A 57,671-nucleotide genomic window follows, 5' to 3' on the forward strand; every position below is an offset into this window, starting at 1 on the left:
AGAGCTCTTGGATATTTGATGGAGATGGCTTCATAACCACTTGGAATTGGTGGTGTTGGTAGAGACGATTTGGGTTTTCTCCGTAACGACCGTCAGCAGGACGACGTGATGGCTCTACATAAGCTGCATTCCATGGCTCAGGACCAATGGCACGAAGGAAAGTATAAGGACTCATAGTTCCCGCACCTTTTTCGTTATCATAAGCCTGCATAAGCATACAACCCTGATCATTCCAGTATTGTTGCAAAGTCAAAATTATTTCTTGAAATGTTAATTTCTTAGACATTGAATACTCCTTAATTAAAAATGATTTCTTGCGACACGAGTCTGCCTCGTCGATTATACGAGGCAAGACGAGTTAGTACTGCGTCTAGCTCAGGCACCTTAGTGCTGAGCGTGGGGCAGTCCGACTGTAAGGAGGTCTCTGCCACTGACACAGTGGAAAGTCAATTTTTTAGACATTGTTTTCTCCTTTAATTTATATTATCTTCTTATATTTATTTATCAAGCAACCAAGAAAAGGCTGGGTCCTGAAAAATATGACGTTTAGGAACAGTTTGTAAATTCTGATCGCATTCATCTATTGTACCTAATTTCAAAGCACAGACTTCTGGTATATTTTCTTGAACAGTGAAAATTTGACTATGACAGTTCTGGCAGTAATAACGCTGTTTTCCTGGAGAAGAACTATACGTAACAAGCTTTTCTTTTCCATGCAATACTAGATTTTTACTACTAACTTTGGCATTAACTGTATAGGCAGACGCAGTTGCTTTCCGACAGAATGAACAGTGGCAAAAAACTAATTCAGATAATTCCTCATCCAGAGTGTAAGTCACTGCTTTACATAAACAAGATCCTTTAAGCATTGTACTCCTTTCTACTTAGGCATTAGACGAATTCAAAAAGAACCGAATTTCAACACCCAAGCCTTGCGACTAGGGGCGTCAGAAACGCGGTTCCACCCTAATTTATTACTTCATTGTTTTTGAAAATACTACCAAAAGCGCCACACTTATCACTCAATCACCTGACTCTCACTATCTCAGGCTCGCTTAAGATCTACCGATAAGATATTCTTTCTTGCGTCTATTATAACAAAATGCAATTAAAAAGTAAATTTTTTTCTTAAGGAATCTCCAATAATTCACCTAAAATAGAAATACTAATCTAAAGTCATCCCCTTTCATGCCCCTTTTTGAACAAAAAGAAAAACCGCTACTCCTAAGAATAGCGGTTTAATCATGTTTTTAAGCTACAAATGTAGTCGCTCTATTATTTAAGAGTAACTGAAGCTCCAGCTTCTTCCAATTTAGCTTTGATTTCTTCAGCTTCTGCAGTTGGAACGCCTTCTTTGATGACACCTGGTGCACCATCAACAAGTTCTTTAGCTTCTTTAAGTCCAAGACCAGTGATTTCACGTACAACTTTGATAACGCCAACTTTTTTGTCACCAGCAGCTGTCAATTCAACGTCAAATGAGTCTTTAGCAGCACCAGCGTCAGCAGCACCAGCTGCAGCAACAGCTACAGGAGCAGCTGCAGTTACACCAAATTCTTCTTCGATAGCTTTTACAAGGTCGTTCAATTCAAGGATTGAAGCTTCTTTAATTTCAGCAATAATGTTTTCAATGTTCAATGCCATTGTTATTTCCTCCAAATAAGTTTAAATTAAATTTTGTTTTTTTGTAGCTAGGCTACGCTGCGTAGCTTATGATTAAGCTGCGTCTTCTTTGTTGTCTGCAACCGCTTTGACTGCAAGAGCAACGTTGCGCACTGGCGCTTGAAGTACAGAAAGGAGCATAGAAAGAAGTCCTTCGCGGTTTGGAAGAGTTGCAAGAGCAAGAATCTCTTCTTTTGATGCGACAGCGCCTTCGATTGCACCACCTTTGATTTCAAGTGCTTCAGCGTTTTTAGCAAAGTCGTTCAAGATTTTCGCTGGTGCGATAACATCTTCGTTAGAAAATGCTACTGCAGATGGTCCAACAAAAACAGATGCAAGATCTTCAAGTCCAGCTTGTTCAGCTGCACGACGTAAGATTGAGTTTTTAATAACTTTATACTCAACTTCGCTTCCACGAAGCTCACGACGAAGAACTGTATCTTGCTCAACTGTCAAACCACGAGCGTCTACAACGACGATTGATGCAGCAGCTTTCATTTTCTCAGCCACTACGTCAACTAGTTCCGCTTTCTTAGCAATAATTGCTTCACTCATTAGTGTGTTCACCTCCGTAATTATTTTGCTTGGGGAATTTTTCCAAAAGAAAAACGCGCCCAAACCTAGACACGAAAGTACAATACGCTTCTTTTTACATGATACGTTTTGTCCTCGGTAGGATATTTATGAGTCTTGCTCCCCTACTGTCTTAGGCAGTTTTTTCAAACCGTTTATAAGTATATCACAAGAATTCTATCAAAGCAAGTATTTTTTAAAAAAATTTAAGTTTTTTCTCAATTCTACTGCCACTTAGAGAAGAATATTTAAATATTTTCTTAGTAAATGGAAAAGATTGGTACCAAGGTATTATAGATTAAGAGCGCATGAAAGAACAACATTAACACATGAAATATGAATGGAGTATTTTCCGTAGTTTGAATGTCCTGATTAGATTTTTGACTGTCTAAGAAAAAAGTTAATGACAAGAAAAGTAGGATTATGCCATAAATAATGCTAATGTGATAAAGAATGAGTCCTATGATACTGAAATAGAGGAATCCGAATATGGGTATCGATAAAACAATCAGAGCTAAGGAACCAAATGCGATTCTTATTATCGAAATCATTAAGAAACTATAGGCTGAAAATGCGGTAAATTTTGATACTCGTAATCCAGTTTTCTTCAGCTTAGATGTATAATAAATGACAAAAATCGGGTAAAGAATATCTACCATCTCAACTCTCCACTTTTAATAAGATTATTTACTATATTTTAACGATTTTTCTCCAGAAATGCAATTTGCTCCTTGACTAGTTTAAAATTTTAGTGTACTATACAACTGTATATACAGAAAAAGGAGTTATTATGAATACAAAAAAGAAAACCCAATTCATGACTGTAACCGCATTGCTAACCGCTATCGCTATTTTGATTCCTATAGTGATGCCATTTAAAATCGTTATTCCTCCCGCTTCCTACACTCTTGGAAGCCACGTGGCCATCTTCATTGCTATGTTTCTCTCTCCATGGATGGCTATTTTTGTCATTATTGCTTCTAGTATTGGATTCTTACTATCCGGTTATCCGATTGTTATCGTACTTCGAGCTTTTTCTCATATCTTCTTTGGAACCCTGGGAGCTTTCTACCTTCAAAAACATCCTCAAACCTTGGACAACAAGAAATCTTCCTTGATTTTTAACTTTGTACTTGGTTTAGTACATGCTATCGCCGAAGTCTTTGCTTGTATCATCTTCTATGCTAGTACAGGAACAGACCTAAAAAATATGTTCTATGTTCTCTTTGTATTAGTTGGTTTTGGAACTATTGTTCATAGTATGATAGACTATTACTTAGCATTAGCTGTTTATAAAGCACTAAAAAAACGCCATTAAGAAAGAGACTATGACAAAAAATAGAAAAGAAACCCTTTTACAACTCTTAAAAGAAGCTCCAAAACCTCTAAACGGACAAAGCTTAGCAGAACATTTTCATGTAACTCGTCAGATTATTGTTCAGGATATAGCTGTGCTTCGTGCAGATGGTGCTCCTATCCTATCAACCAATCGTGGGTATATCTATAAAGAAAACAAAGCCAATTCTTTTGTTCATAAACTCTTTAAGGTCAAACATAAAGAGGAAGATATGGGGCAAGAATTACTTGCTATCGTTGATAACGGAGGACGGGTTCAAAATATCCTTATTGACCATCCTGTCTACGGGGAAATCGAAACCCTCCTCAAACTAAGTTGTAGACGCGATGTGGAGCACTTTTTAAACCAAGTTAAGACGTCTGATTTTCGCCCCCTATCTGAATTAACAGATGGCGTCCATTATCACCTAGTCGAAGCTGAAAACGAACAAGACCTCCTCTATATCGAGAAGGCCTTGGACCAGCTTGGTTATTTAGTAAAAGATTAGAAGGTTCTCTTTTCCCACCCATCCTCTGTACGGTGACGGTAGAAAAATTCAGACTTGTCTGGAGCTTCCATCATCTCCATCAAAGGTAACATATCATAGGCCAGATCCAAATTTGGAATCTGGTCTTTTTGTACCCAGGAAACTTCTCCTTCTTCAGATGATTGTAGAGTACCAGTAAACTCAGTCGCCTTATAACAAAAGACAATATAACGCTCACCTGTATCTAACGGCCAATTTTTAATGCCGACAAGTTGAGGATTTTGAATCGTCAGACCTGTTTCTTCATAGATTTCACGAATAACAGACTCTGCAAAGGCCTCTCCATCTTCAATATGACCTCCTGGAAAAGCATAACCAGACCAGTGGTTGGTTTCGGGCGAACGATACTGCATAACAACGCGCTGCTTTTCTAGATCTTCAATCAGACAAATATTTGTTAAAATCGTTAATTGTGCTCGAGACATAGGATTCACTTTCTAAGGGTTATTTTCTATCATGTACTTAACTTTAGATTTCATAATCAAAGGATTAATCCAGTCGTGATACTCTCGAATATCATCAAGAAAAAATCCTCTATTAATCCTTATCTCTTTGTCTTTACTATTAACTTGATAGTCTATACTGATAGGCATGGCTGAGTCTGGAATAAAAGATAGAAAAAAGAATATCATCAACCAGATTAAAAGAGCGAAAAAGCCACTGAGAGCCTGAAAAATCAGGTGATGCCATTGAAAGATTCTAGATTTATAGAAGATAGTCCACGGATGGATAAATAAAGTAAGGCAAAGACTAAATAACCAGATGTTCCACACAATAGGTGTAAAAGCAAAACCGAACAAGCCTAAGATAAAATGAATCAGGACAAATACAAGAAACATAAGGTAAAGAATCCTAAATATAGTTAGATGTTTTAGCATGATTAACTCCTTTTCTTTTTAATATATTTGGAAATTAAAATGATCAAAGTAGCCACTAAGAAGAAGGTTATATAAGTAAGAATTGGAAACCAGATGTAGCGGTGATCTAGAGATAAGAGAGAAGGTAAAATCCCTTTACTATTTTTCCCACCAATCCCAATAAAGAGATGAACTATTAAACCGATACTATTAAGATAGATAAATAAATCTGCATATCTTTTTATCGTCATTCTTGTCCTAGTCAAGTCTAGGAACCAATAGTCAAATAATCCATAGACCAGACAAAAAAGATTTATATATATTGGAAAACTATAGTTGATATCTCTGTATGGCGAAGGAATAGGAAGACTTTCAAAAATTAGATTCAAACTTAGTCCTATTGCTAGGATAAGACCGAGGATCAAGAAGAATCCTAAAAATTTATGAGAATCTAGCCAAAGATGAAAACTTTCTTTCACTGAGAGATTCTTTTTTGTATTTGAATTTCTTTTATTCTTTTTCATTTGAGTGGATTTTCCTTATTTTCTTTTTTCCCTTTTTTCTTTTCAATATACTTGGAAATTAAAATAATCAAAGCAGGCACTAAGAAGAAGGTTATATAAGTAAGAATTGGAAACCAGATATAGCGATAGTCTAATGCCCATATCGGAAGTAATCTTGTTCCTCTTTTAGAGGTCATCCCAATCGTTAACTGGAATACACAAGCAATTCCGTTAGGATATAAAAACATATCTGCAAAATTTCGCAAGGAAATCCAATCTTTTCTAAAGGTACGAAAGAAAGTATGATAAGATGCATTCACCAATACAAAAAGATTTAAAAAAAGTGGAAAACTATAATGCAGTTCCCGATAGGAACTTGGAATAAGGGTTGTTCCGTACAATAGACATAATATTCCTAGAGTAGAAAACAAAAGAACGCTTGCATCAAGGATCCAGGCAATTGTTGAATGTTGCATAAACCACAGATTCATGCGGTCCAGTAGACCAATCTTTCGCTTTGATTTCTGGTGTTTTTTTGATTTTTTCTGACTCTTATTTTCTTGTTTCATGATAGTTTCTTCACTTCTGCTGCGACCTTTTTGAGATGCTGTTCTCGCATACTAGCGGTATTCACATCCCGGCCGACTTCTCCTAAGATGCAGACGCGCTTGGTTTTAATCCCACAGTGGTTCAAGACGGCATTTTTCAAAACAGAGATACCATAACTATCAGGAATGTTGAGAGGACCTGAAAAGATCTTGTACCACCAAGTAGGTGCCATTGAGGTTGCGTAAATACTGGCTGTTTTCCCTTTTAATAACTTTTTAAACTGCTTGCCTCTGACGTAATTCCAGATAAAACTCCCCTGATCATTAGCAGAGTAGGCAATCCCCGGTGTAAAGACACGATCAATCCAACCTTTCATAAGGCTCGGCATACTACTCCACCAGATGGGATAAACAAAGATCAGATGATCCGCCCACTGGATTAATTCTTGGGAACGAAGGATAAAAGAATCTTCTTCCATACGTTTTCGATAGCCATAACGTAAAACAGGATCAAAGTCCTCTTCATTAAGGTTGATGACTTCAAGCTCATGGCGACCTGAGTCAATATTTTCTACAATGGTTTGAAAAATAGCCTGACAGTAACTTTCCCTATCAGGGTGCCCATTAATGACTAAAATTTTCATTCGTTCTCACCTTCATCTCTTTGTTTCATTCTATCTATTTCACTTTTTATACTTGATTAGCTGATAATGGTTCAAAGATTGATAGATAGGTCCTTTAGGAATTTTTATTTGAAGAACACATCATTCGCAATTCCTTAACAGGTTTTCCAAGGTCAAGTACTTTTTCTTGGCCATCAAAAGTAAAACCCATTTTTTGATAGAAAGCAATGGCTCGCTTATTATCTTTCAATACCCATAAATAAATTTCAGAGAAATGATTGAGAGCAACAAATGCAGCATGTATTAACTGTTCACTCACACCTTTTCCATAGTAATCTTTTAAAACATATAAGGCAATGATTTCACCAGCTTGAATGGCCTCATCACGAAAATTTCCATAGCTGATAAATCCAACGACCTGCTTTCCATCCATCGCAATCAAGGTATTTTCTGGATATTTTTGACTAAAGAATCGACATCTTTCTAATGTCATCGTCTCCTGAAATTCCGCGGGTAAAAGATCGTCATAAGCCTCTCTCCACGTTTGCCAGTGAACGAGAGATTTCCCTTCTATCTCTTCAGGAGTTTCCATTGTTTTAATGATAATCTTCATTCGCTTTATCCTATCTAATCCAACGCCTTGACTTCCAACATCATATCACGTATTTGCGCTGCCAACTCAAAGTCAAGCACTTCGACAGCTTCTTGCATTTGTTTTTCCAGTTTCTTGACCAATTCTTTGCGTTCTTGTTTGTTAAGGCTATTGATATCGACTTCCTTGTCTTCTTCCTTAGCAACTGTCTTGGTAACAGAAATAAGGTCACGGATTTCCTTCTTAATCGTTTGTGGAATAATACCGTGTTCTTCATTATAAGCCATCTGGATTTTACGGCGGCGAGCTGTTTCATCAATGGCTTTTTGCATAGACTGAGTTATGGTGTCCGCATACATAATCACATGTCCTTCACTATTACGGGCTGCACGACCGATGGTTTGGATCAGACCACGTTCATTACGGAGGAAACCTTCCTTGTCAGCATCGAGAATGGCAACTAAACTTACTTCAGGTACGTCAATCCCTTCACGAAGGAGATTGATTCCAACCAAGACATCAAAAACTCCTAATCGTAAATCTCGGATAATCTCTGTCCGCTCTAAGGTCTTGATATCCGAGTGCATGTACTTGACTTTGATGCCCATTTCCTTAAAGTAATCCGTCAAGTCTTCTGCCATTTTCTTGGTCAAGGTTGTAATAAAGGTACGTTCGTTCTTTTCAACACGGGCATTGATTTCACCAAGCAAATCGTCAATCTGTCCCATGGTTGGACGCACTTCCACCTCTGGATCCAAAAGACCAGTCGGACGAATGATTTGCTCAATCACAGTGTCCGTTTGTTCCATCTCATAATCACCAGGCGTTGCTGAAACGTAGACAATCTGGTGGACATGACTTTCAAACTCTTCACGACGAAGAGGACGGTTGTCCAAGGCAGACGGCAAACGGAAACCGTAATTGACCAACATTTCCTTGCGTGAACGGTCTCCATTATACATGCCCTTGATTTGCCCCATGGTCATGTGACTTTCATCAATCATAATCAAAAAATCATCAGGGAAGAAGTCAAGAAGGGTGTACGGAGGCTCCCCTTCGCTTCGTCCATCCATGTGACGTGAGTAGTTTTCGACACCATTTGTATAACCCATTTCACGGAGCATTTCAATATCGTACTCTGTCCGTTGTTTCAAACGTTGCGCTTCGAGGAGTTTACCTTCCTTTTCAAAAACAGCTAATTGTTCCTCCAACTCAGCCTGGATCCTAGCAATCGCTACTTCCATGTGGTCATCATTGGTCACAAAGTGAGTGGCTGGGAAAATTGCTAAATGGTCCACTTCACCAAGAACTTGCCCTGTCAAAGCTTCGACTTCACGGATACGGTCAATCTCATCCCCAAAAAACTCTACACGAAAGGCATGCTCGTCACGAGAGGCTGGGAAAATCTCCACCACATCCCCACGGACTCGGAATCTCCCCCGTTGAAAGTCGATGTCATTGCGCTCAAACTGGATATCTACCAAGTCGTTCAGCAGTTTATCTCGAGAAATCTCAAGACCCGGACGCAAACTTACCACACTATCAGCATATTCCTTTGGAGAACCCAAACCATAGATACAAGAAACTGATGCCACAATGATAACATCATTACGCTCCAACAAAGCTGATGTTGCTGAGTGGCGTAATTTATCAATCTCGTCATTGACCGAGCTGTCTTTTTCAATGTAGGTATCGCTAGAGGGCACATAAGCTTCTGGCTGGTAGTAATCATAGTAAGAAACGAAGTACTCAACAGCATTCTCTGGGAAAAATTCCTTGAACTCCCCATAGAGCTGGCCTGCTAGTGTCTTATTGTGGGCAATGACCAAGGTTGGCTTATTAACTTGCGCAATCACTTGACTCATGGTATAGGTTTTCCCTGTTCCAGTCGCCCCCATCAGGATTTGAGCCTTTTCTCCTCCCTCGATGTTATCCACCAACTGCTCGATAGCCTGCGGTTGGTCACCAGAGGGTTGGTATTTAGATACGAGTTTAAATTTATTGTCTGTAATTCTATTTATCATAATAGCCTCATATACATTTTCTATCCTTCTATTTTACCATAAAAAAGGGAAGACTTTCCGATTACCAATTTTATACCTTTGTCATTCATATGTTATATCTTCTAACATCGAAATATAAAATATTTGCCGGATTCAATTTTTTCTGCTATAATTTGAAAATACCCTGAAAGGAGACATCACATGAAGAAAAAAATTCTAGCTTGTTTGCTTATTTTATTTACTATTTTCTCATTAGGACTAGTAAAAGCTGATACTGAGAAAACCAAGTATGTCATTGCCAGTGACTCGTCATTTGCACCATTTGTTTTCCAAGACTCAAGCAATCAATACACTGGTATCGATATGGATCTAATCAAGGCTATCGCTGAAGACCAAGGCTTTGAGGTCGAGATTACCAATCCTGGTTTTGATGCTGCTATTAACGCAGTCCAGTCTGGACAAGCAGACGGTATCATTGCAGGTATGTCAGTGACTGATGCTCGTAAAGAAACTTTTGATTTCTCTGACTCTTACTATACAGCAAACACCATTCTCGGTGTGAAAGAATCAAGTACCATTTCTTCTTATGAAGATTTGAACGGTAAAACTGTAGGTGTGAAAAACGGTACTGCTTCACAAACCTTCCTAACAGAGAATCAAAGCAAATATGGTTATAAGATCAAAACTTTTTCCGATGCTGCCTCTATGTATGATAGTTTAAATGCCGGTTCAATAGATGCCGTTATGGACGACGAACCTGTTATTAAATACTCTATCAGTCAAGGACAAAAACTAAAAACACCAATCGCAGGTACACCAATTGGCGAAACTGCCTTTGCTGTTAAAAAAGGAAGTAATCCAGAATTGCTAGAGAAGTTCAATAAAGGACTTGCAAATCTTAAGGCAAATGGAGAATTCCAAAAGATTCTTAATAAATATTTAGCTAGCGATTCTACTACTACAAGTTCAACCGCTGATGAAACAACTATTTGGGGCTTGTTGAAAAACAACTACAAACAACTTCTCAGCGGACTTGGAATTACCCTCTCATTAGCACTTATTTCATTTGTAATTGCGATTTTCATCGGTATAATCTTTGGTATGTTTAGTGTCAGCCCTTATAAATCACTCCGTTTGATTTCAGAGATTTTCGTTGACGTTATCCGTGGTATTCCATTGATGATTCTCGCAGCCTTCATTTTCTGGGGTATTCCTAACTTTATCGAGTCTCTTACAGGCCAACAAAGTCCAATCAATGACTTTGTCGCTGGTACTATTGCACTCTCTTTAAACTCAGCAGCCTACATCGCTGAAATTGTTCGTGGTGGTATCAAGGCTGTTCCTGTTGGACAAATGGAAGCCAGTCGAAGTCTTGGTATTTCATATGGAAAAACCATGCGTAAGATTGTCTTGCCTCAAGCAACCAAACTCATGCTTCCAAACTTCGTCAACCAATTTGTTATTGCATTGAAAGATACAACAATCGTATCTGCAATCGGTCTTGTAGAACTCTTCCAAACTGGTAAAATTATCATTGCTCGTAACTACCAAAGTTTCAAAATGTATGCAATTCTCGCAGTCTTTTACCTTGTGATTATCACTCTTCTAACTAGACTAGCAAAACGCTTAGAAAAGAGGATTCAATAATGGCAAAATTAAAAATTGATGTCGATAATTTACATAAACAATATGGAAAAAACAAGGTTCTAAAAGGAATCTCTGTAAAATTCTACGAAGGTGATGTTGTTTGTATCATCGGTCCTTCTGGGTCAGGTAAGTCAACTTTCTTGCGTAGCTTGAATCTCCTCGAAGAGGGGACAAAAGGTCATATCACAGTTAATGGTTATGATTTGACTGACAAAGCAACCAACGTGGACCATGTTCGTGAAAATGTCGGTATGGTTTTCCAGCACTTCAATCTATTTCCACATATGACTGTATTGGAAAATATTACTTTTGCTCCTGTAGAACATAAGTTAATGACTAAGGCTGAAGCTGAAAAATTGGGTATGGAACTCCTCGAAAAAGTTGGGCTTGCTGACAAGGCCAATGCCAATCCTGAAAGTCTATCCGGTGGTCAAAAACAACGTGTGGCTATCGCTCGCGGTTTGGCTATGAATCCAGATATCATGCTCTTTGACGAACCAACTTCTGCCCTTGATCCTGAGATGGTCGGCGACGTTCTGAATGTTATGAAAGAGTTGGCTGAACAAGGCATGACCATGATTATCGTAACCCATGAAATGGGATTTGCTCGTAAGGTTGCCAATCGAGTTATCTTTACAGCAGACGGTGAATTCCTAGAAGATGGTACACCTGATCAAATCTTTGATAACCCACAACACCCTCGACTAAAAGAATTTTTAGACAAGGTTCTCAATGCTTAAAAAACTGCAAGGTAAACCTTGCAGTTTTTTTCTCACTTGTATTTGAATTTTGGATTTTTTAGAAAATTATGATAAAATAAAGGGTATGAAAATGGGGATTCCTCATGCCTAGGATATCTAGGAAAGTAAATAGAAATTAGGTAGCTGGATGTCATCTAAAGTTATTGTTACAATTTTTGGTGCTAGTGGAGATTTGGCTAAACGCAAGCTTTACCCTTCACTCTTTAGACTTTATAAATGTGGTAATCTTTCTGATCATTTTGCTGTTATTGGAACTGCTCGTAGACCATGGAGTAAGGAATATTTCGAATCTGTTGTTGTCGAATCTATTTTAGACTTGGCAGATAGCGCAGAAGAGGCTCAAGCTTTTGCTAGTCATTTTTACTATCAAAGCCACGATGTTAATGATACCGAACACTATATCGAATTACGTAAGCTTCAGGCTGAGTTAAATGAAAAGTATCAAACTGAACACAACAAGCTCTTCTTCCTCTCAATGGCACCACAATTCTTCGGTACCATCGCCAAACACCTCAAGTCTGAGCAAATCGTTGACGGTAAAGGCTTTGAACGTTTGATTGTTGAGAAGCCTTTCGGTACGGATTATGAAACCGCAAGCAAACTAAACGAAGAGCTTCTAGCTACTTTTAACGAAGAGCAAATCTATCGTATCGACCATTATCTTGGTAAAGAGATGATTCAGAGTATCTTTGCCATTCGTTTTGCCAATATGATCTTTGAAAATGTTTGGAATCGAGAACATATTGATAATGTGCAAATTACCTTTGCAGAACGTCTAGGTGTTGAAGAGCGTGGTGGCTACTATGATGAGTCTGGTGCCCTTCGAGACATGGTTCAAAACCACACACTTCAGCTTCTGTCACTCCTTGCTATGGACAAGCCTGCAAGCTTTACAAAGGATGACATTCGCGCAGAGAAAATCAAAGTCTTCAAGAACCTTTACCACCCTACAGACGAGGAACTTAAAGAGCACTTCATCCGTGGTCAATATCGTTCTGGTAAAGTAGATGGCATGAAGTACATTTCTTACCGTAGCGAACCAAATGTCAACCCTGAATCTATGACAGAAACATTTGCTTCAGGTGCCTTCTTTGTAGATACTGATCGCTTCCGTGATGTACCTTTCTTCTTCCGTACAGGTAAACGCCTAACTGAAAAAGGAACACACGTAAACATTGTCTTCAAACAAATGGATTCTATTTTCGGTGAACCACTAGCACCAAATGTGCTTACCATCTATATCCAACCTACTGAAGGTTTCTCTCTCAGCCTTAACGGTAAAAAGGTGGGTGAAGAGTTTAGCCTTGCGCCAAATTCTCTTGACTATCGAACAGATGCGACTGCTACAGGTGCTTCACCAGACCCATATGAAAAACTGATTTATGATGTTTTGAACAATAACTCAACCAACTTTAGCCACTGGGATGAAGTAAGCGCATCATGGAAATTGATTGACCGTATTGAGAAACTTTGGGCTGAAAATGGAGCTCCACTTCATGACTACAAGGCTGGTACAATGGGACCTCAAGCTAGCTTTGATTTACTTGAAAAATACGGAGCTAAGTGGACCTGGCAACCAGATATCGCCTATCGTAAAGATGGTCGTTTAGAATAATCAAAAACAATCCTGCAAGAATTCTTGCAGGATTTTCTTTTATAGCAAACCTTCTAGAAGGCCCTTCATAAAGTTTTCAGAGTTGAACTCACCGATATCATCGATTTTTTCACCAAATCCAATCAACTTAACAGGGATATTGAGCTCTTCACGTATAGCAAGAACGACACCACCTCGAGCAGTTCCATCAATCTTGGTTAATACAATACCTGTCAAAGGAGTGATTTTTGAAAATTCTTTAGCTTGTACAAGAGCATTTTGACCAGTTGAGGCATCTAGAGCTAGGAAGGTTTCATGAGGTGCTTCAGGCACTACGCGTTTGATGATACGACCAATCTTTTCCAATTCTGCCATTAAGTTTTCTTTGTTTTGCAGACGGCCAGCTGTATCAATCATGAGAATATCAATACCTTCTGCTACTGCTCGTTTCATCCCATCAAAGACAACGCTAGCTGGATCTGCTTTCTCAGGACCAGTAACGACAGGAACATCCACACGACGTCCCCATTCTGCTAACTGAGCAACCGCACCCGCACGGAAGGTATCAGCAGCAACAAGCATAACCTTTTTACCAGCTTGTTTGTATCGATTAGCTAATTTACCAATTGAAGTTGTTTTCCCGACCCCATTAACACCTACAAAGAGCATGACAGTCAAACCATCTTGAAAATTAATGCTTTCGTTGTAGTTGCCATCCTTCTCATACAACTCCACCAATTTTTCGATGATAACACGACGAAGTGCTTCAGGTTTCTTAGCATTTTCTAGCTTGGCTTCATAACGCAATTCTTCCGTAAGATTTGAAGCCACCTGGACACCAACGTCACTCATGATGAGTAGTTCTTCTAATTCTTCAAAGAATTCTTCATCAACTGATCGGAAATTAGCGAAGAAGGCATTTAAACGGGCACCAAATCCCGTACGAGTTTTCTTGAGACTGCGGTCATATTTTTCCTGTACAGTCTCTTGCACTTGAGGAGTTTCTTCGATTGCTTGGTTTGCTTCCTCTTCTTCAAAAAACTCTGTTTCTGCTTCGTCAGATTGAGGCTGAACAATTTCTTCCTCGTCACTATCATTTGAAGGAATATCTTCAACATGAGTCGATTCCTCTTGAGGACTATCTGCCTCTTGGACTTGATTTAACTCTTCTTGAGAAACCTTCACTTCGTTAACTGATTCGACAATAGTTTCTTCGTCAACCCCTGCTTCAAATAAGTCTTCACCATTTTCTTCGGCTACGACAGTCCCATCTTGCTCTTTGTCTTCGATATTTTCAGATTCTAGCGTCTCAGTTTGCTGACTATCATCCGATAAATCAATGTTTTCTAGAGCTTCTTTGACAACATCTTCAATTTTAGGTTCTTCTATTTTTCCAAATAAACGGTCAAATAATCCCATTCTTTAGTTCTCCTTCAGTACATATTTTTCAATTGCCCAGGCGACAGCTTCTTCGTCATTAGTCATTGGTGTTACCACATTTGCCACAGCCTTAACTGCTGGCACAGCATTTTGCATAGCGACACCGAGACCGGCCCACTCAATCATCGAAAGATCATTAGCCTCATCTCCACAGGCCATGACTTGACTTCGGTCAATTCCCAGGTGTTCAATCAGTTTAGATAATCCTGTCGCCTTATGAACATTCTTTGGTGACCATTCTAGCAAGAGTTCACGTGATTTAAAAATCTCATACTGGTCGTATAATTCTGGTGAAATCTTCTCAATAGCTGCATCCAAAGGTTCCTGAGGAAAGGCAGTCACACATTTATTGTATGTTACCTGACTAGACAAATCTTCAAAAGCAGTTGGAACAAAAGTTAGAGCCGGGTTAAACTGAGCATATAAACTTTCTTGATCAGACTGAATTTGGTAAACTGTTCCTTCTGAAATTGCATCTAAGGGGATTTCTAATTTTTCAGTTTCTTCATAAATACGTGTCACATCATCAATTGAAAAGACTGTCTTATCAAGAATCTCACCTGTATTTTTCTGAACCAATCCACCGTTGAATGTGATAGTATATTCGTCATCGTGACCATCTGTCCCAAGCTCTTTAAGGAAGAAATCCATAGCCTTGAGAGGACGTCCAGTTGTTAGGACTACCTTGACCCCTTGTTCACGCGCAGCCTTTAAAGTTGCCTTGGTACGATCAGTCAATTTCTTGTCTGTCGTCAGCAAGGTTCCATCCAAGTCTAGGGCAATTAATTTAATATCTGCCATTATAACCCCTCCATATAAGCGATAACTGATTGGTCTTTATGGTGACCGATAACTGTTTCGGCAAGTTCCAAAATCTCTGGGCGAGCATTTTCAGGCGCAACTGGGTGTCCTACAACCTGCATCATGTGAAGGTCATTGAGATTGTCACCGAAGGCCATCACTTGATCCATATTCAGATTTAACTTCTTAGCTAATTCGACAATCGCAACTCCCTTGTCCACATAATCTAGAACAATATCAATGGATTCAAAACCTGTCGTCATTGCCTTAACACCAGGAACATGTTCATTAACCCAAGCTTCACCAGCTTCTACTGTCTCTTCTGTAAAGTTAGTTGTGAATTTGAAAATCTCATCGGTAATATCTTCTAGACTAGCTACTTTTTGAATATTCTCATTGTAATGATGACTAAACATGAGATAGGTTTCATCTACAGTATCTAAAACATAGCAAGCTTTCTTACCAGTCAAGAGCATCTTATTCTCATCAAAATAAGGTGAAGTCTTTAGCTTTTCAAATGTTGATAAGTAAAAATCTCTAGGCATAGTCGCTTCATAGAGGTCTTGTCCATGAAAACGAACCAGACTTCCATTTTCAGCAATAAAAATAATCTCATCTTTGACATCCGCAAAATGTTTCTCTAAGGACAAAAGACCACGTCCTGATGCTACAGCAAAATAGATACCTCTCTCTTTGTAGGATGAGAGAAGAGCTTTTAAGCGCTCCCTATCAAATTGGCCAGCTTCATCCAAAAAAGTCCCGTCCATATCAGTTGCGACTAGTTTAATCATAAATACTTCTATTCTCCAGTTGTAAATCTATCTTCTATTATACCATAGAAAAAGTAAAAAAAGACGCGCTGAATTGACACGTCTTTGTCTTCTATAAATAATCCCGTAGGGCCAATTTAAAGGCCAGGCTGATTTGCTTACTTTCTTTTATATCCAACCTCTCAACTCTTTTCTTCCAAAGTTCTTGATTGAAGTCTATTCTGAGAGTTCATCAGCTATTGCGTAAAAATTATCAATCTTTGGCTGAGATACATTTGTCACAATCATAAATAGCATATAGTTCTTGACATATAATCTTGCATATGAAAAAATACTTGTTGGAGGTTAATAATATGACTGAAAAAATCAAAAACTGGGTTAATATTTGCGTTTTGAAAAATCAAGCAATTTTATTACTTAATAGACAACACGATAATTTTCCTGGCTGGATTCCACCGGGGGGAAAAGTTGAATTCCCTGAAAGTTTTTTTGAAGCTGCATTACGGGAACTTAAGGAAGAGACTGGACTCACTGCATTAAATCTTGAATTAAAGGGAATTTCAGGCTTTACTAATTCAATTGGTAATGAGAGATTTGTCTTCTATGACTTTTTATGTACTCAGTTTACTGGTGAACTAAGCACATCCGACGAAGGTGAGCCAAAATGGTGGAATCTAAAAGAAATCGATAAAATACCAATGCAAGATGAAATAAGAAAAAGGCTACCGCTTTATTTAAGAAAAGGAAGCTTTGAAAGTATTAACTATTGGGATGATAATAAGAAATGCATTAGTGAAAACAAAACAATTTTATTTGACTAATATTCTCTACAGTATAATCAAATGCAAAATTCTCAATCCATTAGTAATTTTTGTATAATTCAGTACTCAATACAATCTGTCTTTAATAACATATAGTTTAGAGTTTTACAAAATAATGGTATCTAATAAAAATCATCTAATCTGACAATTCTTTCTTGTATCTATTGATAGCTAAAAAGCCTTGGAAACAGCTTATTCCAAGGCTTTCTCTATATTCTATTGTATCTATAGAGCCAATTATTAAAAATATAAGCCCCTCTCCACACTTTCCTGAATCAAATCTTCCGTCAGTTTCCATAATTCTTCTGATTCACTTTTTATGAACTTTTTCTTATCTAATACCATGTCTGCACTGATATTATCAGGGTTATAATTTAATTCTGACACTTCTAAGTGATTTATCAGTGGTACCAATGCATCGATTACTCTTGCATATCTTGATTCAGCACTCTGTCCTTTTTCAAATTCCAACCACAAATTTTTCATATTCAAATATTTATCTTCTGGAAGGAGGCTCATTGTTTTTTCTATAGATTCTAACTCTCTATCATGAGAATGAATCTTTTTTTCATCATCAAAAACCCAAGTATCTCCGGCATAAATCTCACCTAAATCATGAATCAATAACATAGAAATAACTTTTTCCATTTTTAACTTTTCAGGATAATAATCTTGAAGAACTATAGCAGCTATAGCACCTTGCCAAGAATGCTCGGCACTATTTTCAAATCTTCCATCAAGAGTTCTATTAAATCTTGTTACTGCCTTTAATTTCTCTATTTCTTTAATAAAATCGACTGAATTCTTTAAATTACTCATTGTAGCTCCTATCTTATTTAAAATTTTAGATATAATACCAAAAAATATTAATTTCATCAAATATTTCCCGTATTTGCAAAAATAAAATAGCGTCTAATCCATATAAGATTAGACGCCTGATTAAACTTGTAGTTTATAAAATATTTATCAATCGAGTGATTGAGCTTTCCTACCATCAATCAATTCCAAGTCTTTTTATCCATATTTGGCAAAGAGAGCTTAAACTTAATAATACAGAGTCGAATCACAAAACCGACAATTGAGAGAATGATAAAAGCAGTGATTCTTGGAAAGTGAAGGACAAAGGCCAACCAGTAATAAATAACGCCAATTACAAAAGATAGAAGGGCATAGATGTCCTCTTTTAGAACACTTGGAACTTCATTAATCAAGAGATCTCGGATGATACCTCCGCCAGCACCTGTTAAACAGGCCAAAATCCCAGCAGACATTAAATTCAACTTACTATCTGCCAAGGCTGTAGCCCCGATTAGAGAGAAGATAATCAATCCAATCGAATCAAAGATAAGATAAGCTTCTCTCAGCCACTTATAGAATTTTTTTTCTTGACTAGCATTGGCTTGTTTTGATGTCACAAAGGCATACATAATAACAGCTACTAGAATAGAGACATAAATCGGTCCAGGATCTGCGAGAGCGGATGGAAAACGACTGATAATAGAATCTCTTAAAATCCCTCCGCCTACTGCTGTTACAATTGCCAATAAACTAATTCCAAAAATATCTAAACGTTTACCAAATCCTTTGATGGCTCCTGACGCCGCAAAGGCTATAGTCCCAATATAATTACAAATCATTAGGAATAGGTCAAAATCCATATAAGCTCCTCAATTTATTTTTGTAACCTTTCTGACTTCTTGAAGGTTATTCTAAATACTTTAGCTTGAATGTTGTATCAAAAACAAACTAAGCATCCATATTTTCTAAATCTTTTAGTTTAACAGAGACAATCTTAGAAACACCAGATTCTTGCATGGTTACCCCATAAATAGAGTCTGCGGCTGCCATGGTTCCCTTACGGTGGGTAACAACGATAAATTGACTATCCTTGTCAAATCGATTGAGATAATCCCCAAAGCGTTTAACGTTAGCTTCATCGAGTGCAGCCTCTACTTCATCCAAAATAACAAATGGAATGGTCTTGACACGAATGATTGAGAAAAGCAAGGCAAGGGCAGACAAGGCCTTCTCTCCACCACTCATGAGGTTGAGAGATTGGATTTTCTTACCTGGCGGTTGAACAGAGATTTCAACACCTGCTGTCAATAAATCTCCCTCGGTAAGGATTAGGTCCGCTTGACCACCACCAAACATCTGCTTGAAGGTCACTTTGAAGGATTCACGAATAGCTTCAAAGGTTGATTTAAATCGTTCCTTCACTTCATCATTCATTTCTATAATGGTTTCAAGAAGAAGATTTTTGGCAGAAAGAATGTCATCACGCTGACTATTTAAGAATTCCAAACGTTCGTGAACTTCGTCAAACTGTTCAATGGCATCCAAATTGACTGGACCAAGTGAACGGATGGATTTTTCTAAATCCTTGACCTCTTGTTCAGCGATAGCCAAATCTTCTAAGGAATTGGCTTGTTCTAAAGCTTCCGTATAACTAATCTGGTATTCTTCAGTCAGTTGACCTTGAAGATAGCGAAGGCGGTCCGTAATCTTCTCTTTGGTCGCTTCCGCTCGTGTTTGCTTACGAATCCATTCTTCATTTTGCTGACGAGCTTGTTCTAAATGACTAGCAATATCATCCAATTGACCTTCAATATCATCCAGCTCAAACTGCTTACGAATAAGCCCTTGTTGAATTTCTTCCTTCTGACTCTTGGCTTCTCTTTCCTGCTTGGTCAAAAGTTCCGTATCAACCTTTTCAAGATTGTCTACCTTTTCTTGGAGAAGGCGTTCGATTTCATCTTGCTCCATATCAAGGTATTCAAGCTCTTTGTTAATCCGTTCAATATCTGCAACTTCGTAACGTTTTCGCCCTACCATTTCTGTTTTGAGCAGACGTTCTTGAGAAAGTTTATCCTGCAAGCTTTGATAACGTTCTTGAATCGCATTTTTATTGGACTTGATTTCTTCAATCTCAGACTCCAGCTTTTGCTTTTCAGTTGAAATAACTGCAAGACGTTCTTGACATTTTTCTTTTTCAGCTTGCCAATCTCCACCTCTGAGATTAGTTAACTCTTGCTCCTGAAGTTCTAAAAGTGTTTCGAGTTCTTCGACTTGTTGGCAAGTTTGTTGATAAGCCAGATATAAGCCTTGCTCCTCTATTCGAGCTTGCTCTCCTTGAGACTTAATAGTCTCCAAAGTTTGAGCGAGAGCACTCAAGTTTTCTTGAAGTGATTTCAGATTTTCTTCTTCCTGACCAAGAATCTTCTCTTCCTTAGCAATTTCTTTTTGCAACTCTTCTAATTCAGGCTTGATAAAAATGCTGTTATTTTGACGATTGGCACCACCAGCATAAGAACCACCTGTACGCAATTCTGTACCATCTAGGGTTACCATCCGAACTTGATAACGTACCTTACGAGCAGCATCACGCGCATGCTCTACCGTATCAAAGATTGCTGTTGTAGCTAGCAAGTTTTTAAAAATAGCTTCATGCTTGGCATCAAAGGTAACCAATTCATCTGCCATTCCAAGAAAACCTGGACTTGAGGCAATCACATCTTGGTTCTGACCAGAAATGCTACGAGCCTTGATGGTTGTCAAAGGCAGGAAGGTAGCACGACCAGCTCGGTTTCGCTTAAGGAAATCAATAGCTTTAGTCGCAGCCTGTTCATCTTCAACGATGATATGTTGACTACTTGCACCGAGGGCAATTTCAAGAGCTGTTTGATAACGAACATCAAAAGTTAAATGTTCACTGACCGCTCCGACAATACCGCCCAGGCGATTTTTTTCTTGTAGAACACTCTTAACACCCGCATAGAAATTACTATGATTTTTAAGAATGTTTTCCAGACTTTGCGCCTTGGCCTGCTTGTTTTTCAAACTATCTAGGCGGTCAAAAAGTTGATTTTGCTGACTTTGATAAGCCTGCTTTTGTTCTTCTTCCTGTTTAGCATTCGTCTGATAGTCAGCAAGCAAGGTCTGTACTTTTTCTTTTGCTGATTTAAGAGCAGTTTCTTGTTCACTTGCCTTAGATTTGGCAGAAGCTAATTGTTCCTTCAAGGACTCCAATTGTTCTTCTTGCTTTTGAGTCTGTTGGCGACTATTTTCAAGATCATTTTCAATCCGTGTCAATTGGTTAGAGACATCCGCTTCTTCCTGCAAGAAAGCAACAAAGCGCTCACGCAATTGCTCAATCATCTGATCTGGATCATCAGAAAATGCTACTAACTCAGCTTCTAAACGATTGATCTCCTTGGTATTGACTGCAAGATTTTCTTCTAACTGACTGAGATTTGCTTCTTTTTCTTCCTTCTCTTGAATAAGAACATTTCTCTTTTCATCCAAACTAGCTAAACGAGCTTGAGCCTCTTGTTGATTGAGAGCAACCTGCTCTGTCTCCAGTTTAGACAAGGCCAATTTCCGTTCTAAATCACTGATTAGAGCAGTCAAATCCATCAAACTAGTTTGATCTTTAGCCATCTCTGCTTGTAAATCTTGTCTCTGCTTCTTGAGAGATTGATTTTCAAGTTCTAGTGACTCGCGTTTTTGATAATAACTAGTCAACAGTTCTTGAACTTGGTTTAATTCTTCTTCTGTTAGATTCAATTCAGCCTTATTGGCTTGAATTTGTGCAACTAAAACATCTAAGTAGATGCCTTTACGCTGACTGTCCAAGTCTATAAATTTACGAGCTGTTGCTGCTTGCTTTTCTAAGGGCTTGATTTGATTGTCTAACTCATAGATGATATCTTCCAAGCGGTCTAAATTGTCTTGAGTTTGTTGAAGTTTGCTTTCCGTCTCTTTGCGACGAGTTTTATATTTTAAAACTCCGGCAGCTTCTTCAAAGATTGCGCGACGTTCCTCAGGTTTAGAGTTGAAGATTTCTTCAACCTTCCCTTGGGAAATAATAGAGAAGGAGTCGCGACCAAGTCCGGTATCTAAGAAAAGATCATGAATATCACGAAGACGGACTTTTTTCCCATCAATCTTGTATTCACTATCTCCCGTACGATAGATGTGACGCTCCACCTTGATTTCCTGTCCTGAATCCTTGATGAAACCATCCTGGTTATCTAGAGTAACAACTACAGAAGCATAGTTTAATGGTTTTCTACTTTCTGTTCCTGCAAAGATAACATCTGGCATCTTCCCGCCACGAAGACTTTTGACACTGGATTCCCCAAGAGCCCAGCGTAAACTTTCTGTGATGTTAGATTTTCCAGAACCATTGGGTCCTACAACTGCTGTTACTCCTTGGTCAAAGACAACCTTGGTTTTGTCAGCGAAGGACTTAAACCCCTGAATCTCAATTTCTTTTAAATACATGAATCCAGTCCTTCCTCAACTGCATTTTTAGCGGCTTCTTGTTCGGCCAATTTTTTAGATCGTCCTTGACCCCTACCTAAACTTTGACCCTCGACGAGGACTTCAACCTCAAACATCTTATCATGGGCAGGTCCAATCTCTGAAATCACCTGATAACGAATATCGACATCACCATTGACTTGGAGTAATTCTTGGAGGTGAGTCTTGTAGTCTTTAATCATCTCAAAATCACCAGCCTCAACCTTCGGTATCATGACCTGATAGATAAACTCTTTTACCGTAAGTAGATCCTTATCTAAAAGCAGGGCACCCAAAAAGGCTTCGAAAGCATCTCCCAAGATGGTATCTCGATTACGGCCTCCAGATTTTTCCTCTCCCTTTCCTAGCTTGATAAACTGGTCAAACTGGCAGTCACGGGCAAAACCAGCCAAACTCTCTTCACGTACAATCATGGCACGGAGTTTAGATAGGTCACCTTCTGGTTTTTTAGGATATTTTTTGTACAGATATTCTGAAATCAATAATTGCAGAACAGCGTCTCCTAAAAATTCCAAGCGTTCATTGTGTGAAATTTTTAAGAGGCGGTGCTCATTGGCATAACTAGTATGAGTAAAAGCTGTTTCAAGTAACTGTTTATCTGAAAAAACAAGCCCAAAACGTTGCTCTAACACGGTTTCTAATTCTTTCATAAGAACCTCTTTCTAAAACATTATAATACACTCCATTATACCAAAAAAAGGTTTCTTAGTCAGAAAATAACCGTTAAAAGTCCTTTTTCTGACTTGTGTTTAAAATCAATCCATTACTAGCAGTTCAAGCTATTTTTTGGTATAATAAATCTTATGGAAATTGAAAAAACCAATCGAATGAATGCTCTGTTTGAATTTTATGCAGCCCTTTTGACTGATAAGCAGATGAACTATATCGAGCTCTACTATGCAGACGACTATAGTTTAGCTGAAATTGCTGAAGAATTCGGTGTCAGTCGTCAGGCTGTTTATGATAATATCAAACGCACAGAAAAAATACTGGAAGATTACGAGATGAAGCTTCATATGTACTCTGATTACATTGTCCGCAGTCAGATTTTTGATCAGATCATTGAGCGCTATCCAGAAGATGCTTTTCTCCAAGAGCAAGTTGAGATTTTAACAAGTATTGACAATCGGGAGTAATCATGGGCAGTCTAGTTAATTATCAAGGAATACCTTGCAAACTATTAGCCGCAGAGGAACCATTTCCTACTCGACTACAGATTATCTCGCCCAATGATATCTCCAAAGCTATGCAAATAGGTTTTAGCTGTTGGGGATATCCAAATGAAATCATGAAAGAAGTCACACCTGAAGAACTAGAGTGTTTGCAACATTTCGGACGATTTCCACTGAATTGAATAAATAGGAGAAAAATATGGCATTTGAAAATTTAACAGAACGTTTACAGAACGTCTTTAAAAATCTACGTAAAAAAGGAAAAATCACAGAGAGTGATATCCAAGAAGCAACCAAGGAAATTCGTCTGGCGCTTTTAGAAGCCGACGTTGCTTTACCTGTAGTTAAGGATTTTATCAAAAAAATTCGTGAACGCGCGGTCGGGCATGAAGTCATTGATACCCTCAATCCAGCTCAACAAATCATCAAGATTGTTAATGAGGAGTTGACGGAAGTTCTTGGTTCTGATACAGCTGAGATTATCAAGTCTCCTAAGATTCCTACAATCATCATGATGGTCGGTTTGCAGGGTGCTGGTAAAACAACCTTTGCTGGAAAACTTGCTAACAAACTTAAAAAGGAAGAGGATGCTCGTCCTCTGATGATTGCAGCCGACATCTATCGTCCTGCAGCTATTGACCAGCTAAAAACTCTCGGACAACAAATTGATGTTCCTGTCTTTGCTCTTGGAACTGAAGTTCCTGCAGTGGAGATTGTTCGCCAAGGTTTGGAGCAAGCTAAAGCCAACCATAATGACTATGTTTTGATTGATACGGCAGGTCGTTTGCAAATTGATGAACTCCTCATGAACGAGCTCCGTGATGTTAAAGCTCTTGCTCAACCAAATGAAATCCTTCTCGTCATCGATGCCATGATTGGTCAAGAAGCTGCTAACGTTGCGCGAGAATTTAACGCTCAATTAGAAGTTACCGGTGTCATCCTTACCAAGATTGACGGGGATACTCGTGGTGGTGCGGCCCTTTCTGTTCGTCATATCACAGGAAAACCAATCAAATTCACTGGTACTGGTGAAAAGATTACCGACATTGAAACCTTCCACCCTGACCGTATGGCAAGCCGTATTCTCGGTATGGGAGATATGCTGACTCTGATTGAGAAAGCTTCCCAAGAATACGATGAGCAAAAAGCCCTAGAAATGGCTGAAAAGATGCGGGAAAACACCTTTGATTTCAACGATTTCATCGATCAGTTGGATCAGGTGCAAAATATGGGGCCGATGGAAGATTTGCTCAAGATGATTCCTGGTATGGCCAACAATCCTGCCCTTCAAAATATGAAGGTGGATGAAAAACAAATTGCTCGCAAACGTGCCATCGTCTCATCTATGACTCCTGAAGAACGTGAAAATCCAGATTTGCTCACTCCAAGCCGTCGTCGTCGTATTGCAGCTGGTTCTGGTAATACCTTTATCGATGTCAACAAGTTCATCAAAGACTTTAACCAAGCCAAACAACTCATGCAAGGTGTCATGTCTGGTGACATGAACAAGATGATGAAGCAAATGGGCATCAACCCTAACAACCTTCCTAAAAATATGCCTGGTGGCATGGATATCTCAGCCCTTGAAGGTATGATGGGACAAGGCGGTATGCCGGATATGTCTGCTCTTGGAGGAGCCGGAATGCCTGATATGAGCCAGATGCTTGGTGGAGGTCTCAAGGGTAAAATCGGTGAATTTGCTATGAAGCAATCCATGAAACGCATGGCTAATAAAATGAAAAAAGCTAAGAAAAAACGCAAATAAAAAAGGACTCAATTGAGTCCTTTTTTTATTGTTCTTTTCTAAGTTTCTCCAAGGTTTGCTTGAAGATATCTGGGATATCAGCAGTAAATTCCAGCGTTTCCCCAGTTCTTGGATGGGTAAATCCTAGCGTCTTGGCATGGAGAAATTGTCCATGTCCCTTTAGGGTTTTACGAGGACCGTATACCTCATCACCAGCGACAGGATGACCGATATAAGCCATGTGCACACGGATTTGATGAGTTCGTCCTGTTTCCAGTTGCAACTCTAATAAAGAATAGTCACCAAAGCGTTCTAAGACTTGGAAACGTGTCACTGCTGGTTTCCCTTTGGCAGTCACAGCCTGTTTCTTACGGTCTTTTTCGCTACGACCAATCGGCGCCTCAATGACACCTCTGTCATTTGGAAGATTACCATGAACAATAGCCCAATATTTTCGAAGAGATTTCTTGTCTTTCAATTCTTGAGCCAGTGCCATGTGAGCTTCATCGTTTTTAGCAATCATGAGAAGCCCAGATGTGTCCTTATCGATACGATGGACAATCCCTGGCCGCAGCACACCATTAATTCCTGATAAGTCCTTAATATGATACATAAGGGCATTCACCAAGGTACCACTGGTATGACCAGCACTTGGATGAACAACCATGCCTTGAGGTTTATTGACTACTGCTACATCCTCATCTTGATAAATGATTTCAAGAGGAATATCTTCAGCTACATACTCTAAAACTTCTGGTTCGGGAATTTGATAAGTGATCATATCCCCCTCTTGGACCGTATACTTGGCTTTCTTAACCTGGCCGTTGACCAAGACTTGACCAGACTTGATTTGTTCATTGGCGAGACTACGAGACAATTCTGTCAAATCTGACAAAGCCTTATCTAAACGTAGTCCACCTGTTTCAATTTTAATTTCCATTCATTTCCTCTTTTAGCATTGCAAGCAATAATACAACGACCCCTACTGTTAGATAACTATCAGCCACATTGAAAATCGCAAAATTGATAAAGTCTAAGTGAAACATATCCACGACAAATCCTTGGCTAATGCGATCAATGAAGTTTCCCAGACCACCTGCAATAATCAGAACCAATCCAAAGACTGTCCAGAGGGAATCTTCTATATGCTTGTGCAAATACCAGATAGCCCCTGCCATAACTACTAGAGTAATCACCGCAAAAAACCACTGTTGATCTTGAAGCATAGAAAAAGCTGCTCCCCTATTTTGCAGATAGGTTAAACTAACTAGATTTGGAATCCATGATTTGATTTCATCAAGAGCAATATTATGAACGACATAAGCCTTTACCAATTGATCTAATACAATCAAGGCAGCTATAATTCCTGCTACTATTCCTCTTTTTTTCATGCTTTCCTCTTCTGATCAAAATACTCTTGCATGACCTCTACAAATAAAGTCCCTGCTTGACTCAAGTCTACTTCCTCACGTTTCACATAAACCATGCGATTATTGAGATTATCATTTAGCGGAATAACGGTGATTCCGTTCACACTATCGCTATCTAAGAATCCAGAACCAGTCGCATAAGCATTTGTTCTTTCAAGAATTCCATTTAAAGTAGCACGGTCAGTTACATTAAACATTTGAGAGCTAGCACTTGTATCCACAAAGTTCTCTGAGTAATAGAGATATTCATCCTTTTCTTGTGTGAATCGAACTGTTGGCAAATCAACTAAATCCTCCATAACCAACTCTTTTTTCTTGGCTAAAGGATGTCCTTCACGAAGATAGATATGCGTCTGGAAAGGAATCAACTCAATCACTTCAAGGCCTAACTTTTCAACCCGTTGCATGATACCCTTTTGGTTTTGATTGTTGAGGTAAATAATCCCAATCTCACTATGACCTTGGGCTACTTCATCCAAAATCTGAACAGTTGTAGATTCAAAAATACGGAAATTTTTATATTCAGGATATTGTTGTGAAAATGCTGTAATGGTTGGTGGCAAGAAATCATAGTGCTGGCTGGCTATTGAAAACTCATCCTTCTCCTCTTCAGGATTAGCATACTGATTTTGAAATACATCAAACCCTTTTACTAACTCTTGGGCCTTTTCATAAAATTCCATTCCACGGCGAGTAAGAAAGGTACCCGAACTAGTTCTGCGGAAAATCTTGAATCCTAGCTCTTTCTCCAGATCTCTTACAGAAATAGATAGACTGGGTTGGCTAACGTACATTTTCTCAGCAGCTTCACGAAAAGTACCACTATTTGCAATAGCAACAACGTAGCGTAATTGTTGAATATTCATGATTTCTCCTTCGTTTTCTATCTTATCATTATACCATAAATAAAGCCTATCCAACAAAGGAAAATCATGAGACAGTTACTTCTAAAAAAGGAAACAAAAAAACACCTTTAAAGCTAGACCCAAAATCCAACTAAAAAGGGGTGTTATCAAATGCGATTATTTAGCTGCTGCGTAAAGCTCGTCTACTTTGTTCCAGTTGATAACTGAGAAGAAAGCTTTGATGTAGTCAGGACGAACGTTGCGGTATTTCACGTAGTAGGCATGTTCCCAAACGTCCAAGCCCAAGATTGGTTTTTTACCTTCTGAGATTGGTGTATCTTGGTTTGCTGTTGAAGTCACTTCAAGTTTACCTTCTTTGTTAACAACCAACCATGCCCATCCAGAACCGAAACGAGTTGTTGCTGCCACAGTAAATGCTGCTTGGAATTCTTCGAATGAACCAAATGTTGCATCGATTGCTGCTGCAAGTTCTGCTGAAGGAGCTGTTTTTTCAGGAGTCATCAATTCCCAGAAAAGAGCATGGTTCAAGTGTCCACCACCGTTGTTGATAAGCGCTTGACGGATATCAGCTGGGATAGATTCTACATCAGCAAGCAATGCTTCAAGGTCTTCACTAATTTCAGGGTGTTTTTCAAGAGCTGCGTTTGCGTTGTTGACATATGTTTGGTGATGTTTGTCATGGTGCAAGTGCATTGTTTCAGCATCGATGTATGGTTCCAATGCATCGTAAGCGTATGGAAGATCTGGTAAGATAATAGCCATCTGTAATACCTCTTTTCTTTCTATATAAAAATGATAACACAAACAACCTTTTTTTTCAAGTTATTTGCTCAATTTGACTGGCTCGCAATCTGCAATAAAGCTTTCTCAAACAAGTACCCTTTTTCGTAAACACCAGTCTTAATTTGATAATCTGCCTGGATGAGATAACGAATAGAATCCTGCAGGAATTTCAGGGACAATCCTCGCGTATCACGAAGGGCAAATTTGATTTGATAGGGATTCGGATTGCGACCAAGATAGTGCCCCAAACTGCTGACCATCTGTGATTCTGTCTGACCAGACTCTTGCAATATTTTTACCTGGGTATAGAGTCTAAACTGCCCCAGCATAATGGCAATCAGTTTAATCTCATCTTCACCCTGTAAGGTCAAATCTTTAACTAAATCTCGTGCCTGATCAATTTTCTTAGTTAATATTAATTGGGTCAAATCAAAAATATTATCCTGCAAAGTCTTTGGAATGGCTTCAACAATATCTTCTTCTGTTATCAGACCACTATCCTTATAAGACTGTAAGAAGAGCAAGTTTTTCTGAATTTCACTGAATTGAAAACTAGATTTGATAAGCAACTGTTCAAAGGAATTTCCATCAAAGGAAAGTTCTTGTTCCTGAGCCCACTTTTGAAAATAGGCTCGCAACTCTTGCTCTTTAGGTTCAAGAGCCTCAAATACTGTCGCATCACGCTTAAGTAATTTGACCAAACGTCTCTTGCTATCTAACTTGCCTTCAGCAAAGATTACTAATTTACTTGAGGGTACTGGATTTTCCAGATAGTCTTCAAAGGCCTTTAGCTCATCATCAGTTAGATAGCGTTTTTTAGCAGTTGTAATATCGAGAAAATGATCTAAAATAACAATTTTTTCATCCGCAAAGAAAGGAAGACTGACCAACTCTAGCTCCAAGCTTTTGTAGTCTACTTCTTTCATGTCAAAATAAGCAAAATTCAAATCTGCAGGATCATATCCGATTTGCTTTAGAACTTGTGCTTTCATGACGTCATACTGTCCTTGATCAGCCCCTGTAAACAGGGTCAAACTAGGAAGGTTCGCTAAGGATAGCTTTCGACTTTCTTCTATGGCTAGCATTTATTCTCCTTTCTTTTTAATTTAGCTTCCGTTTAATCCATATAATTCAATTTTCCACGGAAATCCTCTAGGCTTTGGTATCCTTTTTCCGACATAATTTCTTTGAGTTCCTTTGTAATACGCTCAAAAGCACCCACACCTTCTTTGTGTAGGGTAGTTCCTACTTGTACCATGCTGGCACCACATAGGATATGTTCAAAGGCATCACGCCCCGTTAATACTCCACCAGTTCCGATGATTTGAATCTGAGGATTTAAGCGTTGATAAAAGGCATGAACGTTGGCAAGGGCAGTTGGTTTAATGTATTCTCCACCAATTCCACCAAAGCCGTTCTTAGGACGAATCACGACAGACTCGTCTTCTATATAAAGACCATTTCCAATAGAGTTGACACAATTGACAAATTTGAGCGGATATTTGTTAAAAATAGCTGCAGCCTGGTCAAAGTGAACTATATCAAAATAAGGTGGTAGCTTAATTCCTAGAGGTTTTGTAAAATACTCAAAGACTTCTGACAAGATACGGTCTGTTGTTTCAAAATCATAGGCAATCTGAGGTTTTCCTGGAACATTGGGACATGAGAGATTGAGTTCAGTTAGACCACGAAAATCACTTTCTTGCACCTTCTTCAAAATGGTATGAGTTTCCTCTGGAGACATTCCAACTAAAGATAGAAAGAAGGTACGATTTGGTTCCTTTTCTTGTAATTCCAAAAGGTAGTTCAGGTAATAGTCTAAACCATTATTTGGCAGACCCATAGAGTTGATAGAGCCAAGTGGAACATCTTGGTAGCGTGGTTCAGGATTCCCCTGACGAAATTCCAAGGTTGCTGTTTTAGTGACAAAGGTTCCTGCTGCTGAGTTTTTAACACCTTCCAATTCCTCAACTGTCATACAAGCAACTCCTGCTGCATTCATCAAGCAATTGTCAAACTCAAAACCAGCGATCTGTGTTTTAGTTGATACCATGATTCTATTCCTCCAGATTCCTTTATATTGCTACTATTATACCATACTTTGGCAGGACTCTTTTAATAAAACTAATCATATGAAAAGGTTCTTATTCAGCTAATAAAACTAGCTAATCCAAATTGAAAGAATTTTTAGAAAATTTATGTTTTTTTCTTTACAGTGAAAAATTTTTCTGCTATAATGTCTCATGTAATAAAATATGACAACAAAAAGGAGAACGATATGACATCTGCTAAAGAATATATCCAAAGCGTGTTTGAAACTGTAAAAGCTCGTAACGGGCATGAGGCTGAATTTCTCCAGGCGGTTGAAGAATTTTTCAGCACTTTGGAGCCTGTCTTTGAAAAACACCCTGAGTATATTGAAGAAAATATCTTGGCACGTATCACTGAGCCTGAGCGCGTAATTAGCTTCCGTGTTCCTTGGGTTGACCGTGACGGAAAAGTTCAAGTTAACCGTGGTTACCGTGTTCAATTTAACTCAGCTGTTGGACCATATAAAGGCGGACTTCGTTTCCACCCAACTGTTAACCAAGGGATTCTGAAATTCCTCGGATTCGAACAAATCTTTAAAAATGTTTTGACAGGACTTCCAATCGGTGGAGGTAAAGGGGGATCAGACTTCGATCCTAAAGGCAAAACTGATGCTGAAGTGATGCGCTTCTGCCAAAGCTTCATGACTGAATTGCAAAAATACATCGGACCATCTCTTGACGTACCTGCTGGTGATATCGGTGTAGGTGGACGTGAGATTGGTTACCTTTACGGACAATACAAACGTCTCAACCAATTTGATGCTGGTGTCTTGACTGGTAAACCTCTTGGATTTGGTGGTAGCTTGATTCGTCCAGAAGCAACTGGTTATGGATTGGTTTACTACACTGAAGAAATGCTTAAAGCAAACGGCAACAGCTTTGCAGGTAAGAAAGTTGTTATTTCAGGTTCTGGTAACGTAGCTCAATACGCTCTTCAAAAAGCAACTGAACTTGGTGCAACTGTTATCTCAGTTTCTGACTCAAACGGTTATGTTATTGATGAAAATGGTATCGACTTCGACCTTCTTACAGACGTTAAAGAAAAACGCCGTGCTCGTTTGACAGAGTATGCTGCAGAAAAACCAACTGCTACATACCACGAAGGTTCTGTATGGACTTACACTGGAAACTACGATATCGCTCTTCCATGTGCGACTCAAAACGAAATCAACGGTGAAGCTGCGAAACGCTTGGTTGCTCAAGGAGTTATCTGTGTATCTGAAGGAGCTAACATGCCTAGCGACCTTGAAGCGATTAAAGTCTACAAGGAAAATGGAATCCTTTACGGACCTGCTAAAGCTGCCAATGCTGGTGGGGTAGCTGTATCCGCTCTTGAAATGAGCCAAAACAGCCTTCGCCTTTCATGGACACGTGAAGAAGTTGACGGTCGTTTGAAAGATATCATGACTAACATCTTCAACACAGCTAAAACAACTGCAGAAACTTACGGTCTTGGAACTGACTACCTTGCAGGTGCAAATATCGCTGCCTTCGAAAACGTAGCAAACGCTATGATTGCGCAAGGGATTGTTTAATTTCAAGTAACTACTTAACTCCTCACTCCAGTGAGGAGTTTTTTCTTATTCATAAAAAAAGACCTACCCTACTGGATAGATCTTTGCTTTCTTACAATTTACCTGCTACCGCATCCAACAATTCTTGGATTTTCGCTTGGTTGCTTCCTCCTGCCATGGCCATGTCTGGTTTTCCACCGCCACGTCCATCAACGATTGGAGCCAATTCTTTAATCATATTACCTGCGTGTACATCTTTTGTCTTGCTGGCTACAAGGACGTTCACTTTGTCACCGATGGCTGCGACAAGAACAAGGACATCAGAGTAGTCTTTTTGTTTCCAGTTATCTGCGAAGGTACGAAGGGCACCTGCATCTGATACAGAAACTTGGCTTGCGATAAAGCTGTGACCATTTGCTTCTTGAACATTCTTGAAGACATCACCGGCTGCTGCAGCCGCTGCTTTTTCCTTCAATTCTGCATTTTCTTTTTGCAATTGACGAAGTTGCTCTTGAAGTCCTTCAACCTTATGAGGAACTTCCTTGAGTTGAGGGGCTTTCAAGGTTGCTGCGACTGCTTTTAGTGCATCTTCTTGTTCACGGTAAGCTTCAAAGGCTTCCTTACCAGTCACTGCCAAGATACGACGAGTTCCTGATCCAATCCCTTCTTCTTTGACAATCTTGAAGAGACCAATCTCAGAAGTATTGCCAACGTGGGTACCACCACAAAGCTCCACTGAATAGTCCCCGATCGTTACAACACGGACTTCTTTACCGTATTTCTCACCAAAAAGGGCCATCGCTCCCATTTCTTTAGCAGTATCGATATCTGTTTCAATCGTTTCGACTGCGATAGCTTCCCAAATCTTCTCATTGACTTGTTGCTCAATAGCACGCAATTCTTCAGGAGTGACAGCTTGGAAGTGAGTGAAGTCAAAGCGAAGGAATTCTACTTCATTAAGTGAACCTGCTTGAGTAGCATGGTGGCCAAGGATATTATGAAGAGCTGCATGGAGCAAGTGAGTGGCTGTGTGGTTCTTCATGACACGATGACGACGATTGCTATCGATAGCCAATGTGTATTCTTGGTTCAAAGCAAGTGGCGCAAGAACTTCAACGGTATGGAGTGCTTGTCCGTTTGGTGCTTTTTGAACATCTGTCACTGTCGCTACAACATTTCCTTGAGCATCCATGATTTGACCATGGTCCGCAACCTGTCCACCCATTTCAGCGTAGAATGGAGTTTCTGCAAAGATAAGTGACGCAGTTCCTTCAGCTACAGCTTCTACTTCAGCATTGTCAGCTACGATAGCCACCAACTTAGAAGACAATTGGCTAGCATTGTAGTTGAAGACACTTTCCACTGTGATGTTTTGAAGGGTTTCATTTTGCATCCCCATAGATCCACCTTTGACAGCAGATGCACGCGCACGTTCTTGTTGTTCCTTCATAGCCGCTTCAAAACCTTCACGGTCAACAGTCATTCCTGCTTCTTCAGCGATTTCTTCTGTCAATTCTACTGGGAATCCGTATGTATCGTAGAGTTTGAAGACATCTTGACCAGCGATGACAGATTGACCTTTTTCTTTCAAGTCTGCCACGATGGTTTCTGCAAAATGTTGACCTGAGTGAAGGGTACGAGCAAATGACTCTTCCTCGCTCTTAACGATTTTTTCTATAAAGTCACGTTTTTCAAGCACTTCTGGGTAGTAGCTTTCCATGATTTTTCCAACAGTTGGAACCAGTTTGTAAAGGAAAGGCTCATTGATGCCCAATTTTTGACCATGCATAGAGGCACGGCGGAGAAGACGACGGAGGACATAACCACGACCTTCATTTCCAGGAAGGGCACCATCACCGATAGCAAATGAAAGAGAACGGATGTGGTCTGCAATAACCTTGAAGCTCATGTTGTCGCCATCTTGGTCATAAACCTTACCAGATAATTTCTCAACTTCACGAATGATTGGCATGAAGAGGTCTGTTTCAAAGTTGGTCTTAGCACCTTGGATAACAGCTACCAAACGCTCCAATCCAGCGCCCGTATCAATGTTTTTGTGTGGCAATTCCTTGTACTCGCTACGAGGTACAGCTGGATCAGCGTTAAATTGTGACAATACAATGTTCCAGATTTCGATATAACGGTCATTTTCGATATCTTCTGCAAGAAGACGAAGACCAATGTTTTCAGGGTCAAAGGCTTCTCCACGGTCGAAGAAGATTTCTGTATCAGGTCCAGAAGGTCCCGCACCGATTTCCCAGAAGTTGTCTTCAATTGGGATCAAATGACTTGGATCTACTCCCACTTCAATCCAGCGGTTGTATGAATCCTTGTCATCTGGATAGTATGTCATGTAAAGTTTGTCTTTAGGGAAGTCAAACCACTCAGGACTTGTCAAAAGCTCATATGCCCATGTAATTGCTTCGTCACGGAAGTAATCCCCGATTGAGAAGTTCCCCAACATTTCAAACATGGTATGGTGACGGGCAGTCTTCCCTACGTTTTCGATATCGTTGGTACGGATGGCTTTTTGAGCATTGGTAATACGTGGATTTTCAGGTTTGATAGTTCCATCGAAGTATTTTTTAAGAGTGGCAACCCCTGAGTTGATCCACAAAAGGGTTGGGTCGTTTACTGGAACCAAGCTAACGGATGGTTCTACTGAGTGGCCTTTTGTAGCCCAGAAATCAAGCCACATTTGGCGGACTTGTGCACTAGATAATTGTTTCATATGTATCTCCTTTTTACTAATTTGAGTCTCTTTCTAGCATTTCCACATAGTCGATAGCGACACAGAGGGAAATAACTAGGTCTGCATAAGATTCGTCATAGACTGTTACAGTATAGGTAGAGGTTAAATGGAAAAGTTCCTTGGTAATCTCTGCAATCACTTGATCTCGGTCATCCAAAAGTTTGAAATCCCAATCCCAAATATCTCCTTCAATGCGAAGACCCAGGTTGTCAAATTCATACTTATCTCTAAAGAAAGTAAATGTCTTGCGGATGTAAAAGCTATCTCCGTTACTCAGTTGAATTTCAAAACGGGGCAAGAAGGTCATGACTTCTTTTCGAATCTCACTGACCTTTTGGTTATCTGCATCATAGATAGTAAATGTTTTGGGAATATTAAAAAAAGAACCTTCTACCTGATAGGCGATTTCTCCCCTATCATCCTTGATATCAAAACGTTCACCACCTATGCGGAATTTTTGTTTGACATGAAATGTTCTCATAAACACCTCCAAAAATAAAAGACAAATCCATATCACGAAGGGCGAAAAACCGCGGTACCACCTTCATTCAATGAACTTGTCATTCTCTTATTCTTATGCAATTGTGTGATTGAGTAGCATGATTTTCTATCTTAGATGGCTCGCAGCACCGCCAATTCTCTGAACTAAGATGGGGAGAAAATCAATTCTCAACATTCCTATTATACTGTTTTTTTATCTTGGGGTCAAGGTAAATGCCATGAATCATAAATTTAGCTTTAAATCTCTTAATTTACCTAGAGTTGCCTTGTGATGTTTGAGTAGTTTTGGGCTTATATATTGAAATTTTAATTCGTGTATTGTTCAAATCTACACCTTCACCTGGTTTTGGACTTTGGCTAACTACAGTCTCTTCAGCAGTTCCTTCTGGAGCTGTGGAGACTTCTACCACTTCAATATTAGCCTCTTTTACACCTACTATCTGAATCAAGTTATTCTTGGTAAATTCAAGGCTTGATCCAATATAACTTGGCATAGGAACTCTTGTTACCTTCTTGGCAACGGTCAAAGTAATCTCCGTCGCATTTCTAAGATCATAAGTGGTTCCTTCTGGCAGACTTTGTTTCATAACAAGACCTGCCTCTGTTTCACTTGATTCTTCTTCTACAATCTTAATAAGATTTTCAGGAACTTTTTTCTCCTTGAGCTCAGCAACCACATCTATTGATTTTCGGCCAATAAAGTTTCCAATATATACTTTTGTAGCTTGTGGTCTAGTAGTGGGAGATGTTGTTGATCTTTGTTTATCTTGAGATTTACTAGTACTAGGAGAACTTGTGGTTGTTGTACTAGTCGAGGTTTCTGAAGTAGTTGGTTGAGTTGAATGATTATTACTGTTATGAGTATAAGATGATTTAGACTTGGTCATACCTATGAAAAAAGTTCCAATTATCACTAATAAAAGTAAGCTTATAGCTATTCCGAAAAGCCACTTTATTCTACTTATTTTTTGTCTACGACGCTCTAATATTTCATTCTGTTCTATTTCTTCCTGTTGTTTTAATTGAAATTGCTCCGAAGCCAAACGTTGTCGTTCTATTTCTCTCTCTTTCTCAAGTAAATACTCATCATATTCAGCTTCTGCTTCTGCTAGAAGTATCTGTATCCTAACTCTCTCATCTTCTGATTCAGCTTTAGCCCACAGTTTTTTTAAATCAAAAATATTATCTTTATATTGTTGTTCTATACGTAATTCTAACTCTCTTTGATGACGAGATTCTTCATCCCATTGCCTCTGACGTTCTAACTCATTTCTCTCTTTTAATGTTTCTTGTTGTTCTCGAGCAAGGCGATTTTGTTCATCTAGTGCTGCCTGTTGCTTTTGGTTAGAAAACTGCTGTTCCCATCTCTGCTGTTCCAACAAATTATTTTGTCTTTTTAGCTCTTGATTCAATTCTTCTTCTCGACGAGCTTTTTCCCAATCATTCAAATTATTCATAGCCTCTCCTAATTTGCATTATAACCATGTTCTTTAGATTTTAATACTTTCTTCCAATATCGTTCACGTTGGAGTGCTTTTTGTTTTCCAACTTCATTCTTTGGAAAAATCTCTAATAAACTATATTGGAAATACTTTTTAATATAACTTATTCCATATTTTTCGACTATTTCATACAATCTTTTATTTGGATAACGATTTTCTTCCATTTCGGATTTATCATAGCCTTCACTTAAGTATGTAGACCATCTTCCATAAACTCCATTATCTCCATAAGCAGAACCGACATAGAGCTTTCCTGTCTTAGCATCAGTAATGACATAGACACCATAAACAGCTGAAAGATATCGTCTCCAAGAACTATTTGACCAATTTTTCTTTAATTCTTGATAAGAAAATGAAATATTTTCATAACCTGGAAAATGAGACGTTTGATTAAAATAGGAAATACTGTTTACAGATTCTACTACAACTGATTCAATTATTTTAGGATTAACATAAAACCATGATTGACCAGTATTGGCATGATTGACCAAAACTTTTTCTATAAACTTATCATACTCTTTTAATCGTTCAGCTAAAGCAAACTTGACATGATGGTTCCCATAGGCCACTTTCTTTATCTGACTATTCTTTTCTTTTATAAGATAGGCACCAACAAAAAGCCATTTATGGTACTCTACTTCTATAAATTGAAACTGAATTTCATTTCTACGATTTCGACTTTTTTTATCTGAACCATTACTCAAAATCCAAGGCAAAAAATCTTCAGATTCACTGATATAATCATCAACAAAACTATAATCATCCCAATTCTTATTAAATCGTAATTTAATACGATATCCTTTGTATTCTGGTTGTGACAATAATTCATTAAATCTGAAAATGTCCTTCAAATATATCTTTTCATTCATATTGTATTTATCTTTTATTTATATGGAGAACTTTGCATAATCCCTCTCCTATATCATTATACAGAAGGGCTTAATAACGGTCAAGAGCTTAAATATTTTTTCAAAATTTTTTGTTACCGCTTTCTATTCGCATAAACTTAGTATACTACGAGGCTATAAAATAAGCAAATAGGATAGTAAAAATAAACAGCTATACAACTATTCAAAAAACGAACCAGTTTAACTGATTCGTTTTCTTTTATATAGTCCTACTTCCGATACATCTTAAATTGTAGGAAGAGGTCACTATAGATACCTGTCCATTTATGGTCAAATTTCTCATAAACTTCTAGGTGTTTCATAGTATCTGCATCTGGATAGAAGGACTTATCCTCTTTTGTCTCCTCTGGGAGCATTTCCCTAGCTGTATTGTTTGGTGTTGAGTAGCCGACATACTCAGCATTCTTGAGAGCATTTTCGGGTTTCAACATGAAGTTGATAAAGGCATAAGCTGCATCCTGGTTCTTAACAGTCTTGGGAATAACCATATTATCAAACCAGAGGTTACTTGCTTCAGTTGGAACGACATATTTGAGGTTAGGATTCTTTTCCAACATCTGGCTAGCTTCCCCTGAGAAAGTCACACCGATAGCAGCATTATTCTGAATCATGTAACCCTTCATCTCATCGGCTACAATAGCCTTGATATTAGGAGTCAACTCATACAGTTTATCAACCGTTTGTGACAGTTGCTCTGGATTTTTTGAGTTAAGGCTATAGCCTAGTGAGTTAAGACCTAAACCAAGAACCTCACGCGCCCCATCAAAGAGCATGATCGAATCCTTGTATTCTGGTTTCCAGAGGTCATCCCAATGTTCAGGCGCTTCTTCCACCATGGTTTCATTGTAGACAATTCCCAAAGTTCCCCAGAAATATGGGATTGAGTACTGGTTGTTTGGGTCAAAAGACTGGTTGAGAAACTCTGGACCGATATTCTCAATTCCCTCAATTTTACTATAATCCAGTGGAACCAGAAGATTTTCATCCTTCATCTTGTTAATCATGTACTCACTTGGGATAGCAATATCATAGGTTGTTCCACCCTGCTTGATTTTCGTGTACATGGCTTCGTTAGAGTCAAAGGTTTCGTACTGGACTTGGATTCCCGTTTCTTCTGTAAATTTCTCCAGAAGTTCAGGATCGATATAGTCTCCCCAGTTGTAGATAACCAATTTTTGACTATCACGACTATTGATTTTACTATCAAGATGGTAAGAAATTCCCCACAAGACGAGGATAATGGCTAGAATTCCTGCTAAAAATGAATAGAGCTTTTTCATGCTTTATCCTCCTTCTCACGCGAAATAAAGTAATAGCCGACAACCAAGATAATACTAAAGAGAAAGACCAAGGCAGAAAGAGCATTGATTTCCAGCGAAATTCCCTTACGAGCCCGAGAGTAGATCTCAACTGAGAGGGTTGAAAAACCATTCCCCGTTACAAAGAAGGTCACGGCAAAGTCATCTAGTGAATAGGTGAAAGCCATGAAGTAGCCTGCAATGATAGAAGGCGTTAGGTAAGGAAGCATAATTTCCTTGAACATCTGGAACTGACTAGCTCCAAGGTCATAGGCTGCATGAATCATATCTCCATTCATCTCTTTTAATCGAGGCAAGACCATAAGCACTACGATTGGAATGGAGAAGGCCACATGACTAGACAGAACTGTCAAAAATCCAAGTGAAAACTTAAGTTGTGTAAAGAGAATCAAGAAACTAGCACCAATCATAACGTCTGGAGCAACCATCAAAATGTTATTGAGTGATAGAAATGCTTCTTGGTATCTCTTGCGTGATTGGTAGATGTAGATAGCTCCAAAAGTACCAATCACTGTCGCAATCAAGGCTGATAGAAAGGCAAGTAAAAAAGTTTGAACCAAAATCAGCATGAGCCTTCCATCACCAAACATAGTTTCAAAGTGAGATAAGCTAAAACCTGTAAAACTATTCATATCATCCCCAGCATTGAAGGCATAACCAATCAAGTAGAAGATTGGCAGATAGAGGACGATAAAGACGAAGGCTAGGTAAAGATTCGATAATTTTTTCATCGTTCTCTCCTTTCCTTAGTTACCCACATAGTGACGAACATAGTCAGGATAAGAACAACACCGATAGTTGAACCCATACCGTAGTTGTCGTTGGTTAGGAAGTTCTGCTCGATGGCAGTCCCCAAGGTAATGACTCGGTTCCCCCCAATCAAACGGGTCAACATGAAGAGGCTCAGACTCGGAATGAATACGGATTGGACTCCGCTTCGTACTCCGTTCATTGACAGAGGGAAGATGACATGGCGGAAGGTTTCCCACTTGGTCGCACCGAGGTCATAGCTGGCATTGATGAGATTATTATCCATATCATCTAAAACATTGAAGATGGGCAAAATCATAAATGGAAGCTCGATATAGCTTGCGACAAAAATAAATGAGAAATCTGTAAAGAGCAACTGCTGCGAACCGATTCCGATAAATTCGAGGAATTGGTTGATAGAACCATTTTGTCCAAAAATCCCGATAAAGGCATAGGCCTTAAGGAGCAGGTTAATCCAGGTCGGCAAAATGATTAGCATGAGCCATAGTTGACGGTGCTTGAGACGAGTCAAGAAGAGGGCTGTTGGATAGCTGATAAGAAGAGTCACCAGAGTTACAATTCCTGCATAGAGCACTGAGTTAAAACTCATTTTGAGATAGGTTAAGTTTTGTGACGCAAAATAGGATTTATAGTTTTCTAAACTGAACTGGCCTTCGATGTTGAAAAAGGATTGTCCAAAAATCAAGACCAAGGGTGCCAATACAAAGAGTGCAATCCAAAGCATGTAGGGCACTACAAAGAGTTTAGAGGTTGTTTTCTTCATCTCTCTCCTCCTCGATAGCGTTAATTAAACCTGCTTCATGCTCTTCAATTTCTACATATTCTTCAATACGAGCATCGAACTCTTCTTCTGTTTCATTGAGACGCATGATGTGGATGTCTTCTGGTTCAAAGTCCAGACCAATTTCCTCACCAACGATGGCCTTACGAGTTGAGTGGATCATCCATTCATTGCCAAGTTCATCATAAGCAATAATCTCATAGTGAACCCCACGGAAGAGCTGCGTATCGACCTTCACTTGAAGTTTTCCTTCTTCTGGCAGAGTAATGCGCAAGTCCTCTGGACGAATGACGACTTCGACTGGTTCATTTGGCTTCATCCCACCGTCAACCGCTTCAAATCGTTTGCCATTGAACTCGACCAAGTAGTCCTCAATCATGGTTCCTGGCAAGATATTTGATTCACCAATAAAGGTGGCTACAAAGTGGTTAATAGGCTCATCATAGATATCAACTGGTGTCCCAGACTGAACAATCTCACCGTCATTCATGACAAAAATCCAGTCACTCATGGCCAAGGCTTCTTCCTGATCGTGAGTAACAAAGACAAAGGTGATACCCAAGCGTTGTTGCAGTTCACGTAGTTCGTACTGCATGTCTGTCCGCAACTTCAAGTCCAGTGCTGACAAGGGCTCATCCAAGAGCACCACTCGAGGCTGGTTGATAATCGCACGCGCAATAGCTACACGCTGACGTTGTCCTCCAGATAACCTACGGATAGATCGCTTTTCATATCCTTCAAGCTGTACCATCTTGAGAACTTCTAAGACACGTTTTTCGATTTCTTTTTTATCGACCTTTCGCAATCGCAATGGAAAGGCAACATTTTCAAAGACATTCATGTGAGGGAACAAGGCGTAAGATTGGAAGACCGTGTGAACATCGCGCTTATTGGTCGGGATGTCATTGATACGAACACCGTCTAGCAAAATATCACCCGTCGTTGCGTCTAGCAAACCGGCGATAATATTGAGAATGGTTGATTTTCCTGAACCAGAAGCTCCTAGCAGTGTATAAAATTTTCCTTCTTCCAACTCAAAGTTAATATCCTTGAGAACCTTAGTGTCACTATCTTCAAAAACTTTAGAAACGTTTCTGAATTCGATAATTGGTTTTTTCAATTCCTATAAATTCCTTTTTCTTCGTAAATTAACAGATTGGGACCTTGTTAAATGCTAGCAATAACGGTAAGGAATTGACCCAAACCATATCTAGCGATAAAATCCCAATCTTTTGTATAATGTTTAATAATAATGCTATTCGTGCTCACCTAAGATACGAACTTCTCGCTCTAAGGTAACACCTGAATGTTCTTTAACTTTTTCAATGACAGATTCAATTAAGTCTTCATAATCTCGAGCTGTCCCATCGGCTACATTAATCATAAAGCCTGCATGTTTTTCTGAGACTTCGACACCACCGATACGGGAGCCCTTCAAACCAGCTTCTGAAATCAATTGCCCTGCAAAATGCCCAACTGGACGTTTAAAGACAGAACCACATGATGGATATTCCAAAGGTTGTTTGAGTTCTCGAAGGTGGGTCAAACGTTCCATTTCTTGATTAATAGTCTCATAATTACCTGGAGATAGTGCAAATTTAGCTGATAAGACTACTGCTCCAGAATCTTGAATAGCTGAATGACGATAACCAAAGGCTAAGTCCTTGGATGATAAAGTCTCGATTTCCCCATCCTTGGTCAATACTTTGCAAGACTGCAAAATATGAGCAATCTCACCTCCATAAGCACCAGCATTCATAAAGACTGCACCACCGACGCTTCCTGGAATTCCACAGGCAAACTCAAATCCTGTCAAACTATGGCGTAGAGCAATGCGAGTGGTCTCAATCAAGTTAGCTCCCGCTTCTGCTTCAATGGTGTAACCATCGACCGAAACATTATTGAGTTTGTCACACATGATTACAAAGCCACGGACTCCACCTTCTCGGACGATAATATTACTGGCATTTCCAAGAACCATCCATGGGATATTTTCTTGATTAGCGAACTTAACCACACGGGCCATCTCATAATGATTGCGAGGAAAAGCTAAGTAATCTGCCTTCCCTCCGACTTTGGTATAGGTATAAGTTTTCAATGGCTCATCGAATCGAATGTCAATTCCTTCTAAGGTTTCTTTTAATTTATCTAATACAGTCATCTTTCTTATCCTTTTATAAAATTCATTCCATTATACCATTTTTAGCGATTTTTTTCGACGATTTGAAAAGCTTTTTTATTCACACAAATAAAAAAGAGGTCAGACCTCTTTTGCATGATTATTTTTTATACAAGACAGTTTTTGTAAAGTATACAAATAGAACAACTTCCACTGCTAACAATCCTTCAACAAGAAGCGGATTTGAAATCCAACCAACCTGAGATAGACTCGGAGCCAGATCAAAGAAGGCATGTAGACCATAGGCAACTACTAGATAAATCCAATTCTTTTGACGGACTGCTTGATAAACCCAGAAAGAGAGACCAATTTGCATAACAAGAGCAAGTACACGCTCAACACCGAGTAAATAAACCTGCCATCCAGATAGAGATTGTACTGTTTCAAGTGTATTTTTGGGAAGGAGATTTGCCAAATCTGGATTTGAAGACTCTAATAATGAAAAGAGGATCAAAAGACTAATCAAGCTCCCCACTCCGAGGTAGAGTAATTCCAAGCCACCATGACCAAGTCCATAGGCGAGGGCATCCGAATCTTTCAAAGCTCTCTTCTTCTCTAACCATTTAAAGAAGACAAGTCGAGCCGTTTCTTCAAACAAAGCAGCCATACAGATCCCGTAAATCACATAGAGAAGGGGATTTTCCGTCATGAGTGGAACTGTCCCATCCTTTTGTGGATGAAGAACCAAGAGATGAACGATTTTCTCTAAGACCTGAGATGAGACAAAAAATGCAACTGCCCCAAGTCCTAAAACTGAAAGGTTAATCTTGTACTTCTTTTTTGAGAACCAAATGGCAGCTATGAGAAATACAACTAAAGCTATCATTGTGATTATTACATGAATTTTCATACTTTTCTCCTTTTATTCAGCCTGATCGATATCTTTTTTCATCTCATCAACATTGAACTTAGCAAAGAGGTACTGACGATCCTGTACAGGGAAACGTTGATCCAACTGATCGACAGCTCCAACCTCTACGATTCCTTCCTTGATGACAAAGTCCATGACGTGACCACCAAAGGTTAGGTCATCTGAAATAAAGTGCAAATGATAGCCTGCGACACTGACACCATGGAAAATTTCAGGTGTCCAGAATCCAACGATAGTCCCAGAGACATTTTCGCAACTATATTCAGGCTGATGAGTCGCAACCTCAGCAAATTTCGTTTCGCTTGTCGATTTTGGAATCATGCGAACATGCATGTGTTTAAAATCACCATGAATCTTAATCGAACGGAAAAGATTTTCTCCATCATAGTAGGACTCAATACGTTTTTCTAGTTCCTGATCAGTCATTTCAAAACGCTGGCGAAAAATAACTTCTGCCTGGTGGGGTACAACTGCTGCATAGGGAATCAGCGCGTCTGGTGAAACTTCAACGATTTCAGGCTTCTCACCTGAACCCTTAGCTTGATAGGCTTTACCATCTAAGACAATTAACTCCCCATCAATAGAGTCCAAGGTTCCTAGCCCTAAATCTCCATGTTCAAGTAACTCACCAACTGTCATAGTCCCGCCGTAAAGTCCTGCCATCAAGGCTCCCAAAGTATTATATTGGAATAATTTAACTGGTTCTTGCACCTTTATCATCTCACTCTTCTTTGAAAATTTACTTACTAAGTATATCACATTTCTTCTTAGAATTGAATGCTAGACCACCTTTTAACATTGTCAAACGTCCAAAAAAAAGGTACAATGTAACAAAATCAAGAGAGGTCTGGAATGAAGCAAGAAAGTAAGTACGAACAAGTTGTTCACTATCTGAAAGAAGAGATTGAATCAGGAAAACTTCAAACAGGAAGTCGTCTACCTTCTATCCGAAAACTCAGTCAAGACTTCCACTGTAGTAAAGATACTGTGCAGCGTGCACTTTTGGAACTCCGATACGAGAAATACATTTACTCCAAACCTCAAAGTGGCTATTATGTTTTAGAACAACAAGCTAGCCACGAAGACCTCGTTATCTCGGTCAATGACGAACATGCTGCTGCCTATGATGATTTTCGTCTTTGTGTCAATGAAAGCTTGATCGGTCGAGAAAATTATCTCTACAACTACTATGAACACCAAGAGGGGTTGGAAGAATTACGAAAGTCTGTTCAGAAACTACTGTTTGACCAAGCTATCTATAGTAAACCCGATCAATTAGTCATGACAACTGGAACCCAGCAAGCACTGTTTATTCTTTCTCAAATTGACTTTCCAGGTAAGAGCCAAGAAATACTGGTCGAACAACCAACTTATCACCGAATGAACCAACTTCTGCTGGCTCAAAATATTCCCTATCAAACCATTGAACGTCGCGTGGATGGCATTGACCTGAAAGAACTTGAGAAACATTTTAAAAGTGGTAACATTAAATTTTTCTACACCATTCCTCGATTCCATTATCCGCTGGGTCATTCATATTCTGAAGAGGAGAAACGTGCTATCCTTGATCTAGCAGCCAAATATCAAATTTATATAGTTGAAGATGACTATCTTGGGGATCTAGATCCTAAAATGGGACAAACCTTTCATTATCTGGATCAAAATGATTTGGTTATTTACATTAAGTCTTTTTCAACAAGTATTTTCCCTGCACTTCGAATCACTGCTCTCATACTTCCAAATGTTATGAAAGATGCTTTTGTCTCTTATAAAAACATTCTGGACTATGATAACAACCTCATTATGCAAAAGGCTTTATCACTCTATATTGATAGTCAACTCTTTGAAAAAAATAGAGTAGCAAGATTGGCACTGCAAGAGAAAAGTCAAGAATTCATTCATAAGCTATTAAAATCTTATCCCCTTTCCCTACCAAACTATCCTCTCCATGATGGACTTCTGCTTGATCTCAGGAACTATCCTAAGATTGCAAGGCTCAAACATAGCTCTTTAAATCTAGACTTTTTCGAATCGTCCTACATTGAGACTTGCCCTTATCAATTTGCTAAGGTTCCTTTAGAAAATCTTGAAACAACATTAAATTACTTAAAAACAGAGCTGGACTAAGTCCAATTCTGTTATTTTTTATTGCTCTACTTCTGTTAACTTGGCAGCTTTTTCAAGATATGTTTGATAAGTACCGTCATCTTTCAGTTTTTGAATAACCTTATCAACTACTTCCTTCAAATCTGAGTTGCCTTTCTTGATAGCAACTGCATTTTCTTCGCCATCTTTCATAGTTAAGCTTACTGTTGCGACAGCCAAGTCAGCATTTTTTGTTGCATAGCTGAGGGCTACTGGCTCGTCCATATGAACAGCATCAACCTTACCTGATTGAAGTTCATTAACAGCTTCACCCATATTTGTCAATGAAGTCAACTGTGCTTTAGGAAGTTGCTCTTTGACCATAGATTCAGGGACAGTTCCTTTTTGAGCTGCAATATTTACACTAGCAAGAGAATCCAAATCTTTGTATTTTTCAAGATCAGTTTTTCTGATTAGGAAGCTAATTTTGTTTTCATAGTAAGGAATTGAGAAATCAAAGACTTCTTTTCTTTCTTCAGTTGCACTGATTCCTGCAATGGCCAAATCTGCTTTCCCTGTTTGAAGACTGGTCAAGACATTATCAAAACTCATGCTGGAAACTTCCAATTTCACTCCAAGTTCGTCAGCGATAGCTTGTGCCATATCAATATCAGCACCTACGACTTGGTTCTTGCCATCCACAAGTGCTTGAAACTCAAATGGTGCATAGTCTGGGCTAGTTGCGACAACTAATTTACCTTTTTGTTTGATTGCCTCTACTGCAGACTGTGAGCTTGAGCTAGATGATTGGCAAGCAACTAAAAAGAAACTTGCAAGAAAACTACATAAAACAAATATCCATTTTTTTAATTTCATAAATAAACAACCTCTCTGTCGATTTTGTATAATTATAACTCAGCAAACCTTGTTTGTCAAGTATAAATTTAATATTTATTTATTTTTTCATTTTCTTAAACAAAAAAAGAAGCTTTTATTCATTATTCGGCTCCTTTTTCTGTATATTTAATCAATTTTACAATTCGACAATCTTACCTGTTTCAAAGTAAACAACCCATTCACAGATATTTTTAGCATAGTCACCGATGCGCTCCAAGTATGAAATCACTTGGAAGTAATCGCGACCTGTGACAATGGCATCTGGATTCTTTCTGATTTCTTCAGTTGCCAGATCACGAATATTTTCAAAGTAATGGTTGATTTTCTCATCCATTGTTGCAACTTCATAGGCCTTATCAACGGATCCGTTTAGGTAAAGTTCGAGGGTTGTTTCTACGAAATCTTTAACATCACGTCCCATCTTTTTGATTTCTTCTTCGACTGCTGGGATGCGTTGTTCCCCCTTCATACGAATGGTTGCCTCAGCAATGGATACAGCGTGGTCACCCATACGTTCCAAGTCAGAAACAGCCTTTAGAACTGTTAGAACTGTACGTAAATCTTGCGATACCGGCTGTTGAAGGGCAATGATTTCAAATGATTTCTTTTCAAGTTTCAATTCGTATTCATTGACTTCTGCGTCTTGCTCGATGACTTCTTTAGCCAAGTCACGGTCATGAGTGACAAAAGCACGTACAGTACGATTGATTTGGGAAAGAACTTCTTGTCCCATGGCGTAGAATTGGTTATGCAATTTCTCTAAATCTTCTTCAAATTGGGATCGTAACATCTTTTTCTCCTTATCCAAATTTACCTGAAATGTAATCTTCTGTTTCCTTATGTTGTGGATAGAGGAACATTTCCTTGGTATCGTTAAATTCAATCAAATCTCCATTGAGGAAAAAGCCTGTTTTATCAGAGATTCGAGATGCTTGCTGCATGGAACGAGTAACCAATAGCATGGTGTACTTGTCCTTGAGACTATATAGGGTTTCTTCGATTTTCCCAGCTGAAATAGGGTCTAAGGCTGAGGTCGGCTCATCCAAAAGGATAATCTTTGGACTAGTCGCCAATACACGGGCTACACAAACACGTTGTTGTTGTCCACCTGAAAGTCCAATAGCTGAATCATGCAAGCGATCCTTGACCTCATCCCAGATTGAAGCACGCTGTAGAGCTTTCTCCACAGCTTCATCCAAGACTTGCTTGTCTTTCTCTCCATTAATTCTTAGTCCATAAACAACATTTTCGTAGATAGACATTGGGAATGGATTGGGTTGTTGGAAAACCATTCCGATTTCCTTACGTAACTCAACGGTATCAGTACGAGGGCTATAAATATTGTGACCATTGTAAACCACTGAACCAGTAGTGGTCACTTCAGGATTAAGGTCACCCATTCGGTTAATAGCCTTGAGCAGGGTTGATTTCCCTGATCCTGATGGACCGATAAGAGCTGTAATTTCCTTGGGTTGGAAAGATAAGGAAACACTATTCAAGGCCTTCTTTTTGTTGTAATAAACAGACAGGTCTTTGACCTGCAAAATCGGTTCTGTCATACTGTTTCCTTTCTAACCAAAGTGTCCAGTTACATAGTCATTGGTAGACTGTAGCTTCGCATTTTGGAAAATGTTTGACGTTTTATCGTACTCAATCAAATCTCCCAAGTAGAAAAATCCAGTGTAGTCACTTGCACGCGCAGCCTGTTGCATACTGTGGGTCACGATAATAATGGTAAAATCCTTCTTCAACTCCAACATGGTCTCCTCAAGCTGAGCTGTCGCAATCGGATCCAAGGCTGATGCCGGCTCATCCATCAAGAGAATGTCTGGTTTTACAGAAATAGCACGAGCAATGCAGAGACGTTGCTGCTGACCACCTGAAAGCGTTAAGGCAGACTTGTGAAGGTCATCTTTAACCTGATCCCAGAGGGCAGCCTGGCGAAGTGAGGTTTCTACAATTTCATCAAGAACCTTCTTGTCCTTAACTCCTGCACGTTCATGTGCAAAGGTGATGTTACGGTAGATTGATTTAGCAAATGGGTTTGGACGTTGGAAAACCATTCCGATATGTTTACGCATTTCATAAACATTGATTTCAGGTCGGTTGACATCTATTCCTTGATAGAGAATTTGTCCTGTAACTTTTGCAATATCAATGGTATCATTCATACGGTTGAGACTGCGTAGGTAGGTTGATTTCCCAGAACCTGACGGTCCGATCAAGGCCGTAATTTTATTTTTTTCGAATTGCATATCCACGCCCTTGATGGATTCATTCTTACCGTAGTAAACATGTAAATCCTTCGTAGAGAGTGCCACTTTTTCTTCTGGAAAAGTAATGATATGCCTTTCATCCCAATTATATTTTGACATGGCTTCTCCTTTAGGCTGCGGTTAATTTCTTATGTAGATAGCTTCCGAGTTTACGTGCTCCGAAGTTAAAGATCAAGATAAAGATGAGGAGCACTGCAGCAGAACCTGCTGAAACAAGTGTTCCATCAGGAATAGTTCCTTCACTGTTGACTTTCCAGATATGGACAGCCAAGGTTTCTGCTTGACGGAAGATTGAGATTGGACTACTTACGCTGAGAACATTCCAGTTAGACCAGTCAAGAGCTGGTGCAGATTGACCTGCTGTGTAGATAAGGGCTGCAGCTTCACCAAAGATACGACCTGATGCAAGCACAATCCCAGTTACAATACCGGGAAGGGCTTCAGGAATCACGACATGAAGGACTGTTTCCCAACGAGAAAGTCCAAGCGCCAAACCAGCTTCACGTTGCGTATGGTGAACGTGTTTCAAACTGTCTTCAACGTTACGAGTCATCTGTGGAAGATTAAAGACTGTTAAAGCCAAGGCACCTGAAATAATAGAAAATCCATACTCAAACTGGACTACAAAGATGAGGTAACCAAAGAGACCTACAACAACAGATGGTAGAGAAGATAAGATTTCAATACAGGTACGAACGAAATTGGTAACACGACCTTTTTTAGCATACTCTGCTAGGAAAATTCCAGCTCCCATTGATAGAGGTACTGAGATAAATAAGGTAATCACCAAAAGGAAAAAGGAATTATAAAGCTGAATTCCAATACCACCACCTGCTTGATAAGAAGATGATTTTCCTGTCAAAAATGACCATGAAACATGAGGCAAGCCTCGAACTAGAATATAAAGAATCAAAGAAGCTAGAATTGTCACGATGATTCCTGCGATGGTATAGAGGACAGCTGTTGCAAGTTTATCTAATTTCTTAGCGTGCATAGTTTTTCTTTCCTCTTTCTTTCGTAATCAATTTAATCACACTGTTGAAGGCCAAGCTCATCAAGAGCAATACTAAGGCTAGTGACCAAAGAACATTATTATCAACAGTTCCCATAACTGTATTTCCAATTCCCATAGTCAATACAGATGTTAAAGTCGCTGCTGGCGTTGTCAATGAAGTTGGAACAACTGCTGAGTTACCAACAACCATTTGAATCGCAAGGGCTTCACCGAAAGCACGCGCCATTCCGAAGACTACTGCTGTGAAAATACCTGAACGAGCAGCCTTCAAGGTCACACGCCAAATGGTTTGCCAACGAGTTGCACCCATCGCTAAACTAGCCTCACGGTAGTGTCGAGGAACAGCACGTAGACTATCCGTTGTCATAAAGGTAACAGTCGGTAAAATCATGACAAAGAGAACGAAAATCCCTGATAAAATACCAAAACCTGTTCCACCAAAGACAGTACGTACAAAAGGTACGACGACCTGCAAACCGATAAATCCATAAACTACTGAAGGAATCCCAACTAGAAGTTCGATAGCCGGTTGCAAAATCTTTGCTCCTTTTGGTGATACTTCTGTCATAAAGACTGCTGCTCCAATGGCAAATGGTGTTGCAATCAAAGCTGATAGGATGGTGACAATAAAGGAACCTAGGATCATTGGAAGTGCACCAAATTGTTTACCTGATGGATTCCAAGTTGCACCAAATAGAAAATCAAAGATATTCACACCATTAACAAAGAAGGTTGACAAACCTTTTTGGGCTACAAAGATTAAAATCATAGCCACAATGATAACAATCAAAGAGAGGCAGGAAAAAGTTAGACCTTTCCCTAATTTCTCAAGACGAGAGTTCTTTGAAGGAGAGAGCAATTTTTTAGATAATTCTTCTTGATTCATTATTAACTCCCTTCTATCGCTGTCACAGTACCTGCAGCATCTTTTTCAACCTTCATTTCCTTAACAGAAATATAACCCATTCCTTTAACAATTCCATTCTGCGCTTCGTCCGAAAGAACAAAGTTTAAGAACTCGGCAACCAATTCATTTGGCTCACCAAGTGTATACATATGTTCATAAGACCACAAAGGCCAGTTATTCGTGGTTACATTCTCAGAAATTGGTTCATAGCCGTTAAGTTTGATGGTCCCAACCGAATCATCAACATAGGCGAAAGCTAGGTATGAGATAGCTCCAGGTGTTTGGGAAACGATGGACTTCACCATACCGTTTGAATCTTGCTCCTGACTTTGTATTGCTGACTTTCCATCCATAATCACACTGTCAAAGGTAGCACGAGAACCTGAGCTAGCAGCTCGGTTGATAATAGAGATAGCTAAATCTTTACCACCAACTTCTTTCCAGTTGGTAATTTCACCTGTAAAGATTTGTCGGAGCTGTTCTGTCGTAAGATTATCAACATCTACTTCTTTGTTGATGATAACAGCTATACCCGCAACAGCTACCTTGTGGTCAACTAGGGCTGTGGCATCGATACCATCTTTCTCCTCCGCAAATACATCAGAGTTCCCAACGTCTACTGCTCCTGACTGGACTTGAGACAGACCAGTACCAGAACCACCACCTTGAACGTTAACTGTTTTACCAATATTGGCTGATGCAAATTCATCTGCTGATGCCTCGACTAAAGGTTGAAGGGCCGTTGACCCAACAGCAGTCATAGACTCCCCACGATCAATCCAACTTGCACACCCTGCCAGTGAACCAGCAAGTAAAAGAGTCGCAAGAGAGAGGGTGAGTTTTTTAAATTTTTTCACTATTTGTCTCCTTGAAAATAATGATGAATAGCTTGAATTTTCGCCCTTATTTTCTATTGTTTTCAGGGAAAATCCATACTTCCACTATAACATAGAATACTGTTTTTGACTAGTTTTTCACCTGAAACCTCAAGCCCTTGGGAAAATAATTCTTCAAGGTATTTCCGGTTACTTTTGCAAAACCTAGACCATTTCCACCAACTAAAACTTGGTACCAGCCATTTGGCAAAGTTTCAGATAATTGAACTGTTTCACCTGCTACGTATTTAACAAAGTCTTCTTGATAATTTTCAATCGTTTGCTTGACTTGACTCGGTTTCAAAGCTAGTCCAAGAGCAAAACTTGGCTCAAAGCGTTTTTTCTTAAAAGTCCCAAGATGAAGACCATTACGAGCAATCTTAAGTTTACTAATATCTGGTAGGATTTCTGGTAAGAGATAAAGTTGGTCCCCAAAAACTTGTAGGACTCCCAGCAGTTTTTCTTTTAAATGCTTCTTCTCAAAATCTTGCCACAAACTCAACTGTTCACGACTGAGATTCGTCTTAGAAGGCTTGAACTTCCTAGACTTGTTTTGTCCCTTAAACTGAAGATAGGCAACAAACTGACCTTCTCCCTTAAAATGATGTGGGTACATCCGAGCTGTTTCAGGCAAATCAATTCCTGGAACCATACCATTGATATGTTGGATTGGAATCAATTCAAAATCATAGCTATCTAGAAGCCAGTGAATGATTTCCTCATTTTCTTCTGGAGCCCAAGTACAAGTAGAGTAGACAAGTCGACCACCATCAGCCAACATAGTAACTGCAACTGCTAAAATCTCACGTTGTAAACTAGCACACTGACTAGGATAATCGACACTCCAATATTCCATAGCATCGGGCTGCTTACGAAACATCCCTTCTCCTGAGCATGGCGCATCTAAAACAATCAGGTCAAAGTACCCTTTAAAAATCTTGGCTAAACGGTCTGCAGATTCATTGGTCACAACGACATTAGTCGCACCAAAGCGTTCCATATTTTCAACCAAGACTTTCGCTCGTTTGTTTGAAATTTCATTAGAAACTAAAATCCCCTCACCAGCAAGATAAGCTGCCAGCTGAGTTGATTTCCCACCTGGTGCTGCTGCTAAGTCCAGTACCTTCATACCTGGTCTTGGCTGAGCTACTTGTGCAACCATTTGTGCAGCTGGTTCTTGAGAATAAACCAAGCCTGTTACATGTTCAGGTGATTTTCCAGAAATCTTGCCATAATGACCCCAAGGTGTATTGGGAATAGCATCTGAGAAAGAAAGCTGTCTTTCTTTTAAAGGGTTGATACGAAAAGCAGAAACAGCCTCATCATCAAAAGAGGCAAGAAAAGCTCTTGCCTCATCTCCCAAGATTGTTTCGTATTTTTTTACAAATCCATCTGGAAATTGCATGTACCTTTATTTCCTTTCATAGATATAGGATTGAATCTCATCTTTCATTTCGACTGGCACCATCATAACGGCCTGTCGTGTTTGAAAATCGACTTCCTCACCAGCAATTGTAAGAACCTTATAACCCAAACTCTCACCTAGGATACTTGCAGCTGCATAGTCCCAAGGTTGTAAATAAGTGATATAAGTTAAAAGTCGACCTGATAGCACCTTGGCAAAACTAATAGCGGCGCTGCCATAAACTCGTGTTCCAAGTGCAGCATTTCCCAAATCCGCTAAGCCCCATTCATTAGTCGCTAACATTCCAGAATTACCAGCTACCAAAAATTCTCTCAAGGGTTTCTTTTTAAATGGTGGTAAAGGTTCATCATTGCGACAGGGTGGGAAGTCTCCTCCACCATGGTAACAATCACCTTTCATGACATCATAAATAATACCAAACTTACCAATACCATCCTCAAAATAGGCCAGCATAACGGCAAAATCTTCACCTTGTGCTACGAAGTTGTTGGTTCCATCTATAGGATCAATAACCCAAACAGAACCTTGTCCAACTGCTGCACGCATACAGCCTTCTTCTGCACAAAATAGATCATCTGGATAGCGAGAACGAATTTTCTCAATGAGTAAGGCTTGAACTTCTTTATCTAACTTAGTTACCAAATCTGTAGGCGAAGATTTTCTCTCAACATGGAGATCCTCTTTCATATGCTCAAGAATATACTCTCCAGCTTCCCTAACAATTTCTTTGGCAAATGTAAATTTATTTTCCAAGTGAAATCTTCCCTTCTCCTTTTTCTTTTGCCAATTGGACTGCACGGTAGAAAGAATATCCACTAACTGCTTCAAATTCACGTCCCAAGCGTTTTTCTTCACTCTTACTTGGAACGACTGACTTGAATATCTTGTAGGAATCTAAAAGATTTTTTGCTTCTACCTTAGTTTCATAGGCAGCTTCAACATCATTAAAAAAAGAAAGCACTGAAGCAAGTTCTTCAGTGCTCCACGACAAATCTAGTGGGTAACTATACTGTTTATTCATCTAATTAATACCAGCTCTCAATGTAGCCTCTTTCAATTCTTGTTTACGATAACTACGAGGAAGAAACGCACGAATCTCATCTTCATTAAAGCCAATCTGCATACGTTTATCATCAATGATAATAGGACGACGCAAAAGACTAGGGTATTGCTCAATTAAATTAAGCAACTCTGTCACCGAGATACTTTCCACATCGATATTTAACTTTTGGAAAATTTTTGAACGAGTTGAAATGATGTCATCGGTACCGTTTTCGGTCAAGGAAAGAATGTGTTGTAATTCTTTTCTTGATAAAGGACTGGTCATAATGTTGTGCTCTTGGAAAGGCACTTTATGATTGTCAAGCCAGGCCTTTGCCTTACGACATGATGTACAACTCGGTGATAAAAATAGTGTAATCATGCTATTCTCTACTTTGCATACTTTTCTAACTCTATTATACAAAAAAATAAAGCGCTTGACTAGTTATTTCCGTAAAAAAACCTACTTTTTAAAGAAAAATAGGTTTTTCGTAAAATTTTTAAAACATTTTTATGCATTTATTCTCTTTTCGGTAATTTTTTCCAACTTAGTAGATAAACAAATCCAAAAATTAACTCATACAAGCAGAAAAATAGGAGAAAGGCATGCAGGAAAAAATCCTCTGGCAGAATAAGAATAACTGGATCTTTAGCGGGATCAAAAAGCCAGGTATCATCACCTATAAAAAGAATTTGATGAAACAATGTAAAAAATTGTTCAAACCCAATGAAGACACCAACTAAACCAAGAACCAAAGGTAAAGACAGCATAATCAAGAGACCTCTGCGATATAGAGACAGAAAACCTTTCTGAACGACTTGCTTCCAAAAAAGATAGAAAATCGGAAGAGTTACGATTGCTACTCCTTGCGCTAGGTGAAAGAGTCCCTTTACAACCACAAAGTGGTGAATTCCAGAGACAGACGAAGGAAAATCTGGCATTGCTAATACTTGACTCAATGGATTGGTCAAATAATCCATCAAAACATTAAAGTTATGTTGGATGGTCTGAGGTTGGACATGAACACGACTAGTCAAGTTTAACCAAGAAATTTCCAGAGGGTAAACCAACCAGGACAGGTAGATGGTCAATAAAATTGCAAGCGAGAGGAGAAAGAGAAGACATCCTACAAAAGTAAATTTAGTTTTCATCGAAATTCCACTCCGCTAGACTTGAGAGGACATGGGTTGGGGCGATTGGTAAATTTGCTACTTCTTCAGGTTTTGTAAATCCTGTCGTCACCAAAAGACTTGGAATACCATTGTCAATACCAGCTCGAATATCAGTAAGATAATTATCCCCCACCATGACAATTTCTTGGCGTTCAAGTCCTAGGTGTTCAACAGCCTTATCCATAATAATCGCGTTTGGTTTCCCAATATAAACTGGTTTTACGCGAGTTGCCACTTCAAGAAGAGTAATCAGTGAACCAGCACCAGGTAAAAGTCCACGTTCTGTTGGAATATTTAAATCTGGATTGGTGCCGATAAAATGAGCACCTTTATGGATAGCTAGGGTTGCAGTAGCAAATTTTTCATAGTCAACTTGCCAGTCCAAGCCTACAACCACATAGGCTGGATTTTCTTTATCTTCAACATAACCAGCTGCTCGAATGGCATCCTTGAGCCCTGCTTCTCCAATCACATAAACTGTCTTTTCAAGACCTAAATCATTCATGTAATCAATGGTCGCTAAGGTTGCAGTATAGATTGTCGATACAGGCGTGTCAATATTAAACTGATTGGCCAACATCTCTTGGACACTTTCAGGTGTACGAGTAGTGTTGTTTGTTACAAAAAGATAAGGAATTCCCTTTTTCTGCAGCTCATGTACAAAAGCTTCTCCCGCTGGGATTCTATCTTTACCCTTGTATATTGTTCCGTCTAAATCAATTAAATAACCTTTATAAGTCATATATTTCCTTCTAATCTTTTTTAATTTCTTGCCAAGTTATCTTTGCCTGAGCATTGATGTCGCCATCACTTGTGACTTGGTGATTACTTTCTAGCCCATTCAATTCGTAACTAGAAGTGATCATGCCACCTGGTCGAACTTCCTTGACATACTTGAGGTTGATTTTTTTAGGAATATGATTGGTTAGGAAATCTGCCCCCATGACCTCAAAAATCCAGTCTAGGTATTTGCTGTTATTGACGTGGCCATTCATATCCAAGTCATAAAAACGAACGTGGTAGTCTTTTCTTATCGCTTCTTCCAGCTCTGCGTATTTTGGCCCGCGAAGGAGTTTCTTAGAAAACTCAGATTGATAAGGGGCGACAATTTCTGGTTCTACAGGGTGGACCTTCCGACTATCACGATCCATAAGGACAAAGGTAGCTACCATGCGAATGATTTCTTGACCAGCTTCATCATAAATCGTAAAACGGCGGTAGCAAAATAGACGATTGTAAGTCAAGGCTTCCGTTTCAATTGTGATTTCCTCAGCAAAACGAGGCAAACGAACCACATCGATGTCATAGTCTGTGATGATCCAGACCAGATTATACTGCTCTAAAACATCCTTGTCACTCACTCCTAGATTAATTGATTGCATTCCTGATACTTGCAGGGACAACAAAATAACGTCTGGTAGTTTGATATGACCATTCATGTCAGCCATATCAAAAGGAATTTTCATCTTCATTTGATAAGTTAAGCCCATAATTCTACTCCAATATAAATCGTTCTGCTACAGTATCACCTAAGAAGAGACCTCTCTTAGTCATACGAACATGATCGCCATCAACCTGCATGAGACCTTCTTGAATCAAGTCTTTGACGATATCCCCATAAAGTTCTTGGAAAGACCGTCCAAATTTTTCTTCGAATCTTGCTTTTGAAACTCCTGTCTTCTTGCGAAGTCCAAGAAACATCTCTTCTTCCATTTGTTCCCTTAGACTCAGGTGTTCCTCATTGATGCGAGCATTGCCTTCTTCTACTGCCTTTAGATAATGGCGGATAGGCCCATGGTTTTTATAGCGAACACCGTTTACATAGCCAGACGCACCTGCACCTATACCATAATACTCAGCATTATCCCAGTACATAAGATTGTGACGACTTTCAAAGCCAGGTTTTGAAAAATTTGAAATTTCATAATGATCAAAACCAGCACGCTCTAATTCAGCAATGATATATTCGAACATTTCAGCTTCTACTTCTTCTTTAGGAAGTGGTAATTTCCCACGACGCATACGATTCATAAAGACCGTATGGTTTTCCAAAATCAAGCTATAGAGACTCATGTGGGGAATGTCCAAAGCGATGGCCTTGGCAACATTGTCTTTTACTTGCTCCATGGTTTGACCTGGAAGAGCGTAGATCAAGTCAATGGAAATATTATCAAACCCTGCTAACTTGAGACGATCAATATTTTCATAGATATCTTTCTCTAAATGACTACGACCAATTTTTTTCAGCATTTTGTCATCAAAGGTTTGGACACCCAATGAAACACGGTTGACTGCTGAATTTTTCAAAACTGCAATCTTATCCTCATCCAAATCACCAGGATTAGCCTCAATGGTTAATTCTTCTAAGACTGACAAATCTAAGTTTTTAG

At 39.1% G+C, this 57,671-nt stretch carries 60 protein-coding genes, 1 pseudogene and 1 other annotated feature (2 of these 62 only partly in view); of the genes and pseudogenes, 11 read left to right on the plus strand and 50 right to left on the minus strand.

Annotation, left to right across the window (positions count from 1 at the left end; all coding sequences use genetic code 11):
* The 4 genes from glyQ to rplJ all read right to left on the minus strand — a co-directional run.
* Positions 1–286: the 5' portion of a glycine--tRNA ligase subunit alpha gene (glyQ, locus tag QM382_RS03170; RefSeq protein ID WP_414272409.1), read on the minus strand. The gene continues 632 nt to the left of window position 1, outside the view; the window shows 286 of its 918 coding nt (coding positions 1–286); the start codon lies at positions 284–286; its stop codon lies off the left edge, out of view.
* Positions 287–497: 211 nt separating this feature from the next.
* Positions 498–869, minus strand: a complete 372-nt coding sequence (locus QM382_RS03175; RefSeq protein WP_003097717.1) for a GFA family protein — start codon at positions 867–869, stop codon at positions 498–500.
* 406 nt (positions 870–1,275) lie between these two features.
* Positions 1,276–1,644, minus strand: a complete 369-nt coding sequence (gene rplL / locus QM382_RS03180) for a 50S ribosomal protein L7/L12 (protein WP_001196964.1) — start codon at positions 1,642–1,644, stop codon at positions 1,276–1,278.
* A gap of 72 nt (positions 1,645–1,716) precedes the next feature.
* Positions 1,717–2,217, minus strand: coding sequence for a 50S ribosomal protein L10 (rplJ, locus tag QM382_RS03185; protein WP_045615818.1), 501 nt, complete (start codon positions 2,215–2,217; stop codon positions 1,717–1,719).
* Positions 2,218–2,255: 38 nt separating this feature from the next.
* Positions 2,256–2,391: a sequence feature (ribosomal protein L10 leader region), on the minus strand.
* A gap of 634 nt (positions 2,392–3,025) precedes the next feature.
* Here rplJ and QM382_RS03190 point away from each other — a divergent pair.
* Positions 3,026–3,553 (plus strand): ECF transporter S component, encoded by a 528-nt coding sequence (locus QM382_RS03190; protein ID WP_414272410.1) that lies wholly within the window; start codon positions 3,026–3,028, stop codon positions 3,551–3,553.
* 10 nt (positions 3,554–3,563) lie between these two features.
* Positions 3,564–4,079, plus strand: coding sequence for a transcription repressor NadR (locus tag QM382_RS03195; protein ID WP_178895130.1), 516 nt, complete (start codon positions 3,564–3,566; stop codon positions 4,077–4,079).
* On the opposite strand, the gene QM382_RS03200 is transcribed toward QM382_RS03195, so the two are convergent.
* The 7 genes from QM382_RS03200 to uvrB all read right to left on the minus strand — a co-directional run bounded on the left by QM382_RS03200 (position 4,076) and on the right by uvrB (position 9,265).
* Positions 4,076–4,543: an 8-oxo-dGTP diphosphatase gene (locus tag QM382_RS03200; protein WP_414272411.1), complete on the minus strand. Its 468-nt coding sequence runs from the start codon at positions 4,541–4,543 to the stop codon at positions 4,076–4,078. The two genes, QM382_RS03195 and QM382_RS03200, sit on opposite strands and share 4 nt — an antisense overlap.
* Positions 4,544–4,555: 12 nt before the next feature.
* Positions 4,556–4,996: a hypothetical protein gene (locus QM382_RS03205; protein ID WP_414272412.1), complete on the minus strand. Its 441-nt coding sequence runs from the start codon at positions 4,994–4,996 to the stop codon at positions 4,556–4,558.
* A 2-nt stretch (positions 4,997–4,998) separates the two neighbouring features.
* Positions 4,999–5,499: a hypothetical protein gene (locus tag QM382_RS03210; protein ID WP_414272413.1), complete on the minus strand. Its 501-nt coding sequence runs from the start codon at positions 5,497–5,499 to the stop codon at positions 4,999–5,001.
* A complete protein-coding gene (locus QM382_RS03215) occupies positions 5,496–6,047 on the minus strand; it encodes a hypothetical protein (protein WP_414272414.1) in 552 nt (183 codons plus the stop codon). The genes QM382_RS03210 and QM382_RS03215 overlap by 4 nt, the downstream gene beginning before the upstream one ends.
* Complete coding sequence (locus QM382_RS03220; RefSeq protein ID WP_414272415.1) at positions 6,044–6,670, minus strand: NAD(P)H-dependent oxidoreductase; 627 nt, start codon at positions 6,668–6,670, stop codon at positions 6,044–6,046. Before QM382_RS03220 ends, QM382_RS03215 begins: the two co-directional genes overlap by 4 nt.
* 94 nt (positions 6,671–6,764) lie before the next feature.
* On the minus strand, positions 6,765–7,262 hold the full coding sequence (locus tag QM382_RS03225) for an N-acetyltransferase family protein (protein WP_414272416.1): 498 nt from the start codon (positions 7,260–7,262) through the stop codon (positions 6,765–6,767).
* A 14-nt stretch (positions 7,263–7,276) separates the two neighbouring features.
* A complete protein-coding gene (gene uvrB / locus QM382_RS03230; RefSeq protein ID WP_414272417.1) occupies positions 7,277–9,265 on the minus strand; it encodes an excinuclease ABC subunit UvrB in 1,989 nt (662 codons plus the stop codon).
* Between the two features lie 180 nt (positions 9,266–9,445).
* On the opposite strand from uvrB, the gene QM382_RS03235 reads away from it, so the two are divergent.
* The 3 genes from QM382_RS03235 to zwf all read left to right on the plus strand — a co-directional run bounded on the left by QM382_RS03235 (position 9,446) and on the right by zwf (position 13,267).
* The gene (locus QM382_RS03235) at positions 9,446–10,891 is read left to right on the plus strand and encodes an amino acid ABC transporter substrate-binding protein/permease (RefSeq protein ID WP_414272418.1); all 1,446 of its coding nucleotides are present in this window, start codon (positions 9,446–9,448) and stop codon (positions 10,889–10,891) included.
* Positions 10,891–11,631: an amino acid ABC transporter ATP-binding protein gene (locus QM382_RS03240; RefSeq protein ID WP_414272419.1), complete on the plus strand. Its 741-nt coding sequence runs from the start codon at positions 10,891–10,893 to the stop codon at positions 11,629–11,631. Before QM382_RS03235 ends, QM382_RS03240 begins: the two co-directional genes overlap by 1 nt.
* Positions 11,632–11,779: 148 nt before the next feature.
* Positions 11,780–13,267 carry a glucose-6-phosphate dehydrogenase gene (gene zwf / locus QM382_RS03245; protein ID WP_414272420.1) on the plus strand — a complete coding sequence of 496 codons (1,488 nt, stop codon included), beginning with the start codon at positions 11,780–11,782 and terminating at the stop codon, positions 13,265–13,267.
* 39 nt (positions 13,268–13,306) lie between these two features.
* On the opposite strand, the gene ftsY is transcribed toward zwf, so the two are convergent.
* From ftsY to QM382_RS03260, 3 genes are read right to left on the minus strand one after another with little or no spacing between them, the layout of a single operon-like run.
* Positions 13,307–14,665, minus strand: coding sequence for a signal recognition particle-docking protein FtsY (gene ftsY, locus QM382_RS03250; protein WP_414272421.1), 1,359 nt, complete (start codon positions 14,663–14,665; stop codon positions 13,307–13,309).
* A 3-nt stretch (positions 14,666–14,668) separates the two neighbouring features.
* A complete protein-coding gene (locus tag QM382_RS03255) occupies positions 14,669–15,487 on the minus strand; it encodes a Cof-type HAD-IIB family hydrolase (protein ID WP_414272422.1) in 819 nt (272 codons plus the stop codon).
* Positions 15,487–16,278: a Cof-type HAD-IIB family hydrolase gene (locus QM382_RS03260; RefSeq protein ID WP_414272423.1), complete on the minus strand. Its 792-nt coding sequence runs from the start codon at positions 16,276–16,278 to the stop codon at positions 15,487–15,489. Before QM382_RS03260 ends, QM382_RS03255 begins: the two co-directional genes overlap by 1 nt.
* 332 nt (positions 16,279–16,610) lie before the next feature.
* Here QM382_RS03260 and QM382_RS03265 point away from each other — a divergent pair, with 332 nt between their 5' ends.
* Positions 16,611–17,078 (plus strand): 8-oxo-dGTP diphosphatase, encoded by a 468-nt coding sequence (locus tag QM382_RS03265; RefSeq protein ID WP_414272424.1) that lies wholly within the window; start codon positions 16,611–16,613, stop codon positions 17,076–17,078.
* A 240-nt stretch (positions 17,079–17,318) separates the two neighbouring features.
* On the opposite strand, the gene QM382_RS03270 is transcribed toward QM382_RS03265, so the two are convergent.
* The 4 genes from QM382_RS03270 to rnc form a co-directional block, all read right to left on the minus strand.
* On the minus strand, positions 17,319–17,897 hold the full coding sequence (locus QM382_RS03270; protein ID WP_414272465.1) for an HD domain-containing protein: 579 nt from the start codon (positions 17,895–17,897) through the stop codon (positions 17,319–17,321).
* Between the two features lie 179 nt (positions 17,898–18,076).
* Positions 18,077–18,736, minus strand: coding sequence for a trimeric intracellular cation channel family protein (locus QM382_RS03275; RefSeq protein ID WP_006148259.1), 660 nt, complete (start codon positions 18,734–18,736; stop codon positions 18,077–18,079).
* A gap of 88 nt (positions 18,737–18,824) precedes the next feature.
* Positions 18,825–22,364 carry a chromosome segregation protein SMC gene (gene smc, locus QM382_RS03280; RefSeq protein ID WP_414272425.1) on the minus strand — a complete coding sequence of 1,180 codons (3,540 nt, stop codon included), beginning with the start codon at positions 22,362–22,364 and terminating at the stop codon, positions 18,825–18,827.
* The gene (gene rnc, locus QM382_RS03285; RefSeq protein WP_006148257.1) at positions 22,355–23,053 is read right to left on the minus strand and encodes a ribonuclease III; all 699 of its coding nucleotides are present in this window, start codon (positions 23,051–23,053) and stop codon (positions 22,355–22,357) included. The genes smc and rnc overlap by 10 nt, the downstream gene beginning before the upstream one ends.
* A 153-nt stretch (positions 23,054–23,206) precedes the next feature.
* On the opposite strand from rnc, the gene QM382_RS03290 reads away from it, so the two are divergent.
* Genes QM382_RS03290 through ffh form a run of 3 tightly spaced genes read left to right on the plus strand, consistent with a single transcriptional unit; the run spans position 23,207 to position 25,340 of the window.
* Positions 23,207–23,539 carry a putative DNA-binding protein gene (locus QM382_RS03290; protein WP_004252600.1) on the plus strand — a complete coding sequence of 111 codons (333 nt, stop codon included), beginning with the start codon at positions 23,207–23,209 and terminating at the stop codon, positions 23,537–23,539.
* A 2-nt stretch (positions 23,540–23,541) separates the two neighbouring features.
* Positions 23,542–23,757: a hypothetical protein gene (locus QM382_RS03295; RefSeq protein WP_049494484.1), complete on the plus strand. Its 216-nt coding sequence runs from the start codon at positions 23,542–23,544 to the stop codon at positions 23,755–23,757.
* Positions 23,758–23,774: 17 nt separating this feature from the next.
* On the plus strand, positions 23,775–25,340 hold the full coding sequence (gene ffh / locus QM382_RS03300) for a signal recognition particle protein (protein ID WP_414272426.1): 1,566 nt from the start codon (positions 23,775–23,777) through the stop codon (positions 25,338–25,340).
* A 25-nt stretch (positions 25,341–25,365) separates the two neighbouring features.
* Here the strand turns inward: ffh and QM382_RS03305 are convergent, their stop codons facing one another.
* The 6 genes from QM382_RS03305 to QM382_RS03330 all read right to left on the minus strand — a co-directional run bounded on the left by QM382_RS03305 (position 25,366) and on the right by QM382_RS03330 (position 30,451).
* Positions 25,366–26,259, minus strand: a complete 894-nt coding sequence (locus tag QM382_RS03305; RefSeq protein WP_414272427.1) for an RluA family pseudouridine synthase — start codon at positions 26,257–26,259, stop codon at positions 25,366–25,368.
* Positions 26,249–26,710 (minus strand): signal peptidase II, encoded by a 462-nt coding sequence (gene lspA / locus QM382_RS03310; RefSeq protein ID WP_414272428.1) that lies wholly within the window; start codon positions 26,708–26,710, stop codon positions 26,249–26,251. Before lspA ends, QM382_RS03305 begins: the two co-directional genes overlap by 11 nt.
* Positions 26,707–27,615, minus strand: coding sequence for a LysR family transcriptional regulator (locus QM382_RS03315; protein WP_006150820.1), 909 nt, complete (start codon positions 27,613–27,615; stop codon positions 26,707–26,709). The genes lspA and QM382_RS03315 overlap by 4 nt, the downstream gene beginning before the upstream one ends.
* Positions 27,616–27,771: 156 nt before the next feature.
* A complete protein-coding gene (gene sodA / locus QM382_RS03320; RefSeq protein WP_414272429.1) occupies positions 27,772–28,377 on the minus strand; it encodes a superoxide dismutase SodA in 606 nt (201 codons plus the stop codon).
* Between the two features lie 68 nt (positions 28,378–28,445).
* Positions 28,446–29,483 (minus strand): DNA polymerase III subunit delta, encoded by a 1,038-nt coding sequence (gene holA / locus QM382_RS03325; protein WP_414272430.1) that lies wholly within the window; start codon positions 29,481–29,483, stop codon positions 28,446–28,448.
* Between the two features lie 32 nt (positions 29,484–29,515).
* Positions 29,516–30,451, minus strand: coding sequence for a dihydroorotate oxidase (locus QM382_RS03330; RefSeq protein ID WP_414272431.1), 936 nt, complete (start codon positions 30,449–30,451; stop codon positions 29,516–29,518).
* A gap of 225 nt (positions 30,452–30,676) precedes the next feature.
* Between QM382_RS03330 and gdhA the strand changes: the two genes are divergently transcribed.
* Positions 30,677–32,023 (plus strand): NADP-specific glutamate dehydrogenase, encoded by a 1,347-nt coding sequence (gdhA, locus tag QM382_RS03335; protein ID WP_006150755.1) that lies wholly within the window; start codon positions 30,677–30,679, stop codon positions 32,021–32,023.
* A gap of 91 nt (positions 32,024–32,114) precedes the next feature.
* Here the strand turns inward: gdhA and alaS are convergent, their stop codons facing one another.
* The 11 genes and pseudogenes from alaS to budA all read right to left on the minus strand — a co-directional run bounded on the left by alaS (position 32,115) and on the right by budA (position 44,306).
* Entirely contained in the window at positions 32,115–34,733 is a 2,619-nt protein-coding gene (alaS, locus tag QM382_RS03340; protein ID WP_414272432.1) for an alanine--tRNA ligase, read from the minus strand.
* Between the two features lie 16 nt (positions 34,734–34,749).
* Positions 34,750–35,235, minus strand: coding sequence for an LURP-one-related/scramblase family protein (locus QM382_RS03345; protein WP_414272433.1), 486 nt, complete (start codon positions 35,233–35,235; stop codon positions 34,750–34,752).
* A gap of 271 nt (positions 35,236–35,506) precedes the next feature.
* Positions 35,507–35,962, minus strand: a pseudogene (locus QM382_RS03350) (PASTA domain-containing protein); the annotation flags it as partial.
* A 758-nt stretch (positions 35,963–36,720) separates the two neighbouring features.
* Entirely contained in the window at positions 36,721–37,626 is a 906-nt protein-coding gene (locus QM382_RS03355) for a GIY-YIG nuclease family protein (RefSeq protein WP_414272434.1), read from the minus strand.
* A 248-nt stretch (positions 37,627–37,874) separates the two neighbouring features.
* Complete coding sequence (locus QM382_RS03360) at positions 37,875–38,945, minus strand: ABC transporter substrate-binding protein (protein ID WP_414272435.1); 1,071 nt, start codon at positions 38,943–38,945, stop codon at positions 37,875–37,877.
* Entirely contained in the window at positions 38,942–39,715 is a 774-nt protein-coding gene (locus QM382_RS03365) for an ABC transporter permease (protein WP_049494582.1), read from the minus strand. The genes QM382_RS03360 and QM382_RS03365 overlap by 4 nt, the downstream gene beginning before the upstream one ends.
* Positions 39,712–40,518, minus strand: coding sequence for an ABC transporter permease (locus tag QM382_RS03370; protein WP_016466000.1), 807 nt, complete (start codon positions 40,516–40,518; stop codon positions 39,712–39,714). Before QM382_RS03370 ends, QM382_RS03365 begins: the two co-directional genes overlap by 4 nt.
* Positions 40,499–41,656: an ABC transporter ATP-binding protein gene (locus QM382_RS03375; protein WP_036754586.1), complete on the minus strand. Its 1,158-nt coding sequence runs from the start codon at positions 41,654–41,656 to the stop codon at positions 40,499–40,501. Before QM382_RS03375 ends, QM382_RS03370 begins: the two co-directional genes overlap by 20 nt.
* Positions 41,657–41,791: 135 nt before the next feature.
* Complete coding sequence (gene murB / locus QM382_RS03380; RefSeq protein WP_414272436.1) at positions 41,792–42,697, minus strand: UDP-N-acetylmuramate dehydrogenase; 906 nt, start codon at positions 42,695–42,697, stop codon at positions 41,792–41,794.
* 118 nt (positions 42,698–42,815) lie between these two features.
* Entirely contained in the window at positions 42,816–43,565 is a 750-nt protein-coding gene (locus tag QM382_RS03385; protein WP_414272437.1) for a YhfC family intramembrane metalloprotease, read from the minus strand.
* Between the two features lie 12 nt (positions 43,566–43,577).
* The gene (budA, locus tag QM382_RS03390) at positions 43,578–44,306 is read right to left on the minus strand and encodes an acetolactate decarboxylase (RefSeq protein WP_006155660.1); all 729 of its coding nucleotides are present in this window, start codon (positions 44,304–44,306) and stop codon (positions 43,578–43,580) included.
* Between the two features lie 132 nt (positions 44,307–44,438).
* Here budA and QM382_RS03395 point away from each other — a divergent pair, with 132 nt between their 5' ends.
* Complete coding sequence (locus QM382_RS03395; protein WP_414272438.1) at positions 44,439–45,713, plus strand: PLP-dependent aminotransferase family protein; 1,275 nt, start codon at positions 44,439–44,441, stop codon at positions 45,711–45,713.
* An 18-nt stretch (positions 45,714–45,731) separates the two neighbouring features.
* Here the strand turns inward: QM382_RS03395 and QM382_RS03400 are convergent, their stop codons facing one another.
* The 15 genes from QM382_RS03400 to hemW all read right to left on the minus strand — a co-directional run.
* Positions 45,732–46,547, minus strand: coding sequence for an ABC transporter substrate-binding protein (locus QM382_RS03400; protein WP_414272439.1), 816 nt, complete (start codon positions 46,545–46,547; stop codon positions 45,732–45,734).
* Positions 46,548–46,704: 157 nt separating this feature from the next.
* Positions 46,705–47,358 carry a phosphate signaling complex protein PhoU gene (gene phoU / locus QM382_RS03405; protein WP_004252561.1) on the minus strand — a complete coding sequence of 218 codons (654 nt, stop codon included), beginning with the start codon at positions 47,356–47,358 and terminating at the stop codon, positions 46,705–46,707.
* 10 nt (positions 47,359–47,368) lie between these two features.
* The gene (pstB, locus tag QM382_RS03410; protein ID WP_006148225.1) at positions 47,369–48,127 is read right to left on the minus strand and encodes a phosphate ABC transporter ATP-binding protein PstB; all 759 of its coding nucleotides are present in this window, start codon (positions 48,125–48,127) and stop codon (positions 47,369–47,371) included.
* 12 nt (positions 48,128–48,139) lie between these two features.
* Positions 48,140–48,943 (minus strand): phosphate ABC transporter ATP-binding protein PstB, encoded by an 804-nt coding sequence (gene pstB, locus QM382_RS03415; RefSeq protein ID WP_049495489.1) that lies wholly within the window; start codon positions 48,941–48,943, stop codon positions 48,140–48,142.
* A gap of 10 nt (positions 48,944–48,953) precedes the next feature.
* Positions 48,954–49,838 (minus strand): phosphate ABC transporter permease PstA, encoded by an 885-nt coding sequence (gene pstA, locus QM382_RS03420; RefSeq protein WP_075229395.1) that lies wholly within the window; start codon positions 49,836–49,838, stop codon positions 48,954–48,956.
* The gene (gene pstC, locus QM382_RS03425; protein ID WP_045615626.1) at positions 49,828–50,745 is read right to left on the minus strand and encodes a phosphate ABC transporter permease subunit PstC; all 918 of its coding nucleotides are present in this window, start codon (positions 50,743–50,745) and stop codon (positions 49,828–49,830) included. The genes pstA and pstC overlap by 11 nt, the downstream gene beginning before the upstream one ends.
* 2 nt (positions 50,746–50,747) lie before the next feature.
* Complete coding sequence (locus tag QM382_RS03430) at positions 50,748–51,623, minus strand: phosphate ABC transporter substrate-binding protein PstS family protein (RefSeq protein ID WP_414272440.1); 876 nt, start codon at positions 51,621–51,623, stop codon at positions 50,748–50,750.
* Positions 51,624–51,732: 109 nt separating this feature from the next.
* Positions 51,733–53,046 (minus strand): RsmF rRNA methyltransferase first C-terminal domain-containing protein, encoded by a 1,314-nt coding sequence (locus QM382_RS03435; RefSeq protein WP_414272441.1) that lies wholly within the window; start codon positions 53,044–53,046, stop codon positions 51,733–51,735.
* A gap of 6 nt (positions 53,047–53,052) precedes the next feature.
* Positions 53,053–53,820, minus strand: coding sequence for an inositol monophosphatase family protein (locus QM382_RS03440; RefSeq protein WP_414272442.1), 768 nt, complete (start codon positions 53,818–53,820; stop codon positions 53,053–53,055).
* Positions 53,810–54,088, minus strand: coding sequence for a UPF0223 family protein (locus QM382_RS03445; RefSeq protein WP_414253498.1), 279 nt, complete (start codon positions 54,086–54,088; stop codon positions 53,810–53,812). The genes QM382_RS03440 and QM382_RS03445 overlap by 11 nt, the downstream gene beginning before the upstream one ends.
* The gene (locus tag QM382_RS03450; protein ID WP_006148218.1) at positions 54,089–54,490 is read right to left on the minus strand and encodes a Spx/MgsR family RNA polymerase-binding regulatory protein; all 402 of its coding nucleotides are present in this window, start codon (positions 54,488–54,490) and stop codon (positions 54,089–54,091) included.
* Between the two features lie 137 nt (positions 54,491–54,627).
* On the minus strand, positions 54,628–55,260 hold the full coding sequence (locus QM382_RS03455) for a TIGR01906 family membrane protein (protein ID WP_303405050.1): 633 nt from the start codon (positions 55,258–55,260) through the stop codon (positions 54,628–54,630).
* Positions 55,250–56,023 (minus strand): TIGR01457 family HAD-type hydrolase, encoded by a 774-nt coding sequence (locus QM382_RS03460; protein WP_414272443.1) that lies wholly within the window; start codon positions 56,021–56,023, stop codon positions 55,250–55,252. The genes QM382_RS03455 and QM382_RS03460 overlap by 11 nt, the downstream gene beginning before the upstream one ends.
* A gap of 10 nt (positions 56,024–56,033) precedes the next feature.
* Positions 56,034–56,771, minus strand: a complete 738-nt coding sequence (locus QM382_RS03465) for an acyl-ACP thioesterase domain-containing protein (RefSeq protein WP_414272444.1) — start codon at positions 56,769–56,771, stop codon at positions 56,034–56,036.
* A gap of 4 nt (positions 56,772–56,775) precedes the next feature.
* On the minus strand, positions 56,776–57,671 hold the 3' portion of the coding sequence (gene hemW, locus QM382_RS03470) for a radical SAM family heme chaperone HemW (RefSeq protein ID WP_414272445.1). The gene runs 235 nt beyond the window's last position; only the last 896 of its 1,131 coding nucleotides appear in the window; its start codon lies beyond the right edge, outside the window; its stop codon occupies positions 56,776–56,778.

Origin of the sequence: Streptococcus infantis (assembly GCF_047465185.1) — a bacterium.
In the GTDB taxonomy this organism is placed as follows: Bacteria; Bacillota; Bacilli; order Lactobacillales; family Streptococcaceae; genus Streptococcus; species Streptococcus infantis_O.

Coding starts and splice junctions, on each gene's coding strand:
- QM382_RS03315 (WP_006150820.1), bottom strand. CDS start 27,615: ATGAATATTCAACAATTACGCTACGTTGTTGCTATTGCAAATAGTGGT.
- budA (WP_006155660.1), bottom strand. CDS start 44,306: ATGATAAAGGTGCAAGAACCAGTTAAATTATTCCAATATAATACTTTG.
- pstB (WP_049495489.1), bottom strand. CDS start 48,943: ATGTCAAAATATAATTGGGATGAAAGGCATATCATTACTTTTCCAGAA.
- QM382_RS03365 (WP_049494582.1), bottom strand. CDS start 39,715: ATGAAAAAATTATCGAATCTTTACCTAGCCTTCGTCTTTATCGTCCTC.
- QM382_RS03360 (WP_414272435.1), bottom strand. CDS start 38,945: ATGAAAAAGCTCTATTCATTTTTAGCAGGAATTCTAGCCATTATCCTC.
- uvrB (WP_414272417.1), bottom strand. CDS start 9,265: ATGATAAATAGAATTACAGACAATAAATTTAAACTCGTATCTAAATAC.
- QM382_RS03195 (WP_178895130.1), top strand. CDS start 3,564: ATGACAAAAAATAGAAAAGAAACCCTTTTACAACTCTTAAAAGAAGCT.
- QM382_RS03460 (WP_414272443.1), bottom strand. CDS start 56,023: ATGACTTATAAAGGTTATTTAATTGATTTAGACGGAACAATATACAAG.
- QM382_RS03270 (WP_414272465.1), bottom strand. CDS start 17,897: ATGAGTAATTTAAAGAATTCAGTCGATTTTATTAAAGAAATAGAGAAA.
- zwf (WP_414272420.1), top strand. CDS start 11,780: ATGTCATCTAAAGTTATTGTTACAATTTTTGGTGCTAGTGGAGATTTG.
- murB (WP_414272436.1), bottom strand. CDS start 42,697: ATGACTGTATTAGATAAATTAAAAGAAACCTTAGAAGGAATTGACATT.
- sodA (WP_414272429.1), bottom strand. CDS start 28,377: ATGGCTATTATCTTACCAGATCTTCCATACGCTTACGATGCATTGGAA.
- QM382_RS03175 (WP_003097717.1), bottom strand. CDS start 869: ATGCTTAAAGGATCTTGTTTATGTAAAGCAGTGACTTACACTCTGGAT.
- QM382_RS03255 (WP_414272422.1), bottom strand. CDS start 15,487: ATGGCAGATATTAAATTAATTGCCCTAGACTTGGATGGAACCTTGCTG.
- holA (WP_414272430.1), bottom strand. CDS start 29,483: ATGCTAGCCATAGAAGAAAGTCGAAAGCTATCCTTAGCGAACCTTCCT.
- QM382_RS03295 (WP_049494484.1), top strand. CDS start 23,542: ATGGGCAGTCTAGTTAATTATCAAGGAATACCTTGCAAACTATTAGCC.
- QM382_RS03290 (WP_004252600.1), top strand. CDS start 23,207: ATGGAAATTGAAAAAACCAATCGAATGAATGCTCTGTTTGAATTTTAT.
- QM382_RS03330 (WP_414272431.1), bottom strand. CDS start 30,451: ATGGTATCAACTAAAACACAGATCGCTGGTTTTGAGTTTGACAATTGC.
- alaS (WP_414272432.1), bottom strand. CDS start 34,733: ATGAAACAATTATCTAGTGCACAAGTCCGCCAAATGTGGCTTGATTTC.
- QM382_RS03355 (WP_414272434.1), bottom strand. CDS start 37,626: ATGAATGAAAAGATATATTTGAAGGACATTTTCAGATTTAATGAATTA.
- QM382_RS03400 (WP_414272439.1), bottom strand. CDS start 46,547: ATGAAATTAAAAAAATGGATATTTGTTTTATGTAGTTTTCTTGCAAGT.
- QM382_RS03210 (WP_414272413.1), bottom strand. CDS start 5,499: ATGAAAAAGAATAAAAGAAATTCAAATACAAAAAAGAATCTCTCAGTG.
- QM382_RS03200 (WP_414272411.1), bottom strand. CDS start 4,543: ATGTCTCGAGCACAATTAACGATTTTAACAAATATTTGTCTGATTGAA.
- QM382_RS03385 (WP_414272437.1), bottom strand. CDS start 43,565: ATGAAAATTCATGTAATAATCACAATGATAGCTTTAGTTGTATTTCTC.
- QM382_RS03190 (WP_414272410.1), top strand. CDS start 3,026: ATGAATACAAAAAAGAAAACCCAATTCATGACTGTAACCGCATTGCTA.
- QM382_RS03275 (WP_006148259.1), bottom strand. CDS start 18,736: ATGGATTTTGACCTATTCCTAATGATTTGTAATTATATTGGGACTATA.
- QM382_RS03240 (WP_414272419.1), top strand. CDS start 10,891: ATGGCAAAATTAAAAATTGATGTCGATAATTTACATAAACAATATGGA.
- pstB (WP_006148225.1), bottom strand. CDS start 48,127: ATGACAGAACCGATTTTGCAGGTCAAAGACCTGTCTGTTTATTACAAC.
- QM382_RS03220 (WP_414272415.1), bottom strand. CDS start 6,670: ATGAAAATTTTAGTCATTAATGGGCACCCTGATAGGGAAAGTTACTGT.
- QM382_RS03345 (WP_414272433.1), bottom strand. CDS start 35,235: ATGAGAACATTTCATGTCAAACAAAAATTCCGCATAGGTGGTGAACGT.
- rplJ (WP_045615818.1), bottom strand. CDS start 2,217: ATGAGTGAAGCAATTATTGCTAAGAAAGCGGAACTAGTTGACGTAGTG.
- QM382_RS03215 (WP_414272414.1), bottom strand. CDS start 6,047: ATGAAACAAGAAAATAAGAGTCAGAAAAAATCAAAAAAACACCAGAAA.
- QM382_RS03305 (WP_414272427.1), bottom strand. CDS start 26,259: ATGGAAATTAAAATTGAAACAGGTGGACTACGTTTAGATAAGGCTTTG.
- ftsY (WP_414272421.1), bottom strand. CDS start 14,665: ATGGGATTATTTGACCGTTTATTTGGAAAAATAGAAGAACCTAAAATT.
- QM382_RS03395 (WP_414272438.1), top strand. CDS start 44,439: ATGAAGCAAGAAAGTAAGTACGAACAAGTTGTTCACTATCTGAAAGAA.
- phoU (WP_004252561.1), bottom strand. CDS start 47,358: ATGTTACGATCCCAATTTGAAGAAGATTTAGAGAAATTGCATAACCAA.
- QM382_RS03455 (WP_303405050.1), bottom strand. CDS start 55,260: ATGAAAACTAAATTTACTTTTGTAGGATGTCTTCTCTTTCTCCTCTCG.
- QM382_RS03260 (WP_414272423.1), bottom strand. CDS start 16,278: ATGATTAAACTAGTCGCAACTGATATGGACGGGACTTTTTTGGATGAA.
- gdhA (WP_006150755.1), top strand. CDS start 30,677: ATGACATCTGCTAAAGAATATATCCAAAGCGTGTTTGAAACTGTAAAA.
- pstA (WP_075229395.1), bottom strand. CDS start 49,838: ATGCACGCTAAGAAATTAGATAAACTTGCAACAGCTGTCCTCTATACC.
- smc (WP_414272425.1), bottom strand. CDS start 22,364: ATGTATTTAAAAGAAATTGAGATTCAGGGGTTTAAGTCCTTCGCTGAC.
- QM382_RS03235 (WP_414272418.1), top strand. CDS start 9,446: ATGAAGAAAAAAATTCTAGCTTGTTTGCTTATTTTATTTACTATTTTC.
- QM382_RS03205 (WP_414272412.1), bottom strand. CDS start 4,996: ATGCTAAAACATCTAACTATATTTAGGATTCTTTACCTTATGTTTCTT.
- lspA (WP_414272428.1), bottom strand. CDS start 26,710: ATGAAAAAAAGAGGAATAGTAGCAGGAATTATAGCTGCCTTGATTGTA.
- QM382_RS03450 (WP_006148218.1), bottom strand. CDS start 54,490: ATGATTACACTATTTTTATCACCGAGTTGTACATCATGTCGTAAGGCA.
- ffh (WP_414272426.1), top strand. CDS start 23,775: ATGGCATTTGAAAATTTAACAGAACGTTTACAGAACGTCTTTAAAAAT.
- QM382_RS03465 (WP_414272444.1), bottom strand. CDS start 56,771: ATGGGCTTAACTTATCAAATGAAGATGAAAATTCCTTTTGATATGGCT.
- QM382_RS03370 (WP_016466000.1), bottom strand. CDS start 40,518: ATGAAGAAAACAACCTCTAAACTCTTTGTAGTGCCCTACATGCTTTGG.
- pstC (WP_045615626.1), bottom strand. CDS start 50,745: ATGAATCAAGAAGAATTATCTAAAAAATTGCTCTCTCCTTCAAAGAAC.
- rnc (WP_006148257.1), bottom strand. CDS start 23,053: ATGAAAGAATTAGAAACCGTGTTAGAGCAACGTTTTGGGCTTGTTTTT.
- QM382_RS03435 (WP_414272441.1), bottom strand. CDS start 53,046: ATGCAATTTCCAGATGGATTTGTAAAAAAATACGAAACAATCTTGGGA.
- QM382_RS03265 (WP_414272424.1), top strand. CDS start 16,611: ATGACTGAAAAAATCAAAAACTGGGTTAATATTTGCGTTTTGAAAAAT.
- rplL (WP_001196964.1), bottom strand. CDS start 1,644: ATGGCATTGAACATTGAAAACATTATTGCTGAAATTAAAGAAGCTTCA.
- QM382_RS03225 (WP_414272416.1), bottom strand. CDS start 7,262: ATGAAGATTATCATTAAAACAATGGAAACTCCTGAAGAGATAGAAGGG.
- QM382_RS03445 (WP_414253498.1), bottom strand. CDS start 54,088: ATGAATAAACAGTATAGTTACCCACTAGATTTGTCGTGGAGCACTGAA.